The 57671-nt window shown below is 35.8% G+C and carries 49 protein-coding genes (2 of these 49 running past the window's edge); 22 read left to right on the forward strand and 27 right to left on the reverse strand.

What is annotated here, in order from left to right:
• Together QLQ96_RS18565 and QLQ96_RS18570 are read right to left on the reverse strand one after the other, a co-directional pair.
• On the reverse strand, positions 1–340 hold the 5' portion of the coding sequence (locus tag QLQ96_RS18565) for a sugar O-acetyltransferase (RefSeq protein WP_482492412.1). The gene continues 251 nt to the left of window position 1, outside the view; only the first 340 of its 591 coding nucleotides appear in the window; the start codon lies at positions 338–340; its stop codon lies off the left edge, out of view.
• Positions 341–425: 85 nt separating this feature from the next.
• Complete coding sequence (locus QLQ96_RS18570; protein ID WP_108422113.1) at positions 426–1304, reverse strand: helix-turn-helix domain-containing protein; 879 nt, start codon at positions 1302–1304, stop codon at positions 426–428.
• Between the two features lie 784 nt (positions 1305–2088).
• Here QLQ96_RS18570 and QLQ96_RS18575 point away from each other — a divergent pair.
• The 4 genes from QLQ96_RS18575 (at position 2089) to QLQ96_RS18590 (ending at position 4730) form a co-directional block, all read left to right on the forward strand.
• Positions 2089–2670, forward strand: coding sequence for a Crp/Fnr family transcriptional regulator (locus QLQ96_RS18575; protein ID WP_482492414.1), 582 nt, complete (start codon positions 2089–2091; stop codon positions 2668–2670).
• 88 nt (positions 2671–2758) lie between these two features.
• Positions 2759–3649, forward strand: coding sequence for an MBL fold metallo-hydrolase (locus QLQ96_RS18580; protein ID WP_482492415.1), 891 nt, complete (start codon positions 2759–2761; stop codon positions 3647–3649).
• A 65-nt stretch (positions 3650–3714) separates the two neighbouring features.
• Positions 3715–4104: a nuclear transport factor 2 family protein gene (locus QLQ96_RS18585; RefSeq protein WP_428238183.1), complete on the forward strand. Its 390-nt coding sequence runs from the start codon at positions 3715–3717 to the stop codon at positions 4102–4104.
• Between the two features lie 44 nt (positions 4105–4148).
• Positions 4149–4730, forward strand: a complete 582-nt coding sequence (locus QLQ96_RS18590) for a Crp/Fnr family transcriptional regulator (RefSeq protein WP_482492417.1) — start codon at positions 4149–4151, stop codon at positions 4728–4730.
• Positions 4731–4793: 63 nt separating this feature from the next.
• Here QLQ96_RS18590 and QLQ96_RS18595 read toward each other — a convergent pair whose 3' ends face one another.
• Together QLQ96_RS18595 and QLQ96_RS18600 are read right to left on the reverse strand one after the other, a co-directional pair.
• A complete protein-coding gene (locus QLQ96_RS18595; protein ID WP_482490791.1) occupies positions 4794–5660 on the reverse strand; it encodes an IS3 family transposase in 867 nt (288 codons plus the stop codon).
• Complete coding sequence (locus QLQ96_RS18600; protein ID WP_482490792.1) at positions 5660–6094, reverse strand: transposase; 435 nt, start codon at positions 6092–6094, stop codon at positions 5660–5662. The genes QLQ96_RS18595 and QLQ96_RS18600 overlap by 1 nt, the downstream gene beginning before the upstream one ends.
• A gap of 167 nt (positions 6095–6261) precedes the next feature.
• Between QLQ96_RS18600 and QLQ96_RS18605 the strand changes: the two genes are divergently transcribed.
• Positions 6262–7269: a zinc-dependent alcohol dehydrogenase family protein gene (locus tag QLQ96_RS18605; protein WP_482492418.1), complete on the forward strand. Its 1008-nt coding sequence runs from the start codon at positions 6262–6264 to the stop codon at positions 7267–7269.
• 388 nt (positions 7270–7657) lie between these two features.
• Here QLQ96_RS18605 and QLQ96_RS18610 read toward each other — a convergent pair whose 3' ends face one another.
• The 5 genes from QLQ96_RS18610 to QLQ96_RS18630 form a co-directional block, all read right to left on the reverse strand.
• On the reverse strand, positions 7658–8425 hold the full coding sequence (locus QLQ96_RS18610) for an SDR family NAD(P)-dependent oxidoreductase (protein WP_428238180.1): 768 nt from the start codon (positions 8423–8425) through the stop codon (positions 7658–7660).
• 81 nt (positions 8426–8506) lie between these two features.
• Positions 8507–9403, reverse strand: coding sequence for a helix-turn-helix domain-containing protein (locus tag QLQ96_RS18615; RefSeq protein WP_428238179.1), 897 nt, complete (start codon positions 9401–9403; stop codon positions 8507–8509).
• A 58-nt stretch (positions 9404–9461) separates the two neighbouring features.
• Complete coding sequence (locus QLQ96_RS18620; protein WP_428238178.1) at positions 9462–10280, reverse strand: SDR family NAD(P)-dependent oxidoreductase; 819 nt, start codon at positions 10278–10280, stop codon at positions 9462–9464.
• 196 nt (positions 10281–10476) lie between these two features.
• Entirely contained in the window at positions 10477–11232 is a 756-nt protein-coding gene (locus QLQ96_RS18625) for an NADPH-dependent F420 reductase (protein ID WP_482492419.1), read from the reverse strand.
• Positions 11233–11265: 33 nt separating this feature from the next.
• Entirely contained in the window at positions 11266–12591 is a 1326-nt protein-coding gene (locus QLQ96_RS18630; RefSeq protein WP_482492421.1) for an NtaA/DmoA family FMN-dependent monooxygenase, read from the reverse strand.
• A gap of 97 nt (positions 12592–12688) precedes the next feature.
• Between QLQ96_RS18630 and QLQ96_RS18635 the strand changes: the two genes are divergently transcribed.
• The 4 genes from QLQ96_RS18635 to QLQ96_RS18650 all read left to right on the forward strand — a co-directional run bounded on the left by QLQ96_RS18635 (position 12689) and on the right by QLQ96_RS18650 (position 15775).
• A complete protein-coding gene (locus QLQ96_RS18635) occupies positions 12689–13039 on the forward strand; it encodes a winged helix-turn-helix transcriptional regulator (RefSeq protein ID WP_089051453.1) in 351 nt (116 codons plus the stop codon).
• A 564-nt stretch (positions 13040–13603) separates the two neighbouring features.
• The gene (locus QLQ96_RS18640; protein WP_482492422.1) at positions 13604–14518 is read left to right on the forward strand and encodes an alpha/beta hydrolase; all 915 of its coding nucleotides are present in this window, start codon (positions 13604–13606) and stop codon (positions 14516–14518) included.
• Positions 14518–14877, forward strand: a complete 360-nt coding sequence (locus QLQ96_RS18645) for a DUF4345 family protein (protein ID WP_428239408.1) — start codon at positions 14518–14520, stop codon at positions 14875–14877. The genes QLQ96_RS18640 and QLQ96_RS18645 overlap by 1 nt, the downstream gene beginning before the upstream one ends.
• Complete coding sequence (locus QLQ96_RS18650; protein WP_428239409.1) at positions 14864–15775, forward strand: helix-turn-helix domain-containing protein; 912 nt, start codon at positions 14864–14866, stop codon at positions 15773–15775. The genes QLQ96_RS18645 and QLQ96_RS18650 overlap by 14 nt, the downstream gene beginning before the upstream one ends.
• Positions 15776–16485: 710 nt before the next feature.
• Here QLQ96_RS18650 and QLQ96_RS18655 read toward each other — a convergent pair.
• From QLQ96_RS18655 to QLQ96_RS18700, 10 genes are all read right to left on the reverse strand, one after another.
• Entirely contained in the window at positions 16486–16800 is a 315-nt protein-coding gene (locus QLQ96_RS18655) for a hypothetical protein (protein WP_123924561.1), read from the reverse strand.
• 158 nt (positions 16801–16958) lie between these two features.
• On the reverse strand, positions 16959–18221 hold the full coding sequence (locus QLQ96_RS18660; protein ID WP_482492423.1) for an NAD(P)/FAD-dependent oxidoreductase: 1263 nt from the start codon (positions 18219–18221) through the stop codon (positions 16959–16961).
• Between the two features lie 238 nt (positions 18222–18459).
• Entirely contained in the window at positions 18460–19326 is an 867-nt protein-coding gene (locus QLQ96_RS18665) for a phospholipase A (protein WP_108422120.1), read from the reverse strand.
• Positions 19327–19433: 107 nt separating this feature from the next.
• The gene (locus QLQ96_RS18670) at positions 19434–20474 is read right to left on the reverse strand and encodes a beta-ketoacyl-ACP synthase III (protein ID WP_108422121.1); all 1041 of its coding nucleotides are present in this window, start codon (positions 20472–20474) and stop codon (positions 19434–19436) included.
• Between the two features lie 267 nt (positions 20475–20741).
• Complete coding sequence (locus QLQ96_RS18675; protein ID WP_053471287.1) at positions 20742–21575, reverse strand: universal stress protein; 834 nt, start codon at positions 21573–21575, stop codon at positions 20742–20744.
• Between the two features lie 85 nt (positions 21576–21660).
• Positions 21661–22929: a TolC family protein gene (locus QLQ96_RS18680; RefSeq protein WP_053471286.1), complete on the reverse strand. Its 1269-nt coding sequence runs from the start codon at positions 22927–22929 to the stop codon at positions 21661–21663.
• Positions 22930–23005: 76 nt separating this feature from the next.
• Positions 23006–26146: an efflux RND transporter permease subunit gene (locus QLQ96_RS18685; RefSeq protein WP_052483761.1), complete on the reverse strand. Its 3141-nt coding sequence runs from the start codon at positions 26144–26146 to the stop codon at positions 23006–23008.
• A 22-nt stretch (positions 26147–26168) separates the two neighbouring features.
• Entirely contained in the window at positions 26169–27203 is a 1035-nt protein-coding gene (locus QLQ96_RS18690; protein ID WP_108422122.1) for an efflux RND transporter periplasmic adaptor subunit, read from the reverse strand.
• Positions 27204–27405: 202 nt separating this feature from the next.
• Positions 27406–28311, reverse strand: a complete 906-nt coding sequence (locus QLQ96_RS18695) for a helix-turn-helix domain-containing protein (protein ID WP_123924562.1) — start codon at positions 28309–28311, stop codon at positions 27406–27408.
• 487 nt (positions 28312–28798) lie between these two features.
• Positions 28799–28945, reverse strand: coding sequence for a hypothetical protein (locus tag QLQ96_RS18700; protein ID WP_482492425.1), 147 nt, complete (start codon positions 28943–28945; stop codon positions 28799–28801).
• 1474 nt (positions 28946–30419) lie between these two features.
• Here QLQ96_RS18700 and QLQ96_RS18705 point away from each other — a divergent pair.
• Positions 30420–31928 carry a PAS domain-containing sensor histidine kinase gene (locus QLQ96_RS18705; RefSeq protein WP_082356397.1) on the forward strand — a complete coding sequence of 503 codons (1509 nt, stop codon included), beginning with the start codon at positions 30420–30422 and terminating at the stop codon, positions 31926–31928.
• 189 nt (positions 31929–32117) lie between these two features.
• Here QLQ96_RS18705 and QLQ96_RS18710 read toward each other — a convergent pair whose 3' ends face one another.
• Positions 32118–32309, reverse strand: coding sequence for a cold-shock protein (locus QLQ96_RS18710; protein ID WP_053471281.1), 192 nt, complete (start codon positions 32307–32309; stop codon positions 32118–32120).
• Positions 32310–32456: 147 nt separating this feature from the next.
• Positions 32457–32966 (reverse strand): response regulator, encoded by a 510-nt coding sequence (locus tag QLQ96_RS18715; protein WP_053471280.1) that lies wholly within the window; start codon positions 32964–32966, stop codon positions 32457–32459.
• Between the two features lie 222 nt (positions 32967–33188).
• On the opposite strand from QLQ96_RS18715, the gene QLQ96_RS18720 reads away from it, so the two are divergent.
• Positions 33189–34697 carry a PAS domain-containing sensor histidine kinase gene (locus QLQ96_RS18720; RefSeq protein ID WP_053471279.1) on the forward strand — a complete coding sequence of 503 codons (1509 nt, stop codon included), beginning with the start codon at positions 33189–33191 and terminating at the stop codon, positions 34695–34697.
• A 405-nt stretch (positions 34698–35102) separates the two neighbouring features.
• A complete protein-coding gene (locus QLQ96_RS18725; protein WP_482492428.1) occupies positions 35103–35399 on the forward strand; it encodes a hypothetical protein in 297 nt (98 codons plus the stop codon).
• 118 nt (positions 35400–35517) lie between these two features.
• Here QLQ96_RS18725 and QLQ96_RS18730 read toward each other — a convergent pair whose 3' ends face one another.
• The 3 genes from QLQ96_RS18730 to mnmE form a co-directional block, all read right to left on the reverse strand.
• On the reverse strand, positions 35518–36660 hold the full coding sequence (locus tag QLQ96_RS18730) for a site-specific integrase (protein WP_482492429.1): 1143 nt from the start codon (positions 36658–36660) through the stop codon (positions 35518–35520).
• Entirely contained in the window at positions 36653–37222 is a 570-nt protein-coding gene (locus tag QLQ96_RS18735) for a helix-turn-helix domain-containing protein (RefSeq protein ID WP_482492430.1), read from the reverse strand. The genes QLQ96_RS18730 and QLQ96_RS18735 overlap by 8 nt, the downstream gene beginning before the upstream one ends.
• 378 nt (positions 37223–37600) lie before the next feature.
• Complete coding sequence (gene mnmE, locus QLQ96_RS18740) at positions 37601–39001, reverse strand: tRNA uridine-5-carboxymethylaminomethyl(34) synthesis GTPase MnmE (protein ID WP_482492432.1); 1401 nt, start codon at positions 38999–39001, stop codon at positions 37601–37603.
• A gap of 182 nt (positions 39002–39183) precedes the next feature.
• Here mnmE and QLQ96_RS18745 point away from each other — a divergent pair, with 182 nt between their 5' ends.
• A complete protein-coding gene (locus tag QLQ96_RS18745; protein ID WP_482492433.1) occupies positions 39184–40017 on the forward strand; it encodes a universal stress protein in 834 nt (277 codons plus the stop codon).
• A 62-nt stretch (positions 40018–40079) separates the two neighbouring features.
• Positions 40080–41852 (forward strand): MutS-related protein, encoded by a 1773-nt coding sequence (locus QLQ96_RS18750; RefSeq protein WP_482492435.1) that lies wholly within the window; start codon positions 40080–40082, stop codon positions 41850–41852.
• Positions 41853–41984: 132 nt separating this feature from the next.
• On the opposite strand, the gene QLQ96_RS18755 is transcribed toward QLQ96_RS18750, so the two are convergent.
• Positions 41985–43589, reverse strand: a complete 1605-nt coding sequence (locus tag QLQ96_RS18755; protein ID WP_482492436.1) for a Na+/H+ antiporter — start codon at positions 43587–43589, stop codon at positions 41985–41987.
• Between the two features lie 176 nt (positions 43590–43765).
• On the opposite strand from QLQ96_RS18755, the gene ribB reads away from it, so the two are divergent.
• Genes ribB through QLQ96_RS18770 form a run of 3 tightly spaced genes read left to right on the forward strand, consistent with a single transcriptional unit; the run spans position 43766 to position 46025 of the window.
• On the forward strand, positions 43766–44428 hold the full coding sequence (gene ribB / locus QLQ96_RS18760) for a 3,4-dihydroxy-2-butanone-4-phosphate synthase (protein WP_482492438.1): 663 nt from the start codon (positions 43766–43768) through the stop codon (positions 44426–44428).
• Positions 44429–45001: a Crp/Fnr family transcriptional regulator gene (locus QLQ96_RS18765; RefSeq protein ID WP_482492439.1), complete on the forward strand. Its 573-nt coding sequence runs from the start codon at positions 44429–44431 to the stop codon at positions 44999–45001. It abuts the gene before it with no gap.
• 55 nt (positions 45002–45056) lie between these two features.
• Positions 45057–46025, forward strand: a complete 969-nt coding sequence (locus QLQ96_RS18770; protein ID WP_482492440.1) for an acyltransferase family protein — start codon at positions 45057–45059, stop codon at positions 46023–46025.
• A gap of 62 nt (positions 46026–46087) precedes the next feature.
• Here QLQ96_RS18770 and QLQ96_RS18775 read toward each other — a convergent pair whose 3' ends face one another.
• Both QLQ96_RS18775 and QLQ96_RS18780 read right to left on the reverse strand, forming a co-directional pair.
• Positions 46088–47785 carry a ribonucleoside-diphosphate reductase subunit alpha gene (locus tag QLQ96_RS18775; protein ID WP_482492441.1) on the reverse strand — a complete coding sequence of 566 codons (1698 nt, stop codon included), beginning with the start codon at positions 47783–47785 and terminating at the stop codon, positions 46088–46090.
• Between the two features lie 18 nt (positions 47786–47803).
• Positions 47804–48778, reverse strand: a complete 975-nt coding sequence (locus tag QLQ96_RS18780) for a ribonucleotide-diphosphate reductase subunit beta (RefSeq protein WP_482492442.1) — start codon at positions 48776–48778, stop codon at positions 47804–47806.
• Between the two features lie 790 nt (positions 48779–49568).
• Between QLQ96_RS18780 and QLQ96_RS18785 the strand changes: the two genes are divergently transcribed.
• The 5 genes from QLQ96_RS18785 to QLQ96_RS18805 form a co-directional block, all read left to right on the forward strand.
• Positions 49569–51059, forward strand: coding sequence for an ankyrin repeat domain-containing protein (locus QLQ96_RS18785; RefSeq protein WP_482492443.1), 1491 nt, complete (start codon positions 49569–49571; stop codon positions 51057–51059).
• Between the two features lie 108 nt (positions 51060–51167).
• Positions 51168–51650 carry a DUF2271 domain-containing protein gene (locus QLQ96_RS18790; RefSeq protein WP_379698770.1) on the forward strand — a complete coding sequence of 161 codons (483 nt, stop codon included), beginning with the start codon at positions 51168–51170 and terminating at the stop codon, positions 51648–51650.
• 27 nt (positions 51651–51677) lie between these two features.
• Positions 51678–53861 carry a PepSY domain-containing protein gene (locus QLQ96_RS18795; RefSeq protein ID WP_482492445.1) on the forward strand — a complete coding sequence of 728 codons (2184 nt, stop codon included), beginning with the start codon at positions 51678–51680 and terminating at the stop codon, positions 53859–53861.
• Between the two features lie 8 nt (positions 53862–53869).
• Complete coding sequence (locus tag QLQ96_RS18800; protein WP_482492447.1) at positions 53870–54865, forward strand: FAD:protein FMN transferase; 996 nt, start codon at positions 53870–53872, stop codon at positions 54863–54865.
• A 763-nt stretch (positions 54866–55628) separates the two neighbouring features.
• Positions 55629–57671: the 5' portion of a TonB-dependent receptor gene (locus QLQ96_RS18805; protein WP_482492449.1), read on the forward strand. 354 nt of this gene lie beyond the right edge of the window; 2043 of the gene's 2397 nt are visible here — the first part of the coding sequence; its start codon is at positions 55629–55631; the stop codon falls past the right edge of the window.

A 57671-nucleotide genomic window follows, 5' to 3' on the forward strand; every position in this document is an offset into this window, starting at 1 on the left:
CGTCTTCAATGGTAATACCGCCCAAGGCCAAAAGAGTACAGTCAAAATTGATAAATACGTTTTTGCCGATCGAAATGTGTTTTCCGTAGTTGATGTAAAGGGGTGTAAAAACGGTTACATCCTGAACTTTTGTATCTAAAATTATGCTCAGTATCTGTTCAATTTCCTCTTGATTTGAGGATTTATTCATCTGGTTAAGCAATGCTTTGACAGCAAATGCCTCTTCTCTTAATCTGCCTAGTTGCGGATCGTTTGGAAGTATCGCCTCACCGGCTAAAAGCCTCTCAAAAATATCTTTTTGAGATGATAAGGCAGCGGAAATAGGGTCTTTATCTGACATAATATTTGAATTAAATATTCAGATACAAAGATAAGGCTGCCTTTAAGCAGGGAAGTAACGATTATCAAACCAAAGCTTAAGAAATTCAAACTTCAGCCAGACGAAACGCAGTGGGATTGGTTCCCGTAGTCTTTTTGAAGAAATTATTGAAGTAGGTTGGATAATCAAATCCCAAGGCATATGCGATCTCAGAAATACTCCAGTCGGTATGCTGCAAAAGCGCCTTGGCTTCTGTGATGATTCGCTCTGTAATATGGGTCGTTGTTGGTTTTCCCGTAACTTCCTTTACAGCCCTGTTCAGGTAATTAATATGCACATTGAGATGCTGGGCATAATGCTGCGCCGTTCTTAATTGGAGCGGATTCGAAGCGGTTTCAATAGGAAACTGTCTTTCCAGCAGTTCTAAAAACACAGATGCTAATCTGGAAGAAGCATTCTTGTTTTGCTCGAAATTCTCAGAAGGTTCCATTTTTAAGGATTCGTGAATAATCAGACTGATATAATTTCGGATCAGCTCATCTTTAAATACATAATCACTTTTTTGCTCGGCAATCATTTTCTGAAAAATAGTATTGAGAAAGCCTCTCTGTTCTTCTGTGATTTTCAAAACAGGGGTCCCGCCTATTTTAAAAAAGGAAGATTGCTGCAGGCTTTCAGAACGTTCGGAGTTTTTAAAAAACTCCTCAGAAAATAAAATAGTGTAACCAACGTAAGTGGTGGAAATGGTTTCCCACGAATACGGAATGTGCGGATTTCCGAAAAAAAGAATCGTGCCTTCCTGCTCATAGGTCTTATCGGAATAATGAATCCTGCTTTTCCCTGTAGTGAGGCAGATTTTATAAAATTCCTTTCTGCTGTAGGTTCTGGTTTCTGCGCCATCATCCTCTATCTGAAATGCCTTAAAACCCTGGAGTTTCAGTTCATTGTTAAACTGCGAAATTTCTCTTGTTATTATCTCTTTCATAATGCAAAGTTAAGAAATTCAAACATACAATAACTCTTAATCTTAACTTCGACCTGTAAACTGGAAAATAGAACATTTTGGTTCAAATTACATTCTCCAAGGACAAATTGGATCTGTAACAGATCCTAGCCCCGATAGCAGTGGAAATCCTTTTGTGCCGGGGTTCGGCACAAAAGATTGGAACGTATAGCGGGAAAAAGCTCCAAAAAAAAAATTTAAACATAAAACACAATACTATATACAATTGACCCGGAGTTAGCGGGAAAAGCGCCCAAAAAATAATATCTAACCTAAAAACCAAGTGATTCAACATTGTCCATGTATATAATAATCAAAAAATAAAATTACAACTTCCCATACAACCAAAAATTACCACAAACACCCCCGTAATTCCCAAAACCCGATCAAAGACCCAAAACACGCAGCCAAAAACACCCAGCCCCTATGACCCGCAGAACCCTTATAAGGAACCTCAAAGCGGCCCCAAAGACATAAGGGGGAAGGACATAGAAAAGTACCTTATAGAGAATGACCCTCCAAAGGGGTCTCAAACGGATAGGAATACCCAAAATAGCGATGAGGCTCAAAGCGACAACTTTGAAACCACTGAGCCCGAAAAGGATAATCCCGCGCGCAGGGAATTGGAAATCGGGCAGCTTGGGCAGCAGGTGCTTAAAGAAGTTGCAAAATTCAATGTAACTACCCTTTATCAACGTCAACACTTTATTTAAATATTTACGTACCTTAGCTAAACTAAAAAAAACAGCCTTTTGCATCTTGTTAAATGACAGCACTTTTAAAACAAAATATCGGTCAACATATTTCTCTTTCAGAGAATGAAACAGAAGCATTTTGTAATTTATTTGAGCAAAAGTTAATCCATAAAAAAAACTTTTTACTCAGAGAAGGTGAGATTTGTAAATTTGAAGGTTTTGTTACCAAAGGGCTTTTTCGGGTTTATCATATTGATAAAAATGGTTTTGAGCAAATACTCTATTTTGCTATTGAAAATTGGTGGATTACTGATATTGACAGTTTTACTAATGAAGTGCCATCACAACTTTTTATAGAAGCTCTCGAAGACAGCGAAGTACTTGTAATTTCTAAAAAAGATAAGGAGTTTGCTTATGCCAACTTACCTGAAATCGAAAAGCTATTTCGGGTAATGACACAAAAAACGCACGTTGCACTTCAACGAAGAATGATAGATAACCTTAGTAAAACAGCAGAATCCCGTTATATCGAATTTATAGAAAAATACCCACACCTTATTCAACGACTTTCTAACATACAAATAGCTGCTTATTTGGGCATTACCAATGTTTTCCTGAGTAATATTCGAAAGAAAATTGCTGTCAAAAAATAAGATTTCCCTTTATTTATTAAACTAGTTTAATGTTTTAAGATCTCATTTCGTTTCATCTTTGCAGTGTTAATTTAAACCAGCACAAGAAATGAAACACACTATCTCAAGAGTATTTATAACAATTTTAATTTTATTGAATATGGAATCACAAGCACAAAGTTTCAAAACAATTGAAACTAAAGATTTAAAACTTCAAATTTACAACGCATCAGAAAATAGTTTTGGTGTAGCATCGGTAATCATTTCAGGAAAGACAGATGCGGTTTTGATTGACGCACAATTTACTTTGGCGGATGCCGAAAAAGTAGCGCAGGAGATTAAAGCAAGCGGTAAAAAATTAACCGCAATTTTTGTTTCTCACGCAGATCCTGATTATTATTTTGGATTGGAGATATTTAAAAAATATTTCCCGGATGTAGTTGCTTATGCATCACCTGCTTCTGTAGAAGCAATTAAGGCTACAGCGCAAAAAAAATTAGACGTTTGGGGCGAACGATTAGGTAAAGCAATTACGTCAAATGTTGTTTTGCCGCAGGTTTTAAAGGGAAACAGCATTGAATTGGAAGGTCAGAAATTAGAAATCATTGGTTTGGAAGAATTTCCGAACAAGACTTTTGTATGGATTCCTTCTATCAAAGCAGTTGTGGGCGGAATCAATGTTTTTGGAACTAGTTTCCATCTTTGGATGGCGGATGCTCAAACTACTGAAACGCGTAAAAACTGGATTGCCGTTTTAGATAAAATCTCGGCATTGAAACCTGAAATTGTAGTACCTGCCCACGCTAATTCTAATTCTCCATTTGATATTGCTGCTGTAAATCATACCAAAAGTTACATTCAATTCTACGAAGAAGCTTTGAAAACCAATAAAACATCAGAAGCCTTAATTACTGCTTTGAAAACAAAATACCCAGCACTTACTTTTGAAACTGCCTTGCAGATTGGTGCAAAAGTAAATACTGGAGAAATGAAATGGTAAAGTGTATTCTTTACAGTCTGACAGCACTCTTTGTATTGTCAGGCTGTTCTTTAAATAAAAAGACAATGACAAATCTTGAAATAATTAAAAGCACCTACGAAGGAAAAACTTCACAGGAAAATGGCCAAAATCTCGCTCAATATGCTGCCGAAGATATTTCGTGGACAGAAGCCAAAGGCTTTCCATATGCAGGAACTTATATTGGATTAGAAAATATAACCAAAAACGTTTTCAGCAGATTAGGAAGTGAATGGATAGATTATAAATTTACCCCGGAAGATTACCTGGCCAGCGGGGATAAAGTCGTTGCTTACGGAACTTATACAGGAATCTATAAAATTACAGGCAAATCATTCACAGCCAGAGTAGCACACGTTTGGAAATTGAAAGACAGTAAGATTATCAGTTTTGAACAATTTGTAGACAGCCAGACTGTAAATGATGCTTTGAAATAAAGTCTTTTTTATACCTTGCATTGTTTTAATGAATCATCAAACGAATGCACGAAAAATTAATAGCCTATATCAGCCAATATTCGAATTTGCCGCTTGCAGATGAAGAGCAAGCCTTAATTATTGCTACTTTTCAACCTAAAAAGCTACGAAAAAAACAATACTTTTTACAGGAAGGTGATGTATGTAAATATGCTGGTTTTATTGTGAAAGGAGCTATGCGCCAATACAGTGTTGATGATAAAGGTGCAGAACATATTGTACATTTATTCATTGAAAACTATTGGGCAAACGATCGTGAAAGTTCAACGATGCTCACTCCTTCAAAATACAATATTGATGCTTGGGAAGATACCGAACTTCTCATTATTACAAGAGCAGAAATGCTGGATTTGATGGACAAAATACCTACATTGGTGCAAATGATACGTTTAATGGATGAAAGAAATGCCATCGCGAGCCAACGCCGATTAAGTTCTACCATCAGTAATGCTGCCGAAAAACGCTATGAAGAATTTGCAGCTCATCATCAACAGTTTGTTCAGCGGTTTCCACAGCATCTTATCGCTTCTTATTTAGGTATTACCAAAGAAACCTTGAGCCGGATTAGAAAACAAGGAACAAAATAAACTCTCTTTTAAGTTTGACTAGTCCTAAATAATCGATACAGATTATTAGACAAATATATTTAATTAAACACCTGTAATATTTTTTATTGCGGGTGTTTTTCTTTTATAAGTTCTCATCTTTACTACACTTTGTTGATGCATTTGACTTGGAGTGAGCATATAATTGGAATAATGTGGTCTTTTGTTATTATAAATGTCAATTGCATTTTTTACTAAAACCTTTATTACATCAAGTTTTAGATTAAACTTGTCAATATTAAATTCTTGTTTTAAAATTCCATTTATTCTCTCAGCTACTGCATTCTCATAGGGATCGGAATTTTCTGTCATACTGCATTTTATATTGTTTTTATGTAATAGTTTTTGATATTGATCAGAACAATATTGTATTCCTCTATCTGAATGATGTATTAATGTTTTGCCTCTATCTCTGCGTTTTTTTATTGCATTTTTTAAAGCTGTTAAACTACTATGAGCATTCATATTATCTGCGACATTAAAACCCATTATTCGTTTAGAGTAAGCATCAGTTATTAGACTTAAATAACATGGATTCTCTTTTTTTCCAATATAGGTTATGTCTGATACCCAGACTTGCTCCGGCCTGCAGATCTGTAGCTCTAATATTTGATTTTGATGTTTTCTAAATCTATGATGAGAGTTTGTTGTTATATGATAAGAACGTTTTGGCATTATCAGTAAATGATTTGCTCTAAGTATATCTATAAATTTATCTCGGCCTATTTTAAGTTGATTCAACTCGCTTTTTAAAAGGTAATACAGTTTTCTTGCTCCAATTCGAGGCATTGTATTTCTAATTTTCAAAACCATATTAACAACTTCTGAAGCCAAAAGCTTCCTGGAGTTACTTTTTTTTACTCGACGATAATAAACCTGCCGGTCAATCCCGAACAAAGTACAGGCAAACATTATTGTTTGTTGGTGTTCTTTTTTAAAATGGTCGATTGTTCGGGTGGTGAGTTTTTTCGAATGTCAATTTGATATTCTTTTTCTGCTATATCAATCATCATATCGAAAATAATAGCTTTTTTATCAGCGACGAAAGCCTGCTGTTCTAAAAATGCTTTTTGTTTTTCTAATAACTTCACTTTGGCTTCAAGTTCCATTATTTTCTGTTCAGGAGATTTTTGCATAATAGAAGGTGTTTGATTGTCCCAATCAAAGTTACCAAATTTTCGCAGCCACTGAACAATTGTTGAACGGGATTGAATAGCATAATCTTTTTTAACTTGAGTAATTGAGGTTCTTCCTTGTTCTATTTCTTGAACAATTTGAAGTTTAAAAGACATACTGTAATCTTTCTGGGTGCGCTTAATATATCGCAATTCTTGATCTTTTTCCATAATGATACTTTTTGTGTATCGCTATTTCAGGACAAGACAGTTTTAAATTATAAAAACCGTTGACAAATGTCAACGGTTTTTTTTATCATATCTCATTGTTGCAAGGCTTGCCTTTGATGCAACTTTGCCTTATCAAAATCAATTAAAAAATTATAAAAAATAAAACAATGAGTGATTTATCAAAAATGTCTAAAACAGTAGTTTTTCACGAAGCTGGAAGTCCAGAAGTATTGAAAGTTGAACAGGTAGAAGTGTCTTATCCTGAAGCTCAAGAAGTAAGAATTCAGGTTAAATCAATCGGAATTAACAGAGCCGATGCAATGTACCGTCAGGGAATGTATATCGAGAATCCTATATTTCCAGCTCAATTAGGCTATGAAGCCGCAGGAATTATCGAAGCAGTTGGTTCAGAAGTTTCGCATTTGGCAGTTGGTGATTTAGTGAATGTTGTTCCGGGTTTTTCTTTACACAACTATGCTTCTTATGGCCAATATATTACTATGCCATCCTATGCAATACACAAATATCCATCGAATTTGTCTTTTGATGAAGCAGCATCCGTTTGGACAAGTTATTTAACAATGTATGGTATGGTGGTACATTCGGGACAATTAAAAGCGGGACAATTTGTGGTAATTAATGCTGCTTCGAGTAGTGCAGGATTGGCAGCCATTCAAATGACTAATTATGTTGGAGGAATTGCAATTGCTTTAACTACTTCGGCAAAGAAAAAAGAAGCTTTATTAAAAGCGGGTGCAGCTCACGTAATCGTAACAGCTGAGCAAGATATTGCAGCTGAAGTTTTAAAAATCACAGAAAATGCAGGTGCGCATTTAATTTTAGACCCTGTTGTCGGTGCTAAATTCAGCAACCTTTTAAGTTCTGTTGCAGAAAATGGAAAAGTATTTGTTTATGGTGCATTGAGTCACGAACCTGCCAGTTTTCCAGCATTTGATGTTTTGATGAAAACCCCAACTATTAGAGGCTATTCAGCTATTGAAGTGATGGGTAATATGGAAGTTTTAATACAAGCCATAACTTTTATTGACAAAGGGTTAGCCGAAGAAAAACTCAAACCTGTTATCGATAAAGTTTTTAATATTAATGACATCGTTGCTTCTCATAACTATCTGGAATCCAATCAGCAATTTGGAAAAATTGTAGTGAATATATAGAAAATTAAACATCGAGCGGATTTCTTTTCTGCCACAAAAAGCTAAGACGGTTTTAATAAAAAGAGGTAAGATTTTGTTTTTTTGATGTATCATTTTCATTCGATCGCCAAAGGGAAATCAAATTCAAATTCATAAAACCAATGAAAACAGGCAATAGATTTAGTATAACAATCTCTTCCAATCTTCCATAAAATTTATAGAAATTTGTCCATTTGAGCTTACCACAGCCAAAAGGCGCCAATTAAAGACAATTGGCGCCATTTTTAATTACCCTATAAATAACTTAACTCGTTTTTGTTGATCAAAACAAAAGCCTTTGGATTGATAAAACTAACGCATAAAAAACCAATCTAAACCAGCCAAATAGCTTTTTTGATGTGAAGGTCTATTATATTCTATATCCCCCAGAAACCTCAATTCGCTGCGCATTAATCCATTTGGAATCATCAGAACAAAGAAAGGCTACCACACTTCCAATATCATCGGGCAAACCGACTCTTGCTAAAGCAGTTTCAGAAGCCAGATGTTTATTCAAATCTGAAATATCACGTACAACACCCCCGCCAAAATCAGTTTCAATAGCCCCTGGAGCTACGGAATTGACTCTTATTTTTCTGCTTCCCAATTCCAAAGCCTGGTATCTTGATAATGAATCGACTGCCGCTTTCATGGCACCATAAACGGAATAACCAGCAAAAGAAAATCTTGCCAGACCGGAAGACGTATTTACGATGCTGCTGCCGTCATTCAGTAATGGTAATAGTTTTTGAGTTAAGAAATAAGGCCCTTTGAAATGGATATTTGTCATTGCATCCAAAATTTCTTCTGTTGTTGTTTCAAAACTTTGGTTAATCCCGATACCCGCATTGTTTACCAGCGCATCTAATTTTGCAGAAGAAAATTGAGCATCTAAAACCTCTTTTACTTCAGTTACAAATTGGTCAAAACCGGCAGTTGAAGAAATGTCCAAAGGCAATGAAAACGCTTTTTGTCCAATAGTTTCAATTTCTTTTACCACCTGGTCCGCAAATTCTTTTTTGGTCTGATAGGTAAGGATGATATCAAATCCTTTTTTCGCCAGCTGTAAAGCCGAATCTTTTCCAAGTCCACGGCTTGCGCCTGTTACTAATGCTATTTTATTTTGATTGTTTGACATTTTATTGATTTAAACTTTTATGTTTTTAATTAATTCTTTATTCAGTATATCTCTTACTTTTTTTTATGATGTTTACCACTTTTAATTTAATATGTTTGACCTGAATTCATTTGGCGTGCTCCCTACTTCTTTTTTAAAAAGGCGTGAAAAATAAGTCGTATTTTCGAAACCAAGCAGGTGAGAAATTTCAGTTATATTCAGTTCGCCTTCGGTCAGTAAGTTTTTTGCCTCGCCGATTAGAAAAAGATGAATAAGCTCCAGGGCAGTCTTTCCTGTTTCCTGTTTGAGCAAATCAGTTAAATAACGGGAAGATATATTCAGCTTTTCTGCCATGAGAGATACCGTTGGCAATCCAATATTTTTTGTTTTTCTTTCTTCAAAATTAGCAGCAAGCAAAGCGTTAAACTTTGTGACAGTAGAACCAGTGAGCTCTGTACGGTTTATAAACTGTCTTTTATAAAAGCGCTGTGAATATTTAAGCATGGAATCCAGATGACTTACAATAATGGCTTTGCTGAGTTCGTCGGTATTATTGTTGTACTCTTTTTCAATATTAAAATACAGATTCCAAATGATATCCTCCTCTGCAGGTGAAAGATGCAAAGCCTCATTAACCTCGTAATCAAAATAACTATATTTCCTGATTTCGTTGTAAAGGACTGTTCCCGGTAAAAAGTCTTCATGAATCATAATTAGAAATCCCTTTTCCTCTAATTCCACATTTTTAAAGACTACTTTCTGCTGGGGTTTTGTAAACGACATGGAGCCGCGATCATGGTCATATTTTGTTTTGCCATACTGCATGCTTCCAGATTTCAATTTTTTAAATCCTATAATATAAAATTCAGATGAAAATTCCAGAATATTATTACCACTGCAGGTGTCCCGTTCACCATATGCGACACTAAAGAGCGGGTTCTGGGGAGGTTTGATATCGAGCGCTTCATGCAGATCGCTGATTTTTTTGAAATGTATCATTGTTCTTAATTGTAAAAACAGATCCGGTAAATTTAGATTCTGTTAATTTAAACTTCCACTAACCATGTGCTGCCACCGACACATCCTGCCATGATTCCCATGTTTTCAGTCTTTCTGCATAAGTGTGCTGCACCCAGGGAAAAGCAGTTTTACCCAACAGTAATCTGAGTGGCGGATTTTCAGAATAAACGAGCTTGACAAGAGCTTTGGCAGTGGCTGCAGGGTTACCTGAATCCTGCTCGCCAGCATGCTGATAAAAATCTTTCCGCACATTGTCGTAAGCTTGTATTGATTCGCTGAGTGCAAGGGAAGTGGTCCCGAAGAAATCTGTAGAAAAACCACCTGGTTCTACTATGGTAACTTTAATACCAAATCCGCTTACTTCACCCGCGAGTGTTTCAGTAAGGCCTTCAACAGCAAATTTAGCTGCACTATACAGCCCCATTAGTGATACTGTATTCAAACCCAGCGCACTTGAAAGCTGAATGATATGTCCTGATTTTTGCTGGCGCATGATAGGCAGAACTGCCTGAATAGTCCATAATGATCCCAGTACATTGGTTTCAAACTGGGCTCTTACATCCTGCTCTTTTAATTCCTCTACCGCCCCTATATGTCCAAAACCGGCATTGTTTATTAACACGTCGATACTGCCAAAGTGCTTTTTTGCAGTTTCAATTGCCTCAAAACTTTCGTTTCGATCAGTAACATCAAGTTTTAGCACTAAAAGAGATGATGAAAATTCTTTATTAAGCTTGGTTAGTGTTTCAGGATTGCGAACAGCCGCAACTACATTATCGCCGCGTTTTAAAAATGCCTCTGCCCAAATTCTTCCGAATCCACGCGATGCACCTGTTATAAAAATTGTTTTTGCCATGATATTAATTTTTAATATTTTGATATGGACAAAGTTCGCACAGATAGTACAGACGGTTATGATACAAAAGTAGGCAATAATGAAACATTTTAACGAAATTGTAATGGCTCTGGTTCACTGTTTCAAAGATGAATCTAAAAAAAACAAAATCCCATTTCATTTAGTGAGAGGGATTTTGCAGTTCAGTCATTATAAATTATTTTGACTTAGGATTTTTTTGAAACAATCCTCTGTTGTATTCTACTACCTCCGGATGTGATGGATAGGAAGGCAGAGCAGAAAGATCAGCTATGGCCTTATCTCTTAATGACGGTGCTGCTTCTTTTACACCATCAGATAATGCCTGTTTTAATTCTTCTTCATTAAGTTCAGTGCAGTAAGCAGGAGTTCCAGGCTGATGTCTCCAAGATTCAGAAAGTCTGCCCGAGTCAACTGCATCGTAACCGGCATCATTAACTAATGCGGCAATTACTTTTTTAGCCTGCGGATCATCACCCGCTACAGCCATTGCTATTCTGTCTTCAGCACCGCTGTTTTTTCCGCCGTTTGCCAGCGTCTCTGCCAGCAAATTATTGAAAGCTTTTACAACAGGCCTTCCCAATTGCTCGGATACCCAGATACTTTCTACTTTTCCGTTTTTGATCTCTTCAATATCGGCATCACGGAACGGATAATAATTTGATGTGTCTACCACAATTACATTTTCCGGAACGCCTGCCAGCAAATCTTTGGGCAAAGTTGGTATTGCTATAGTAGGCAGTGATAAAATAATGACATCTACATCTTTTACAACATTCTTTAGTGTTGCAGCTTGAACACCTAACTCCTCAGCACGGGTCTGCAATTTATCAGCCTGATCTGTATTATTCACTTTCACTTCATGACCGGCTTGTGCCATTTTTTTTGCGATCGTACCGCCTATTGCTCCGGTACCTATTATTCCTATTTTCATATTATATAAGTTTCATTTGTTATAATTTTCAATTTAAACCCTTGGATCAATTCCATACTGATCCGGAACTCCAAGGTGTCCGCGCAAAGTTTTGCTTTCATACTCTTTGTGGAAAAGCCCTCGCTCCTGCAGCAGCGGAACAACCTGATCAACAAAGGCATCAATTCCATCCGAATTAACATCAGGTGAAATCCAAAACCCATCCGCAGCACCGGCTTCATACCAAGCCTGCATATGATCTGCCGCTTCTACGCCCGGCCCTGCAATTACAGGATGGTAATCTATCACGCCGTGAGCAAGAATATCAAGAACGGACCAGCCTTGCCTAGCAATTTTCAATGCATTGGAAGAACGAGGATCATAAGGAGATGGACGGGCATTTTCCAGCTGCAATTCTGAAATTGGTTCATTTATTAAGGAAAGATCAAGTGGAATACCCAGCATTTTTTGCAGGTACTCAAATTTTTGTATAAGTGAACTGCCTCCTAACTGTATTCGGCGATCGAGCGCCGTGCGTTTGTCCTTGGCAATGGTGGTCATCAGTCCGGCAATGTATTTGATTTCATCCGGATCACGACCGTAACTTTTTGCTGCCGCTCTAAATGCATTGCGTTGCGCTCTTGCATCTTCAATTGTAAATGCTGCACCTATTACCACATTAGCAAAGCGTCCTGCCAACTGATGTGCGTTGGGACTGCCACCTGCGTGAAATATGATTGGCTGTCCCTGCTCTGATGGCGGAATGTATAGAGGTCCTCTTGAACCGACGTATTTACCTTGTAAGTTGATTGGAAGAATCTGATCTTTCTTTGCAAACTGACCACTCTTCTGGTCGTGTATCCAAGCATCTTTTCCCCAGCTCCCCCAAAGTGATTGAATGAGTTGGACAGCCTCATGAGCACGTCCATAACGATCTTGGCTCGACGGAATTCTTTTTCCGTAATTGGCTGCAACATCTTCTCCGCTTGATGTAATTGCATTCCATCCGGCCCTGCCATGGCTCATAATGTCCAAAGCCTTAAATTGTCTGGCTAGATTAAAGGGTTCATTAAAAGTGGTTGATCCGGTAGCGACCAATCCAATATATTGAGTTTCTCTGGCCACTGCGGCGAGGGTCATCATCACATCAAGATTGAAAACGGGAGATTCAGTTTCAATATCTGTCATAACTGCACCGGGACCATCCGGCAAAAATATAAATTGAAATTTTCCACGCTCTGCAGCCTGAGCCTGCTTTACACGAATATCAAAACTCGTATAGCTTTCGGGATCAACTCCCGGCATACGCCAAGCCCCCGATTGAGATCCGTATCCATTTCCAAGATGAAGTCCAATAAGCATTTTTCCTACAGCATTCATAAATTGAATATTTTGATTAATTATATTGCAAAATTAAACAAAATCACTTTCCTTTGTATAGCTCTTTCCTAAAGGAAAGCTAAATAAATAATTTATCATGCCGAAAAAGAAACCTTATTGTGAGTGCCTAAATACCGTTAAGCCAGTACGGGACACACTTGAAGTAATTAATGGAAAATGGAAATTATCCATCATTATTTCTGTAGGTGTAGGAAACAGCCGATTTACTGAAATTCAAGAGAGCATTCCAGGATTAACTCCAAAAGTACTTTCAAAAGAACTTAAGGAACTTGAACAGCACCAGCTGATCAAACGGATTATAACGAACGATTATCCTGTCAAAATATCGTATTGCTTAGAACCCTATGCAGATACCTTGACCCCTATTATCTACGCTATGAAAGATTGGGGATTAAACCATAAGAAGAAAATTTTTCAAGAAAGATAATATTGCAGAAATTAAATTACTTACCTAATGCTTTTATTTCACAAAAAGTTAACTCTATTTATTAATGGACTTTATGTGAATATAAAATATCTGATTACATTTTATGGCTATATCATATATAAAGCTGCATAAATTTCTCCTCAATCCCCAACAGGACATAAAATCAAATTCTTTAAGCCAATCAAAGACAGACCTTATATATAGTACTAAGCTAATCTTTTCACATCTTCTATAAAATGTATAGAAATTTGTCCCGTCGAGGTCACCAAAGCCAAAAGGCGCCAATTGAAGACAATTGAAGACAATTGATGCCATTTTTTTATGCGCTATCTCATCTTCGATATTAATTGTGGCTCAACTGAGGCTAAAAACTGTTTTATTACTCGTCTAAAAATAATAAACCTTTATCAGGACTAGACAAGCTACACACACCCGACATTCAGACAAACAACCAAACGATACCAAATCTCAACCCTGATTTGGTTACAAACAACCTTGATATTGAAACATTTATTTTTTAAAAGAAGACGAATTTTGCATTGTAGAAATTTAAAAAAGTAAACAATGCAAAAAGTAAAATTCAAAAATAGAAATTGGGATACAGCAGCCAATCTTCATTTACCTGACAATTTTGATGAAACACAAAAATATCCAGCTATCGTTTGTGTTCACCCGGGAGGGAGCGTAAAAGAACAAACCGCAGGTTTGTATGCTGGAAAACTTGCCAAAAAAGGGTTTATTGCCTTGACTTATGATGCTTCTTTTCAAGGTGAAAGCGGTGGAGAACCAAGATATTTTGAAGACCCAGCCAGTCGTGTAGAAGACATATGTTATGCAGTAGATTATCTTACTACATTAAATTTTGTAGATAAAAACAGTATTGGTTTATTGGGCATTTGTGCCGGCGGTGGTTATGCTGCAAATGCAGCATTGAAAGAAAGGCGTATAAAAGCATTGGCAACAGTTTCAGGGGTGAACATAGGCAGAGCATTTAGAGAAGCAAATTTTTTAGAAACATTAGAGGCTGTTTCTTCGCAACGAACTGCAGAGGCCAACGGAAAAAAGCAGATGATTACCAATTGGACACCCAATTCTGCCGAAGAAGCAAAACAGGCAGGGTTAAACGAATTTGATATGTTAGAGGCTATTAATTATTACAGAACGCCAAGAGGAGAATTCCCTACTTCAAACAATAAATTGCTTTTTGCCAGCATGTCGAACTTAATCATATTTGACGCTTATCATCTTGCTGAATTTTTGCTTACACAACCTTTATTGATTATCGTTGGCGAAAAATTTGGCGCTTTCGGGTCTTACAGAGATGGCTTCGACTTATACAAAAAAGCCGCTTCTAAAAACAAAAAAGTCCATGTCGTAAATGGTGCGGGCCACTATGATTTATACGACAACCCCGAAGCAACATCAGAAGCATTGGATAAATTAGTCCCATTCTTTCAGGAAAATCTTTTGCAGAAATAATGACTCTTTTTATAAAAATAATCGGGGCAGTTTTGCTTATTGCAGGTTGTATTCTAACATACAAACCAAATATAATCAGCAAAATTCCTTTGATCGAAAACCCATATCAGATGATTGAAATGCGGGTTAAATGGGGGTTATTAATTGGATTAGGAATTTTGTTCCTTTTTTTCAATCAATGGAATGATTGGAAATTAACGGTTTGCGCATTTTTATTTTTTCTAACTTTGGGGATTATAATAGCCCGATTATTCGGTTTAGTTTTAGACGCTTTTTATTCAAAACAATTACTTTGGCTAACCATAGAAGTTGTTCTATTAATTATCTTTGAAATTTTATATAGATATGAAGACAATTAATTCTTTATCCGAATTTCATCGCTTACTATCCATTCCACCACCTTTGCATCCGTTGGTAAGTGTGGTTTTAGTTTCTGAAATACACGCTGTAGATTCTGATTTGTGGAAACATTTTTCTACCGACTTTTATACTATATCTCTAAAAAATAATATTCAATCCAAAGTAAAATATGGACAGCAATATTATGATTTTGACAAGGGAACAATGACTTTTACTGCACCTAAACAAGTACAATCTGTGACAGTAGATCAAACCAATGCTTTTAACGAAACGATTGGAACAGGATATGTATTGATTCTTCATTCTGATTTTTTGAAAAAACACCCATTGCAAAGCACAATCAAAAATTATTCTTTCTTTTCATATGCTATAAATGAAGCGCTGCATCTTTCTGAACAAGAAGAAAAAAATGTCATTGAGATATTTCAAAAAATAGAGAAAGAATATCAGCATATTGACAAGCACACACAAGACATTATTCTGTCGCAGATTGATTTGCTTTTAAATTATTGCAATCGTTTTTACGAACGCCAATTTATTACCCGAAAAACCGTAAATAATGATTTGCTTTCTAAATTGGAGAATCTTTTGAACGATTATTTCAATAATATGGAAACGCTAAAAATTGGATTGCCCACAGTTGAATATGTAGCCAATCAACTTCATTTTTCTGCAAATTATTTAAGTGACTTATTGCGTTTGCTAACAGGACAAAACGCCCAACAACACATTCACGAAAAAATCATTGAAAAAGCAAAAGAAAAACTATTAACAACAAACTTATCAGTAAGCGAAATTGCTTATGAATTAGGTTTTGAGCAATCACAATCATTCAACCGACTTTTCAAAAAGAAAACTGAAATGTCACCTTTGAAGTATAGACAATCGTTTAATTAAATTTTTCCCTCCCGATTGTTTTATTTTTCGGAATATAAAGCAGAAAACTGAAAGTCACATGGAGTGGACTTCAATTTTGCCAAAAAAAGTTAAGGCGGTTTTTAAAGATATTTCAAGAGCAAAGCTTTGTAGCAGAATCGTAGCACTTGGTGTTTTAAAAACTACAATTTAAGTATTGATAAAGATAGGTTCGAATGTTGCAGCTCTAATATCAAAAAATATTAAACATTAAATACGAATTTACATTAATCCCCAACAGGAGATCCAAACCAAATTCATAAAGCCAATCAAAGACAAACACTAGAAATGATAAGCCAATATATTTAAATCTTCCATAAAATTTCTAGAAATTTGTCCAGTCGAGGTCACAACGCCAAATGGCGCCAATTGAAGACAATTGGCGCCATTTTTTTTATTTGGACTACTAAAGAAATTAACTTTGAATCATTTTTATCTTTCTTCTGTCTTTCTTTAGCCCGATTGCTTCGCCAGTTCGCTTCGCTCGTGTGCAGTAAGATCCGTTTGTGCCGGTGTTCGGCACAAGCGATTGGAACGTATAGCGGGAAGAGCTCTCACAAATAATATTAAAAGCAACTGCGCTAATCTAAATCGCATTTCAATTGCAGGAAATTTTATGAAGGTCCATATCTTCGATTCCTATCTGCTGCTAGATTTAGGTAAAAAATTGGTTGATTACCGTTGCTGCACTTTTAATTATCATTACTAAACCATTTGGCACAGCTGATGATAGAAATTGGTTTTTCTGTTGCCTTAAAATCTTTTTTTTTGCGACGCTGAATTTCCGCGTTCAACTGGTTCATTTTAAAAGTTAACGGCAAAAGGCAATGGGTAAACAGCACAATTACAGAGAGCAGTATAAAGTCGTGCGTGCTGTATAGTAAACGAATTAAAAACAGTATTGTCAGAAACATCAGAACACTGATAGCCATCACTATATAAAATATTCCTCTGCGCCTGCATTTAAGTTCCTGCAGTGTTAAAATTGATAAATCCCTACTTTTCATAAAAACCGCTTTGTTTTAAACAGACATGTATTATTAACATTGAAGGACATGTCAAAGAACTCCTGAAAATGTATTGATGTAGTATATGCAGCGACAATCCTTTTAATGTCCTAAAGAATTTTCCTTTCCTAATATAACTTTTGTAAATCCTAAATTATCTACTGCTTTACCTTGCCAATAATGCTGCGTAAAGCCGGATCGTTTGTCATCAAACTCCAAAACCAGTTCGATAATAACTTTAGTCGGTTACGTACTCCTGTTAAAGGTACCAAATGCACGAGCAGCCAAACCAGCCAAGCAGCTAATCCCCCAAAATACATTTTTGGCAAATCAACAACTGCCTTAAATTTTGATATTATGGCCATGCTGCCTTTGTTCTTGTAAAGAAAGGGTTTCGTCTTAATACCGAGGATCTCGCGCTGTAAGTTTTCTGCAAGTTGTTTTCCCTGCTGTATGGCTACCTGAGCTAATTGTGGATGGCCTTGAGGGTATCGGGTATCATGAAGAGCCAACGCCTGATCCCCGATACAGAAAAGATTAGAATAACCATCTACCTGATTAATGTCATTAACCAATATCCTGTCTCCCCTTCCTATACAAGCGGCAACAATACCATCAACTTTTCGAGCTTTTACCCCTGAGGTCCATAACAAAGTTTCTGCTATAATTATCTCCCCGCTGGAGAGTTTCACCTCGCTGTTTTGGTAATCGTTGACCAAAGTGTTCAGCATAATAATTACTCCCAGTTTTTCAAGTACACGGTAAGCCTCTTGCTGTGCATTAATGCTCATCGTATTGAGAAGATTTGGTGCTCCCTCAATAAGATATATTTTTGCTTTTAGACCTAAAGCCTCCGGATAATCTTTGTCTGCAATGTTTCTGCCCAATTCCGCTATCTTTCCAGCAAGCTCGACCCCAGTCGGTCCTCCACCAGCAATTACAATAGTTGAAAATTTTTGCTTTTCTTCTAGAATTACACTTCTCATGCTCTTCTCCATAGAAAAAAGTATATGATTACGTATCATAAGGGCATCCTCTATACTCTTCATCGCAATTGCATTTTTCTTTATGTTTTCATTTCCAAAATAATTAGGTTCTGTTCCCATAGCAAGTACCAGGTAATCATATGAGAGTGTACCCTGGTCTGTCACAAGCTTATTAAATTCAGGAAGTACCTTATCTAGTTTGCCCATATGGAAACGGATATTAGATGCCTTTTGAAAAAGCTTGCGAAAAGGATAAATTATATTGGATGGCTCAATAAAAGCAGTAGAAACCTCATATAGAAGCGGCGGAAAAAAATGATAATTGTGTTGATCTAACACTATAACATACAGCTTAGGATTATTTGCAAACTTTTTTGCGAGACGAATCCCGGCAAAACCACCGCCAACTATAACAACCTTTTTTTTATTATCCATTTTACTGGTATTAATTTTAAATATTATAACCTCCTGCCTTCAATTTGCTTTATATAAAGCTATTGAAACAAAAACTACTATTCTCCGGGCAAAGGTAGCTGTCCAAAAGCAATAGAAAAAGGTCAATAAATAGCCAAAATTGGTCTAAATGAAGCTTTTTTACTTTAAAATCGTAAGCATTAATTTATCCCAAAATTTCTAATTAAACCGTATCAGCATGAAATATCATTTTTATGATTCAGTAAAAACGGTGAAATGTCGGTTTCAAAATAAATCCTGCCCGGAGCATTCCCCTTTCAGATTTAAAATCTATCAGACTCTCACTATAACCCTGCCACCACTGCAGGGTAATGAGCTGATTAGCCTTTTTTGACAGTTTATAGCTGATCCCTGCAGTCAAACTTCCCTTGAAATCCCAGCTGGCGCCTTTTCTTAGCATTAAGTCAAAAAACAATCTGTCATTGCAGGTGATCCACTGAAGCTGCCCCTCGCCGTATCCGATGTATTTTGGAAGAGATGGATTGTTATCTATCAAAAAAGGCAGCCATGCCTTGACCGAAACAAAAAGTTCGGGAGAAAATACTCTAATAAATCCTATCGAAATCATATTTATGCTTCTTGAATAGATACTGTCGCGTCCATTGGATTCGTGTTCTATTCCATAGGTCAGAGCACCAACAAAATGATTATTTCTAAATACAGGCCTGAGCATCATCAATCCCGGATTATAATTGCTTTCCTCAAAAGGGCTTGATGCTTTATATATCTTCCAAAAGGATTTTTGTGTGTACGTTAGATAAGCATAAGAATCAAACAGCAAAGGTTTGTCTGATAATCGCTGCTTGAAGCTAAACTGAAACTTAGCATCCATGCTGTTTCTCGTAGGTGTTTTATCTAAATTCACACCCGTTACAAAATAATTATCTTTATAGATCGAAAAGGCAGGAAGCTGGGTAATTATTTTATGAATTGAATCTCTATCCAAGGAAAATTGCGCATAGCTGAAGGTATAAAACATTAATAACAGTAAGAAATAGTTATTTTTTATGTACCGAGAAAATAGATTGCATTTCATATAATTTTTTATTAGTAAAGCATCAGCCATTTATTCTAAATTCAACTCAATAGCAGATTTAAAAATTTATTTGCAGAGAGATCACAATAAATTATGCGCCTCACAAATAGATTATTTAAGATTGTATAAAATAGTCGTCAGTAAATTGACACTACTTCTTTTTGACTTCTTTTTGCTGTATCAGCATTTTTTTTGTCTCGCATTACCCCCCATTTTATACAAGCTGCTCCCCAAGAGAAGCCAGCCCCGAAGGTTGTGATTAATAGGTTTTCTCCTGTCTTAAAATCATCTTTGAAATCCCAAAGACAAAGAGGAATTGTTGCAGAGGTCGTATTTCCGTATTTCTGGATATTAATTTTTATTCTGGATTTATCGATACCTAAATTTGAACCCACCGCCTCAATTATCCGCAGATTGGCCTGATGCGGTATTACCCAGTCAATATCATCCGTGCTAAAGCCGCAGCTTGTTAAAACTTCCCCACTTACAGAACTCATTGCTGCAACTGCCTTTTTAAAAACATAAGCCCCATCCTGTTTTATGTAATGATCTCTATGAAGTAAACTCTGCATACCAGCAGGTATTTTAGAACCTCCTGCCGGAACTAAAAGCGAAGAAGTACCACTCCCGTCAGTATGAAGAATCGATTTCAATAATCCAAAATCAGATTCTGATGCTTCAAGCAATACAGCTCCTGCTCCATCGCCAAACAAAATACAGGTAGAGCGATCTTCATAATCTACAAGAGAACTCATTTTGTCTGCCCCTGCCACCATAACTTTCTTGTAACGCCCGCTTTCGATCAGGCAGCCCGCTAATTCAAGTGCATATAAAAAACCGCTGCATGCTGCATTGATATCAAGTCCAAAGGCATTTTGTAAATTGCTTTTTTCACATACCAGAGATGCTGCCGGCGCCAGCATATGATCGGGAGTAGCAGTAGCAAGTATCAAGACTTCAATCTCATACGGGTCAACCTCATAGTTTTCGATAAGATTATTAATCGCACCAGATGCAAGATCAGATACAGCAGTATCATCGTCGGCTATTCTGCGCTCTTTAATTCCTGTTCTTTTTTCAATCCATTGTTCTGAAGTATCTACTGTTTTAGAAATTTTTTTATTATCTAAAATTGAAGGCGGCACATAGCCACCGACAGCTGTTATGACGGCATTCATTGTCTATTTTTTTTTAAGCGTAGCTTTTTCATATCGTTATAATGCACTTAATCGAAAAAAGATTAAACAGATGTTTTTTAATCTTTTTTCAATTAAAATAATGGTCACCGAAAGTCTCGGCAACATATTTATTTAATGAAGTTTTTCTTGATATTTTCGATAAAGTAGTAATCATAAATAAAGGCAGCGAAATTGCCTCCTGAATAATAAGCAAGTACGATGGAATACTAGCCCATTGGTTATAACCGTTTTAAACACCCCCGCTTTTTAATACTGCGGAAATGACAATAAAGGGACATCTAAACCCGATGCCATTATTCTTGTTTTGCTTTTGTGGACCAGAGAATCCCAAAAACCATATTTTTTGGGCACCATGACCAGTATATCTGCCTGATAGCGCTTTATTTCTTTTTCTATTTCATTAATAACGGCATTTGACCGCACTGTCTTGTAAATGTACTTCACATCCTCAAACTCTTTTCCCAGTGTGCCATCCCTTACTGCTGCCTCATCCCGTTTCCTTATTTCAGCAACACTTTCCTCGACACTGAAAAGTTCAATCTCAATATCAGGATTTCCTATTACCTTGATAATCCAGCTGAATCTCCTAGCGGCCGAAAAACTCAGCGTATCACAGGCATATAATACTTTTCTTAATTTTTTAAATCGGGCATTGAGAGGCACTGCCAAAACAGGGATATCAATATTTTTAATGACTGATGTTGTGGTGTTGCCCTGCAGATCCTGCTCAAAAGAACGTTCTGCCATACCCATTACAACCAATTCAGCACCTGTGCTTTCAAGTACAGCTGCCAGTTCGTCTTTCAGAAAGGAATAGCTGCAGCAACATTGGACTTCAATTTTAAACAAATGGGCTATTTCTTTACCCAGGGTTTCCAGTCTTAAAATAGCCCTGTCTAATTCTTTCTGCATTTCTTCTGCGCTGATAAGCGCATTTGCGCTGTGCACATTTAAGCTAAAAGAGTTAAATAGAACAAGTTTCGCATTTGCGGCTTGGGCAATTCCTGCCGCATAGGTAACGGCATTTCTGGCTGTATCGGAATAATTTGTAGCAGCGATGATGGTTAGCGGTGTGATCATAGTTGTATGTTTTTAGATGCTTTTGCAAGCCATCAGATATTTTGATTATAAGCAGAAGAGAAAATGCTTCTGCTTATAAAATTATTTAGTATTCGCCAATTGCTTTTTTGTATTTGGCTTCGCTGATTTTGTATCCTGCCTTTGCATCGATAAGATCAGCGTAGGCTTTCTGCCAAAGCACCTGGGCTTCCAAAACGTCTTCTCCCAGAACGGTTCCGGCATCAAAACGATCCTGATTTAAACGAAGATTTTCCTCAGCCTGTTTTAGTGACTTTTTATTCAGATCTATTTGTGTTGCAGCCTGATTAAGCATCAGCCATGCGTTCTGAACCTCAATGCTCAAAAGTTCTTTTGTTTCCTCAAGTTCCAACTTTTGCGCTTCGGTTACAAAATGCTGTTCTTTTACCTTCTGTTTCCTCGCTCCCCAATCCAGAATAGGAACAGAAACTGTTACCAGTCCCACAAATGCCTTCATATCATCGCTCCCGTCAGAAAAATTAATCTTTTTACCGTAAGATGCCAGGCCGTTTGCACTTAAGGCAACAGTGGGTTTTTGGTCTCCTTCCAGTAACTTGGCCTGGTACTCGTTGACCTCGACTGACTTGCTGAGCGCATAGATCTCAGGACGGTTATTTACAGCCGACGCAACATCGGCTTTGCTTATCAGCCGCATATCATCTGAAAAATTGCCTGCTACATCGTATTGAGCTGCACTTAAACCTGTAATCTGAGACAGAGCCAGTTTGGTTATCGTTAAACCGTCTTTAGCTTTTGTCAGGTTAAGGATCGCTTCGTTTTGCTGCACTTCCACTTTAAGCAGATCATTTTTATAGATCAAACCTGCATTAAAAGAGTTCTCAAGGTCTTTTTTCAATTCGCCTAAAAGGCTTAGATATTTTTCTGCCAGAACTACTTTTTCCTTTAGGTTGACAGCCTGCCAATACGCAGTTTCAGCGTTCAGCAGCACCTCGTCTTCGGTTAAATTTTTCTGGGCGCTCTGCAGGTCAACCAATGAACTTGTCATTTTTTTTGCCGTCTGGATTTTGTTTCCTGCATAGACAACCTGGGTCACGGCTACAGATCCATTAGCACTGTATTCCGGCAGTAAGGTCCTGAAAGGATCCGAGAGATAGAGCCCGAAAACGCTTGCCTCTACGGTGGGTTTTGTCGCTGCATTGGCCGCCTGATTGGCCGCTTTGGCTGCACTAATGCTGCTTTGGGCCTTCTTGAGTTTTTTGTTGTTTTCCAAAGCCATGCTTCTGATCTGATCCAGAGAGACAGTCTGCTGCCCGTGAACAATTCCTGAGAAAAAAATCAGGAACAAAAAATATATAGTGTTTTGTTTACTTTTCATGTCAATTCATTTTTAAACAATCCTGCCGAAATTTTATTACAAATCGACAGGAGGTTTGAAGAATTATTATTATTTATCAATGCTGGTGAACCGGCTTATACAGTACATCCTCTTCTCCATCAGGCTGCTCTTGAGGCGCTTCATCTTCGATTATAGGGTTCTTCAGTAACTTATAGTACATGACAGGCACCACAAAAAGGGTTAGGATCATCGAAAAGATCAAACCAAAAGCTAGCACGCTTCCCAGCGGACCCCACATAGGCGATTTACCTATAATCATAGGCACTACGCCGACTGCGGCAGCGGCAGAAGTCAGGAAGATAGGTCTCATTCTACGTTTAGCAGCGGCAATTGCAGCAGCTTTGTGTTTGTATCCATGATCTCTGATAAGCTCATCTGCATAATCGACCAGTATGATTCCATTTCGCACCACGATGCCTATCAAACTTATGATTCCCATAAACCCAGTCATCCCAAGTGGATTACCTGTTACAAGAAGTCCTAGGAAGGCTCCAAAAAGACTCAGTAAAAAGGTGCACAATACGATAAGCGCCTTTCCAAGACTTTTGAACTGAAACAAAAGTGTCAGGAAAATCAAAATAAGGCTGACTCCTAAAGATATTCCCATACTTGGCGCATTCTCCCCGCTTGATTCAGCGTCTCCTCCGTATTGAATAGTAGTTCCGGCAGGAAGTTTAAGAGCATCTATTTCCGGCTTTACTTCTTGAAGAATACGCGAGGGTTTTTTACCCAGCTGCGCCTCTGAATATACACTCAGCATCTTTAATCCGTTTCTTCTCAGTAGCATTCCGGTGTGCCATTCAGGATCTAGAGTTGCTACAGCTTTAAGCGGCACTTTCTTCCCGTAACGTGTTGTAATGTGAAGATTCTGCAAGGCAACGAGATCTTTACGGCTGTCTTCGTCATAACGAAGGAAAATGTCTACCGTCTTATCTCCTTCCCATAAGGTGGAAATAGAATATCCTTTTAAACCGGCTCCTAAAGTCTGCGTAATGGCTTGTGTGCTTATACCTAAGCGGCTTGCTTTCGCATTATCTATATTGAGTTTAACCCCCATATAATCGTACTCGCTGCTCAATCGGACATAGTTGACCCCCTCAGCTTTTTCCAGAATTTTTTTGACTTCTATAGCTGTACGTTTCTGATCGGCTTCATTTTCGCTTACCACCCTGATATCAATCGGAGCACCCTCCTGAAAACTCAGCTGTTTGATTTTAACCGCTCCGTCCTGCATAAAACCTTTTAGCTTGTCCAGATACTCTTTGGCCATTTCATTTGTTGCATCAATGTCGGTTGTTGTAATAAATACCTGCGCAAATTGCTTTCTTGGAGTTTCCGGTGCGTATGACGTATGAAAACGAGGTGAACTCATTCCTATGAAACTCGTTACGTCAACAACCCGTTTGTCTTGTTTTAGGATATTTTCCAATTCTTTTACTTTCGCTTCGGTTTTCTCCAAAGACGTGCCGTTTGGCATCCAGACTTCCATATTAAACTGATTGCGCTCACTTAAAGGGAAAAATTCAGAATCGACTTTTGTAGCAATAAAGAGAGCTGCAACAACAGAAAGCAATCCCAATCCCATAGTTGTTTTAGGATTTCTAAAAGCTGCTTCTACTCCTTTGTCAAAAGCGGACTGAAGGTGATCCAGCAGGTTTTTCTTTATGGGTCTGTCGCTTATTTTGTGTTTTAATCCTTTCTTTATAAACACATAACAAGTGTACGGGGTAAAAAGAAGCGCAATAAGCATGGAAACAATAAGAGCTATGGCAACAGTTACCGGAAGATAAAACATAAAATCCTTAGCAATTCCGTCCATAAAAATGGCCAGCGGCAAAAATGCGAATATAATGGCGAGTGTTGCCGTAAATATTGGAACCATCAATTGTTTGGCAGCCTGCCAGGCACCTGTCCAAGGCTCTACGCCTTCGTCGAGTTTCTCGATATAATTGTCGACCACCACAATGGCATTATCGACTACCATTCCTAGTACAATAATAAGAGCGGCCAGTGTTACCTGATGAAGCTCCACCCCGAACATGCTCATAAAGGCAAAAGTAATCAGCATAGAAATCGGAGCTGCCGCGGAAGCCACTACTGCTATACGAAAAGGCAGTAAAAGCATGACCACCAAAAGCACCGATCCGATTGCCAGACCAAATTCTTTCATAAAATGACTGATACTGTGCTCCACATCTTTTGGCTGGTTCACAATGGTTTTCATTTTAATATCCGGAGGAAATGTTTTTTGGATAGCCGCAATTTTTGCTTCAACTTCTTCACCAAATGCTACAATATTGTTCCCCGGAAGCATATCGACAGACAAGACCATAGCTTTGTCTTCCCCTACACGTACAAATGATGATTTTTCTTCGAAACGGCGTTCAATCTCAGCCACATCTTTTAAACGGACAATTGTTCCAGATGGTGTCGTGTAGACAATCTGGCTGGCAATATCATTTTCATCCTTGTAACGGCTGTTGGCATAAATAGGCACAATATTATTAGATCCTACTGATACTTCTCCAGTATAGCCTGTAATATTCTGCTGTTGCAGGATCCCCATTAAAGCGCCGGCATCCAAGCCATACTGCTGAAGTTTTTTATCGTTTATTTTAATATAGATCTGCTGTCTTTGCCCCCCCGAACGATTGATCTTAGAAACCATCGGAATGACTTTTAACCCGTCTTCCAGTTTGTCAAGGTATTTTTCGATCTCAGCATACGAACGCTCTTTTGACGATACAGAAATAATCATTGCCGTAACATCGGCAAAATTACTGTTGATAAAGGGCCCTATAACACCCTGAGGCAATTTTGAACGCAAATTGGCATCCATATCCAGTTGCAGAGTATGCCAGAATTTCTTTCTGTCTTTTACATTTGTGTAAATTTCGGTAGTAATAAAAACCTGTCCTTCACGAACTTCTGACTTTACTTTCTTCTTTTTGATTTCTTCAAATGAGAATAAGTACTGTTCTATTTTCTTTGCCACTTCTTCTTGTACCTGATGTTCATCAGCACCTGGATAAATAGCATATACCAGAGCTGTAGGCATATCAATTCTAGGGTTTTCGCTTCGGGGCATGTTCACTAAGGAATTGATTCCCATCAGCATCAGCAGGACAACCAGTACAATGACAACCTGCTTGTGCTTCATTGCGGCTTCTAAAAAGTGTATTTTTCGCTTTGTCATCTTTTAATTGAATTTTAGAAAATTAGAATTTGACAGGCGTACCGTCTATTAAGTTGGTTTGTCCGTTTACAATGATTTTGTCGCCCGCCTGAAGTCCTTCTTTTACCACAACATCATTCGTTCCGGTTATTTTAGATATATTGACTCTCTTTTTAAAAGCAGTATTTCCTTCTTTGGCGATATACACGTAGTTTATATTATCTGGATCTCGCACTAGGGCTTGCGCAGGAATAATTATTGTATTTTGAATCTGTCCGGAGTTGATGCTGATATCGGCAATCATTCCAGGAAGCAGCTGTCCATTGACATTCTCCAGACGCACCTTAACGGTGTAAGTTTTCGAAAGATCATCGCCCTGCGGATTTATTATGGTGATTTTTCCTTTGATTTCCCTATTCAGGGATGGAATTGTAATATTGGCGTCTGCACCTATTTTCAATGAAGTGATTTCATTTTCATTAATAGCTGCCACAGCATATACTTTGTCTGTTTTTACAATGGTAAAAGCTGGAATTCCAGGCGCTGCGCTGGCACCTGCCTCGGTGAGTTTATGGGTTACGATTCCTGAGAAAGAAGCATACAATTTGGTATCGTGCATGTTTTTTGATGCCGTTTCTTTATTGGCTTTTGCTTGTGCCAGACCGGTTTTTCCAGAAATATAATCTCGTTCGGGAAGGCTTCCTTTTTTATAGAGCTGATCGAGACGGTTGAAATTATCCTGGGCCTGTTCCAAGGCTGCATTTGCGACGATAAGATTGTTCTGATAGGCATTCTGCTCTATTGATGCCAGAAGCTGTCCTTTGACAACACGCTCTCCCTCCTGTACCAGAACAGCAGTCACCCTTCCCGGAATGCTAAAGCCGATAGAAACAGTATTGTCTGCTTCAATAGTGCCGCTGTAATCCAAAACTTCTGCCTGAGATGACAGTTCAATTTCCCTAACACTTACTTTTACAGGTTCAACTGTCTGGTTTTGGTCTGTTTCCTTTTTACCGCATCCGGCACTTAATAACATAATACTCAGAATAGATAAGATATTCCTCTTAAACATTACCATATAATTTGCTTTTTTATATTGATTAATAAAAGTCCATGCAGTTATTCCAACTGATGGTGCAAATCTCCATAGAATGTTTAGTCTACAAAAGGTCTGTTCCGAGCCGTTTTTGGTCTATAACCATCATTTTAGATAATAGCGTTTCGCCTCACTTGCATAAGAAAGGTAGTTTTTAAAGAAAAATACAGCACTAATTTTAATGTTATTTGTATTTGTCTCGAAATGATTTTGGGGTGATTTTCATTTTCTTTTTAAAGAATTTCCCGAAAAAAGACTGGTCACTGAAATGAAGTATTTCAGCAATTTCTGCCAGCGAATGAGAGGTTTCCATCAGCAGGTTTCGCGCCTCCATGACTACTGCTTCCTCAATAATTTCGCGCGAAGTGTTTCCCGTAACCTCTTTGGTTAGTTTAGACAAATGCCCAGCAGTTATAAATAGTTTATCGGCATAAAACTTGACATTTCTATTATTGCGAACATGAATCGAAAGCAAGGATAAAAACTCATGAATGATCTCTTTCTTTCTATTGGTTTTCAAATTGGCCTGATTTACTCCGCTTCGGTGCATTTCCATCATTTCAAGCGCCAGCAGATTGAAATAGTGAAATATTTTTGCCTTCTTATAGAGATTATGTTCTGATTGTGACAAATTCAGTGTATACATTTTTGTCATGATATCGAAAATAATACTATACTGATCTTCTGTAAGTGATAATATTGGGGTTTGGTTAAGCTCTGTTAATCTAAAAAGTCTTATATCCTCATAATTAAGCATATTGGTCATAGCAAATTCGTCCGTAAATACACAACCTATATTCTGAACAGGTTCTATAATTTCCAAAATATGTATCATCGACTGTGACGATAGTACCATCGTATCCATTGGACCAACAATATAGGTCTGCAAATCAATCTGTACTTTTATCCTTCCTTCCAGCATGAGCAATACAGCGGTATTGCAGCTTCTAAAAGGAAAAGGAAATGGATTTCCTTCAATAACCTCTTTATTGTAATGCACATGAAACTCTGTTCCGTGTGCTGCTTCTTCCCCCAGCATATTAATAATATCCCGCAGGCTGTAATTTCGAATTTCTGTATATCTGCCCACTTTTATTAATTATGACAAAGCAAAGTTAAAATATTAACTTTTAAACTTAAGGCAATTTTTTAAAATCCAGCATTTGGAGTTGATGTTTTTTTGCTGCAAAAAATTAAAGTGAATTTTACAGGTGTTTCGCTTGATTAATATGTATGGTAATTAAAAGGCACAGTACATTTTTTTCAAAGCTTCAAGTTCCATTCTATATAAATGCTAGAGCTTTATGCAACAAATCTGGAACTCAAGTTATTTTTTTTTACTTTTAAACTGCATTTTAGCTTAACGGATTGCTCTATTGACTTCTTGTTCAATTCATGCAAGAAATTGGCTTATTTCTGACTTAATCTTTTTTCTCGCACAAAAAGCAAAGACGAATAATATTTGTAGAGTTGTATATTAGTTTACCGCCATAAACCAATTGAGTTTTTATATTTTTTTGCATCAATCCCCAACAGGACGTCTAAACCAAATTTACAAAGCCAATGAAAGACAGACGCTACATGTAGTAAGCCAATTTCTTCAAATCATCCATAAATGATGTTGAAATTTGTCCTGTTCCTGTCACATACAAGCCAAATGGCGTCAATTGAAGACAATTGACGCCATTTTTCATATTACATCCTTCAATTTTTATATTACTCAATCAGTACGTTATCTCTTGTTTGATAAGCCTAAAAAGGATATTATTAAGCATAAGTAAAAAAGGAACGGCCCTTTGTTAGGCTGTTCATCGAGTGCTGTTTCTATAGCCGTCAAGATCTTTCAATTTTTGAAACTTCTGTAAATTACAAATTCAACAATTTAATTCAAATTTACATTTTTCCAAATGCAAAAATAGGGCCCGCAGCCCTTAGCCCCGATAGCAGTGGAAATCCTTTTGTGCCGGGTTTCGGCACAAAAGATTGGAACGCATAGCGGGAAAAGCTCCTAGAAAACAATAATAAACCTAAAAATAATATTAAACACCCCGCCTGTAAAGTATATAACATCATAAGGGCAATAATCCCCTACTTTTACCCGTTACAATCCAGCAGCAAAAAAAGCGCATAACAGCAAGAGCATATCAGGGCCTGCCCCTGTAAAGGAGATTACAAGAAATGAAGAAGTTTGAAATAAAAAATGCAGATGGCAACCAATGGCTGGTATCCCACAACGAGTTCCCAAAATTCACCTGCTGCTTTGAGAATAAAAAATTCAATTACCAAAGGACCATAACAGGACTTTCCGACCCCTTAGGCGATCCAGATGAAATCCAATTACTGCAGAAAATGGAAAAATGGCTCCGGGAGTACCATAAGGAGAAAATAAACGGATGAGCATAAAAAAAAATAAAGGCGCAGGTGATTCACCAGGTGTCTTTTTGTAATCAGTCATCATTTTATTTTCGACCTATTTAATCGCTCAAGTCTCTTTAAAATTATAAATTCAGGAAAGTACAGATGCGTATTATACAATTACCAGCATCAAAGCTATAAGAAGATCCCTTTATTAAAGGTCACCTTTGAATACGAAAATTATAAGTAAACATAAAATGGAAGATTATGTTTATGGACGCCCCGCCATGTACATAACTGTATGTGGCGGGTTTTCCATTTCATTATATCAAATACCCTTCAACGGTTTTTTTCTTAAATGGCATCAATTACATCAAAGTGTTACCATGCTGTCAGGGAAAATTAAAAAACATGCAATCACCAGAATAAATTAAAGATTCAGTAACATGCTGCTCCAATCGGTCAATCATAGCTATACAACCCATTAAAAATGGCTGTACTATTTTCTCCAGATAAAATACAACACCAGAATACAGCGGCAATAGTCCAAATACAATCTATTACTCATTGTATCGGATATTGATTACTAAAAAACAAGCGCGATATTCTAAATTTATTTATAAAAAGTAATCCGGATGTTAAACAGATTGATTTTGTTTATTTTTTCCAAAATAAAGTTAAACAAATTATTTGCTTTTTAATAACTTAGCAATACAGCGACAGCAAATTCTATGGAGTGCAACAAAAAAATCCTATGTTGTAATTGTACAAAACTTTTCCGATTTTCTATAATAGTAATCCCAAATAACACGCTAGCTTCGTAACCACCAAAAACCGATTGCCATGTACCGACATATGAGTCTCTTAAAAGATATCGTTGACAATACCCCTTTGCCAATTGCCGTATATTCGGGGGATGAGCTTAAAATAGAACTGGCTAATACCGCGATGATCAAAGCCTGGGGAAAAGGCGATCAGGTACTGGGAAAAAACTACCTTGAGGTACTTCCGGAGGTCAAAAAAGAAGATTTTTTCCAGCAGGCCACAACAGCGCTTAAAACCGGCATACCCTTTCATGCCAAGGATAAAAAAGTAGACCTTGTGATCGACGGGGTACTTAAAACACACTATTTCAACTACAGCTTTATTCCTCTTGCTGACAGCAATGGCCATATCTACGGAGTAATGAACACCGGGGCCGACGTGACCGATATACACCTGGCAAAACTGCAGCTGCAAAGCGCTCAGGAGAGGCTCCGCATTGCAATAGACTCCTCGGGCATGGGAACGTATGAAATTGATCTTGCCACCAGAAAAGTAAAGACATGTGGGAATTTCAACACCATAGTCGGCGTTGAGGGGGAAGTATCTAATGAGCAGCTAATTGCAAAACTACATCCAGCAGATTTACCCCTACGCGAACAAGCACATCAAGATGCCCTGAGTACAGGGATCGTATCTTATGAGAGCAGGATTATAAGCAAGGATAAGACCTCCCGCTGGATTAAAATTAACGGCAGGGTCATCAAAGATGAGAATGGCAATGATACGGCCATTATAGGCATTATCCAGGATATCCATGAACATCGGGAATTTGAGGATGAACTCAAAAGACAGGTCGCCCAAAGTACCGAGGAGCTCAGAAGATCCAATGACGATCTGCTGCATTTTGCCAACGTAGTGAGCCATGATCTGCGGGAACCGGTCAGAAAAATTAAAATTTTCAATACCCTGCTTCGAAATGAAAAAGACACTGTTTTTAATGAGAGCTGCAAAAAATACCTTACCAAGATTGACCAGTCAGCGCTAAGGATGAACAATATCATAGAGGGCATTTTAAGCTACTCAACAATCGATAAATCCCAGCAGTCTATTGAGGATATTGACCTGTCGGAAGTTATCGAAAACATAAAAACCGACCTGGAGCTCATCATCAAGGAGAAAGGCGCCATACTCAATGCAACAGTGCTCCCTGAAATTCAAGGTGCACCGATTCTCATTACCCAGCTATTTTATAACCTGATACAAAATGCGCTTAAGTTCTCCAAAGCAGACCAGCCTCCGCGTGTTATTATTACCAGTGCCTTGGTCACTATTAACGGCGAGGATGCAGTGCAAATTACCATCAAGGACAATGGAATAGGTATGGATCCTGCATTTGCCGAAAGGATTTTCACAGCCTTTGAGAGATTAAATTCCAAAGACCAATATGAAGGAAATGGTCTGGGACTAGCACTTTGCAGAAAAATAGCCAAAAGGCACAACGGCACCATAACGGCCACGGGCGAGAAGGATAATGGCGCTGAATTTACAGTTACACTACCTCTGAAACAGACCAAAGCTAATATTTAAAATTTAAATATACAGGAGATTTGTACTAAAATGGATCCTTTGAAAAAAATCACATTCTGTTTTTTAATTTTCCTTTTACAGCGGGAAGAGTTCCTAAAAAATAAATCCTAATAATATACCACATCCATAAAACAAAAAAAGGCATCTGCGGGGTGCAGATGCCTTTTATAAGCTAACTGTTATAGTATATTATGCTATCACTACGTTTACTGCGTTTGGACCTCTGCGGCCTTCTTCAATGTCATATCGAACTTCATCGTCTTGACGAATGTTTTCTGATAGACCTGAAACATGAACAAAAACTTCGTTTCCTCCATTGCTAGGAGTTATGAATCCGAACCCTTTTTCTTCATTGAAAAATTTTACTGTACCTTCTTGCATTTTAATGTATTTAATTATCCAAAGGTACCCTATTAAAATTAGAACTGGCTGAAATTGGGATTTTTATTCTATACTATTATTTCTGCATCCCAAAAATAAGGATAAAAGTGTATTATAATTACAATACGCAATGAGAAATACTATTATCTAGTCCTTATGGGAAATATTCTTTTCAGAAACAAAAAATATATTTTTAACCGGATTTATCAAAACTTTTGTCCAGTGCAGTAGGAATACTTTTTTCAGAATCAAAATAAAGCCGGTAAAAGAACTTGGTTTCTGCACATATAGGTTTGCCCCTTTGCTGAAAGTCTCTTCAATATCATTGGGGTGACTTGAAGTCGAAAGCATAACCGCTGGGATATCCTTTAGCTTTTGATCACTCTTTATTTCTGCCAGCGCCTCCTTGCCTCCTTTAACTGGCATATTGATATCTATAAAAACAATATCAGGATTTGGTTCATCCGGATCTCTCAGGGTGCTCAATAATTGCTCTCCGTTCTCTACCGTAGTTACTTCAGAAGAGATATTTGCTGCATCAAGAGCTTCCAAAAAAAATTCCTGATCATCCTTGTCATCCTCGGCCAATATAATTTTTACCGGCTCTTTTTCTTCCAGATCATCAGAAGTTAGGGCAGAATTTTTAGGACTTGTCATATTGAAGCGGTTTTACAATCACCAAAAGTACTATATAAATGCTTAATAAAAATTTCAACAAGCAGTTATATTAAAATATAGGGATTTTTTGATTTAGCCTTCACAGAACATAACCGCTGGGGCATTAATTATATTGGAGTTGTACAATCATTATTCTTAAATTGTATAACATAACTTGCCGGGCACCGCACTACCTTAGTATCAACCATAAAGCCAATAAATGTGCAGACCAATATAATTTTTCTACAAGATATACTACAACATACTCCAATACCCACTGCAGTTTATTGTGGTGACGATTTACTAATTTCTTTTGCAAATACCGCCATGCTTACTTTATGGAATCAAGGGGAGCACGTGATTAGCAAAAAGTTTACCGATATCATTGCGGATTTTTACAAAGATTCGATTAGCGAACAAATTCTTACGGTAATGAAAACGGGAATATCTTTTCAGTCCAATGACAAAAAAATTGATGTCCTTATAAATGAAGTATGGACACCACTTTTTTTTAACTATAATTTCACCCCACTTCGCAATGAAAAAGGAGTTGTTTACGGCGTGGTACATACCTGCACAGAAGTCACTAAATTACATGAAGCCACAAGTCAAATAGTGAATTCCGATGAAATGCTAAGCATGGCAATAGAAGCCTGTGGCATGGGAAGCTATGAAATCGACATTATAACAAACAGGATCAAAACTTCTGATAATTTTAAAAAACTATGGTCGATCGACTCTGAAATTACTGTACAGTCACTGGCATCAAAACTGCACCCGGATGATCGCTTCCTTCAGGAAAAAGCCCATAAAGAGGCCCTTGAAAACGGAGTAGTCTGCTATGAGGCCAGAATTATACAAAAAGACAACTCGGTGAAATGGGTTAAGGTTTTTGGAAAAATCATAAAAGATGAAAAGGGTGATCCCTCAACAATCCTAGGAATTGTTCAGGATATACATAATCAAAAAGAAATTGAAGCAGAACTCAAAAGAAAGATTCAGGAAAGTACACGGGACCTGCGGCGATCTAATGATGACCTGCTGCATTTTGCCAATGTAGTGAGCCATGATCTTCAGGAGCCGGTGAGAAAAATTAAGATCTTCAATAACATGTTAAAAAATGAGATCGCAAAACAGCTGCCGGACCGCTCTGTTACGCACTTAAATAAAATTGCCCATTCTGCAAATCGTATGCAGTGCATTATCGAAGGGCTCCTTGCCTACTCTACAATAGACAAAAGCACCCAGCCTGTTGAAAAGATTTTCCTAAACGATTTATTGGAGAACATCAAAACAGATCTGGAGCTTATAATAAAAGAAAAAAATGCCATTTTAATCGTAAGTGATCTTCCTGAAATCCAGGGAGCCCCTATTCTTATTCATCAGCTATTCTACAATCTTATCCAAAATGCGCTCAAATTCACAAAAACCAACCAGTCTCCACGAGTTATTATTACATCGGCTATAAAGAATATCGATTCGGTTGAATCTGTTGAAATTTCCTTCAGAGACAATGGTATCGGGCTGGATCCTATTGATGCAGAAAAAATATTTGCCGCTTTTGAAAGACTTCATTCCAAGAATGAATACGAGGGAAACGGGATTGGCCTGGCACTCTGCCAAAAGATAGTGAGCAGGCACAATGGAACTATAATGGCTAAGGGAGAAAAAGAAAATGGTGCCGAATTTATAGTTACCCTTCCTCTTAAACAGACTTCCGAAAGTATCTAGGAAAAGCTATTGATTCATAGAATACAATTACAATGAAATATTATTGCGATCTAAACTATTGGCTTTATTTCCAGATATATCTGTTCTTGTTAAAAATATTACACTTCGATTTTTATTATTACAATTTTGAAGTATTTTTTTTAACCTCCATTATTACCAGGATGTGTATTTGACTTAAGCGTTAAATAAATTGATACAATAAGGCAACAATCCCCAACGGGACATCCAAACCAAAATACAAAAGCCACCTAAAGACAGCCTCTACATCCAGTAAGCCAATCTCTTCAAATCTTCCATAAAATTTATAGAAATTTGTCCAGTCGAGGTCCCTCTACGATACAAAATAAACCATTTTACAGCCTTCATAAACAATTGATTATCTTTTCATTACAAAACCAACAGAATATGGATAGTCAAAACGATAATTGGAAATTAACTCCTGAGAAAGCACATAAAATGTTAACCGAAGAAGGGATGAATGTCTCTCTAGATGAAGCAACTGAAATATTATCTTTTTTAAGAATTCTGGCTGAATGTACAGTGAAAAATTATCTCAAAGGTTCAGAAAATGATGAAATTGAAAAAGTTGACCAAGTGCATCAAAATATTGAAACCACAATTAAAATTAAGCCGAAAAAAAACGACTCTGCCAAAGGAATAATCTATTGCAAAACTTGTAACTTTTTAAACGATAATTTTTAATTAACTAACTGATTTTTAATTTAGCTGTAAAACAATTTTTTTACTATTCATACTGATAAACAAAAAATGCCTTATTGATTAATAAGGCATTTTTTATTAGTCAAAGTAAAAACAAACATTATCCTAATGATATTCTATTTGCGGCATCCCTTTTTTTCTGGTCAATCACTTTCACATATACTTGAGTGGTCTTAACACTCCTATGGCCAAGCATTTTTGAAATGGTGAAAATATCTGTTCCCGCAGTTAGCTGTAGCGTGGCGTAAGTATGTCTAAAGCAATGAAAGGTAACATGCTTATTAATACCCGATGATGCTACCCACACGGGAAGCACGCGGTCAACATCCCATTTATTTAATTTTTTAAATACCAGTTCCTTATCGCCTTTTCTTTTTCCAAGCAGCTCAAAAGCTTCATCAGAAATCGGCATTGTTTCAGCGCCTTGAGTTTTTTTTTGGCGGAATATGACATAGTAGCCATCATTCTCAATGTAGTGGATTTCAGACCAAAGGAGCTTCGCAATATCCACATAACGTATTCCTGTCAATACGGAAAACATCGAAATTTTACGCACTAAGGAATTTGGGCAGGGAGTCGAAAAAAGTTTTCGGGTCTCTTCAATAGTCATAAAATTTCGCTGAGATTCCATTTCTTTTATAGATCCAATTTTTGCATTTATATCAGTTCTTAATTTATCTTCTTTATACGCCCCTTTTAAAGTTGTTTTTATTTTATTGTAATAGGAAAGCGCTGTATTGCGAGAAATCTGCTTATTATTCTTTCGCATGCTTCTCGCTTTGAGAAGATAATCTCTGAAGTCCTCAATAACTGTAACCGTAACATCCTTAAACAGCAGATCATTTCCATTTAAAAATGCTTCAAAGTGTGCTATGGCACAGTTCCATATCGATAGATTATTTCCTATTTTTTTCTCTCCAAGCTTTTTATAGTATTGGAGAAATGATTCGTTTCCGCGAGCCTGAATCTGCAGCTGTTCTTTTTCAAATGGAGAATAGATTTCCGATTTATTGATTTCATTCTGTCTTCTTGCACGAATCAGTTCAGCGGTATGCAGATTTTCGGAATTTGACAGCTTCTGATATTGATCTCCCGGTTTCTGATAGATATAGAGTTTCAAAAACTCGCGTCTGGTATAGTCGTTTGTTCTTGAATCCCACACGGGAGGATAGAAATCCAAATAGAGAGACATTCTTCCCTGAGAAATAGCTCTTTTTCTAAGTGTTACGATACTTTTACTCATGGCTCTGAATGTTAAATAATAAATTTAGATCTCTTTTGGAAACATAAACAAACCTGCCGACATTGTATTTTTCAATCCTCGCCCTCAACAGTATGCCGTATAAAGCCGCAGGAGAAATATGCAGTTTCTTCTGTATTTCAGAAATTGTATAGCAGCGTTCAATTCCTGGAAATTTCTGGAAAACTTCCTTATTTTTTCCGCTTTCGTACAGCCTCTCAAAAAATTTATCAATGTCTGGACGCTTTATAAAAGTTTTAGCTCCAATTTTACTAATGGCAATTTCACTTTTTGAAATCACCCTATAAAGCGTTCTTCTGCTTATTCCCATAAACAGGCTTGCCTCATCAATAGTGAAAATTTCAAGTTTTTCCAGCTGCTCGATGCCTGCCTTATGCATCGATTTCAATTCTTGCAGCCTGGCCTCTTTCTTGTTTTCGCGGCTTCTTTTTTTGTAACTCTTGCTGCCGCAGGCCAGCGAGCAAAACTTTGTTTTAACTGTCTTTGCTGTAAATTCACTGTTACAGAACTGACAGATTTTGGCAATCCTAATGTTTGAACCCATAATTTTTAAATTTAAGTTTCCTACTGCACTTAAATGTCCTTAGAACTTCCATAAATTACTTTCCAAACTCTGGAATCTGCCTTGCCAAAATATGGGGGCACATAACAAGCGATATGCGTCAAAAATGACATTTTTGCTAATTTCTCTTCCAAAAACCCAATCTTTGAAAACCTCAGTAAAATGTACATTTGTGCCATAATTCATCCCATTTTGTCACAAAATTTGTACCTCAAAATCCGAGGTACAAATAAGGTACAGATTTAAGCAAAGCAATACCAAATATTCCAAAATAAAATCCAATAAAAAAAGAGTCAAAATGTTAATTACCAACATCTTAACTCCTTTTGTTATTTTTTGTTTTGCGTTTCTTTGTTCCTTCTACTTTCCGATGCAGAAATTAGCGAAAATATTTCCTAACAATTCGTCGTTTGAGACCTGGCCTGTAATAAGCCCAAATTGGTATAAAGCTTCACGGATGTCAAGTGCCATTAAATCACTTGAAAGATTAGATTCTAAACCAAATTTTACTTTTTGGATTTCATCTAAAGCTTTTAATAACGAATCATAATGTCTTGTATTAGTTACAATTGTTTCGTTGTTTCGAAGTGCTCCCGTATTTACAAAAGACAATAATTCATTTTTTAAATCCTCCACTCCTATTTTTTCTTTCGCAGAAATCAATAAAAGTTTTGCATTTAAATTCTCTAACTGATTGGAAATATTTGCTACTTCATCAACAGACAGAATATCTTTTTTATTTACCACAATAAGTAGTGGTTTTAACGGATATTTATTTTTGATCTGCTCAATTTCATTTACAAACTCAGAACTTGATGTTTGAAATTTTAATCCATCAAATAAATAGATTACCACTTGAGCCTGCTCTATTTTTTCGAAAGTTTTCTTGATTCCGATACTTTCTACAACATCTTTTGTATCACGAATTCCAGCTGTATCAATAAATCTAAATCCGATGCCGCCAATTACCAATTCGTCTTCAATTGTATCACGTGTTGTTCCGGCAATGTCAGAAACAATTGCTCTTTCTTCGTTCAAAAGAGCGTTCAATAAAGTCGATTTTCCAACATTTGGTTCACCGACAATTGCAACTGGAATTCCGTTTTTAATTACATTTCCAACAGCAAATGAATCAATTAAACGTTTTAGAACAAATTCAATTCGGTTTAATAATTCATGAAATTGCGTTCTGTCAGCAAACTCCACATCTTCTTCAGCAAAATCCAATTCCAATTCAATTAAAGAAGCAAAATTTAGAAGTTCTTCACGAAGCTTCGCAATTTCATTACTGAATCCGCCGCGCATTTGCTGCATCGCAATTTGATGAGACGCTTCATTATCTGACGAAATCAAGTCGGCAACTGCTTCTGCTTGCGATAAATCCAATTTTCCGTTTAGGAAAGCTCTTAATGTAAATTCACCCGCATCTGCCATTCTACAGCCATTTCGAAGCAATAACTGAATAATTTGCTGCTGAATATAAGTTGATCCGTGGCACGAAATTTCAATAGTATCTTCACCCGTATAAGAGTTCGGGCCTTTAAATACCGAAACCAAAACTTCGTCTAAGGTTTTACTTCCGTCAATAATATGTCCTAAATGCAGTGTATGCGTTTTCTGTTTCGTTAAATCTTTATTTTTAATAGATTTAAAAACCGAATTGCCAATTGTTATAGCTTCAGCTCCAGAAATACGAATTATGGCGATAGCTCCAGCTCCCGAAGGTGTAGCCAAAGCAACTATAGAATCTTGATTTATCATGCTGCAAAGGTATAAAAAAAGGCTCAATTTATCTCGAACAACAGCTTGTCATACGTTCTGATGCGAAATCTTCAAATTAATTGAGATTAACAAAACATTAAGTGTTAAAATACTGATAATTATCAGGTTGTTTTCTTCGCAGAATGAGTAAATTTGAGAGACAAACCTTAATTCTAAATACGATGAAAAAGATATTATTCCCTACCGATTTCTCTGATGCAGCTACCAATGCATTTGTCCATGCTTTAGAATTTGCTAAAGTTGTAAACGCCGAATTGATCTTACTTCATACATTCGAGATTCCGGTTTACGACAGCCAATTCTTCCCAGAGAATTATGCTTCAATATACAGTTCAATTGAGTTGGCAAAATTCGAAATGTTTAAGGATGAAATTCCTAAACTAAGAACAATTGCTATGGAACGCAATTTAGAAGACATTGTGATCAAACACCGTTTAATGGACGGTGATCTTATTTACAACCTCAAAAACGCAGTCGAAGAAGATAATATTGATTTTGTTATTATGGGTACAAATAGCGTTTCTGACTGGACGAAGTTTTTTACAGGTTCTAACACCGAATCTGTGATTTCTGGAGTAGAAGTTCCCGTTTTGTGCGTGCCTGTAGATGCTAAATACAAAAAAGTCAAAACAATTGGATTTACGACGCGTTACCGCGAAAAAGATAAAAAAGAACTGAAAAAAATCCTGAAAATCGCTAAAAAGACCGATGCTAAGGTGAAAAGTTTATATGTAAAAACATCTAATTCTGATGTTACAGATGAAATCAGAAAAGAATTTGAAAGAGAATTTACAGCAGAAAATGTTGAATTTTTAGTTTTGCCAAGTGATGACGTGAAAGAAACAATCCTAGATTTTGTACTTTACAAAGACATTGATATTCTAACGACGATTACGCACAAGCGTTCTTTCTTTGAAAGTCTTTTTGATTCAAGTTTCACGAAAAAAATATCAAAAGAGGTTCCAATTCCGATTTTGGTTATGCATGAAGATTAGTTTTAATACATGATAATTTTGTGACTTAAAAGCTATATTTGTATTTCAAGCAAACTATCAGAATGAAAGCATATTTAGACAACGTTACAAAATACTCAGAACGCTATAATAAAACCAACAAAAAATACAACAGCATAAGCCTTTTGAGGTTATTAAGTATTTTTCTTTTCTTGTTTTTTATGTTTTATTACATCAAAACAAACGAAATGCTTTATGTCACTCTAGCTGTTTTATCTTTTGCTGGTTTTATTTTTTTAATGAAAATGCATTCTCGCATTTCGTTTCAAAGATTACTGGCAGAAACACTGGTAAAAATTAATCAGAACGAAATTGCTTTCTTAAAAAGAGAAAAAACTCCTTTTGAAAATGGAGCTGAATTTATCGATTTTCATCATCCGTATGCGTACGATTTGGATATTTTTGGAGAGCATTCTTTGTTTCAAAATCTTAACAGAACTGCTTCTTTCATCGGAAAAAAAACACTTGCAGAATTACTGCTTCATACTCTTCCTGAAGCTGAAATTTTAGAAAATCAAGAAGCTGTAAACGAATTAAAAAATAAAATCGATTGGAGACAAGAATTTCAAGCGCTTGCTATAATTAGCGAGGATTCAAAATCTTCTTACGAAGCCATAAAACATTGGAATTCTTTTAAAAACAATTCACTATCTAAAGCTTTAGTTGCATTATCATTTATTCTGCCTATAACATTTTTCGGGTTTCTAGCAGCTTATTTTATTACCTCAAAAACGATTATACTTTCTTATTTAACGTATATTTTCATTGCCAATTTAATTGTTTTAGGAAGATCGGTAAAAAGAATTCAATCTGAAATAGCAAAAGCAGATAACGTCCATACGATCATAAAACAATATAGTTTATTGATTGAAAAAATTGAAAAAGAGTCTTTTCAATCTAAAAAACTAACTCATTTACAGGAACAGCTTAATTTTAAGAACGCTAAAGCAAGCCAGCATTTAAAACAGCTTTCTGAGTTATTTTCTCGAATGGATACGATAAGTAACTTTGTAACAGCAACATTATTCAACGGAACATTCTTATTTAATCTTCATGTTTTAAGAGCGCTTTTAAAATGGAAAGAAGATTATGCTTCTGAAATGAATCATTGGATTTCTATCATTGGCGAAATAGAAACTCTAAACAGCTTGGCGAATTTAGCCTACAACAATGAAGATTTTGTTTTCCCTGAAATCAATTCAGAATATAAAATAGAATTCAAAAATCTAAGTCACCCGTTACTTAATCCTGCAACAAGAATTGGAAATAACACTCAATTTCACCCGCAATCTTTTGTGATTTTAACTGGTTCGAACATGTCGGGTAAAAGTACGTTTTTGAGAAGCTTAGGAATCAATATGGTGCTTAGTGGAATTGGCTCAGTTGTTTGTGCATCAGAAGCTAAAGTCCATCCACTTTCAGTATTAGTTTCAATGAGATTATCTGATTCTTTATCAGATTCAGAATCTTACTTTTTTGCTGAAATTAAACGTTTAAAACAGATCATGGATGCACTTGATAATCAGCCTGCTTTCGTTTTATTAGATGAGATTTTGAGAGGCACAAATTCGGATGATAAACGAAATGGAACAATTGAAGTTGTAAAGAAAATAATTTCTAAAAAAGCTATCGGCGCAATCGCCACACATGATATTGAAGTTTGTCTTACTACAAATGAATATCCTGAAATTTTAACCAATCAATGTTTCGAAGTTGAAATTCAAAATAACGATTTACACTTCGATTATAAACTTAGAAACGGAATCTGCAAAAACAAAAGCGCAACGTTTTTAATGCAGAAAATGGGAGTTATTTAATGGTTGATAGTTGATAGTTTTTTGTTAATGGTTGATATGAAAAGTGAAATATGAGACGTAAAAAAAAGCTTTGTCAAAGTTTAAAACTTTGACAAAGCCGAATAACTTCTGGTTTTTGGAATTTACAATTAATTAATTTTCTTCATACATTTCCATCCATAAACGAGTTTCTTCCAAGTCAAGTTCTTTCTCTATTTTACGAAATATTTCTTCATTTACAGAACCTAATTTGTGCATAGATTCTAGTTTTGATCTTTCGACATTCAGCAAATCGATTTGAATTTTAGTGAAATCATTAAAAATTTCACCGCCAAGAAGTTTACCGTTTCCGAAGAAATTAGAAGGAAGTTCGGTTTTTTGGAGACGATTGAATTTTACTTCATATTTACTTTTTATATTATGAAGCAATTCATCGTTCAATAATGAAAAATTATCTTCTATGTGCGCGATAGTTTCTGAAACAATTACATTTCTAATATCATATTCTTCAGCGAGAATCGAATAACGCTCGATTTTCAGCTTCTTAATAAGCCAAGGAAGCGTAAGACCTTGGATAACCAAAGTCGAAAGAATAACGCAGAAAACTAAGTATATAATTAAATTTCGAAGCGGAAATTCTTCTGTTTTATTCAACATTAGCGGAAGCGCCAAAGCTGCAGCCATAGAAACCACGCCACGCATTCCTGACCAGCCAAAAATGATCATATTTCGATAATCAAAATCTTCTTTTTCACGAACCTTCTTGCTGATTATTCTCGGGAGCATTGTAGCTGGAATTACCCATAAAAAACGAACTAAAATAACTACAACACTTATAACCGCTCCCCAAATAAATAAAGAATTTCCAGAGTAATTACTGATTCCTTCAATAATTTGTCTTAATTGTAGTCCGATTAAAATAAAGATTAACCCATTTAGAATGTTGTTTAAAACGTCCCAAATCGTATTGGTCATGATTCGGCTTTCATGAGAAAAAATCGTTCCCGATCTCGCTGCCAGAAAAAGACCTGTTGTTACTACAGCCAAAACCCCCGACCCTTCAAAATGCTCCGCAATTAGATAAGAAGCAAATGGTGTTAATAGAGTAAGCGTTACTTCGATAATATCGTCACAGACAAATCTTTTATGGATATAAAACATGATATAACCAACAGCTAAACCAATTGCGATACCTAGAACAGACATTAAAACAAAATTTAATCCAGCTTGCCACAAAACAAAATTTCCTGCAGTAATCGCCGTAAGAGCATATTTGTACGCCACAAGACCACTAGCATCATTTACTAAACTTTCTCCTTCTAGAATCGCAATTAATCGCGGATTAAGTCCTAAACCTTTCGTAATTGCTGTTGCAGAAACCGCATCGGGAGGCGAAACAATTGCACCAAGCAAAAAAGCTAACGGCCAAGACATATCATCTATAAGCCAATGCGCAAAAACAGCAACTAATCCTGTCGTAAAAAAGACCAAACCAACAGCAGCAAAAGTGATCGGTCGAATAGATTGCTTAAAATCTGACCAGCTTGTATGCCACGCAGCATGATACAAAAGTGGCGGTAAAAACACAATAAACACGATTTCTGGACTCAAAGCAATCACAGGAAGTCCTGGAACAACACTAATCACAACACCACATAAAACCAAAACAATTGGAATCGGGAAATTATATCTTTTACTAACAAGGCTAAGAAAAGCGACGCCAAAAAGCAGCATTATAATAACGGTAATATTATCCATTTGAAGTGGTATTTATTAGATTTTGGATTATAGAATTTGGGTACTAAATTAAGATTTTATGACAACTAAATTAGATTAACCTTAAAAAAATAGAATTCTGATTTATTGACTTATGTCAAACTTTTTGGTTTCAAACAATTTTAGATTTGCTTCTTATTATTTCTAAAAAAGCTTTTATGATAATTACAGAATTAAGTCCGTTGGTGCAATTTGGAGTTTCGAGCAAAGAACGTGTTGAAAATGCTTTAGAACAGCTTAAAAATGGAAAAGGTGTTTTGGTGACTGATGACGAAAACCGAGAAAACGAAGGTGATCTTATATTTTCTGCTCATCATATGAACGTTCAGAATATGGCTTCAATGATTCGCGAATGCAGCGGAATTGTCTGCCTTTGTTTAACTAATCAAAAAGCTGACGAATTGGAACTTCCATACATGGTAAAAGAAAATACCAGCAGTTTTCAAACTCCCTTTACAATTACTATTGAAGCAAAAAATGGAGTTACAACAGGCGTTTCTGCAAAAGATCGAATTACAACTATAAAAACAGCGATTGCAACGAATGCAAAACCAGAAGATTTGGCAAGACCTGGACATATTTTTCCGCTTAGAGCTAATGACAAAGGTGTTTTAGGAAGAAATGGTCATACTGAAGGAAGTGTAGATTTAATGAAATTGGCTGATTTACAACCCGAAGCCGTTCTTTGCGAATTGATGAACGAAGACGGAAGCATGGCGAAACTAGACAAAATTATTAGCTTTGCACAAGAACACGATTTGGTGGTTTTATCAATTGAGGATATTATTTACTACCGCAAATTCGTTAGAGATTATAATTAAATGATATACGAACAGCTTGGCAATTCCATTCGAAAAAGCATTAACGTTTCTGATGAAGATTTAGAAACCATTCTTTCCTATTTTAAATTTGTAAAAAAGGAAAAAAATGAGATTTTGCTTGCGCAAGGCCAAGTCAGCCAAGAGACATTTTTTGTTGCTAAAGGCTGTTTGAGAATCTTTTTTATTAATGAAGAAGGAAAAGATGCAACTCGATACATTGCTTTTGAAAATCAGTTTGCTATGGCTTTAGTCAGTTTTATTACCAAAATGCCAGCCGCAGAAAATATTCAAGTTGTTGAAAAATCTGAATTGCTAAGTATTTCACACGAAGATTTTAATCATTTAATGAAAATTATTCCGGAATGGAGAACGTTTTACAGCAATTATTTGGAGAAAGCTTATGTGAATAATGCTAATCGTTTAATGTCTTTTACAACGATGGATGCTTTGGAGAGATATAATCAGCTTTTGAAAATAAATTCTGCGATTGTAAAAAGATTGCCTAATAAAATTGTGGCTTCCTATATTAATATTTCTCAGGAAACTTTGAGTCGATTGAAGTCGAAAGTTTAGATAAAATACTCTTTATTTGCATCGAAAATTTTATTTATTATCTACTTCAAAAAATATGGATAGAAAAAACGGAATTGATTTATTTAGACTCATTGGAGCACTGGCAGTAATGTGTATTCATGCATCGTACGGAAGCTTAAACTACGAATATGTTGCTAATTTAAAATTATTTTCGCGTTGGGCCGTTCCATTTTTTTTCCTCACATCTGGCTTTTTCTTAGGTCCAAAAATTGAACACAACGATCTTGATTTTAAGAGAATACAAAAAAATATAAGTCAGTTAATTTCTATCATATTGGTGTCTTCCATAATTTACCTCCCAATATGTTTTAAGACTAAAAGTATGCCTAAAAATATTGCCGATTTATTAGTTGGCATTCAGCCTCACCTATGGTTTGTGGGGTCATTATTAACAGGCTATATTGTAATTTGGTATTTACATTTCATTAAAAAAAACAAAATACTTCCTTACATTTCGGTTTGTATATTACTCGCTGCATTGTTAATCGATTCATATGACCAATTCTTTCATAAAAGTGTGGGCTTTTTTTCGGTTAGATTTGTATTATCAATTCCCTTTATGTATATCGGAATTATTGCTTCAAAAAAACATACTTATCAAGTAAGCAATAAATTATTAATTGGACTGATTTTAATTGGTTTTGCTATCCAATATTTTGAAACAGAACTCTTTTTAAAGCTTTTTAATTATCCGAAAATCAAGCACCAATTTTTAATTGGAACAATAATTAGTTCAATTCCTTTGTTTCTTTTTGCTTCTAAAATAAATCTACCCGAAAATAGATTTTCAGAATGGGGAAGAAAATATTCGCTTTTTATCTATTTATATCATCCAGCAATCTATTTCTTAATGTCACAAAATCTTAATAAAATAATTCCTCTCTATTCTGATTATATCATGATGTTTTCTCCAATTGTCGGTTTTATCATCCTAATAGCTCTTGCAATATTTTTAGAAAAATATTTACCTAAACTTTCTAATATCTTAAACGGAAATCTATAACCCATAGATTTTTTTATACTATAAAAAAAGCCGAATCTCAATTGATTCGGCTTTTTGATTTTTTATGATTCGCAACTACTGCAAGAAACAAGACTTGTTACTAATTCCTTTGAAACACTTTGGCTTCTTTGGTAGTACAAACTTTTCACTCCTTGCTGCCATGCTTCGATCATTAAACGGTTAACATCTTTAATTGCCAATTCTGCTGGAATATTAAGATTTAAACTTTGTCCTTGATCTACAAATTTCTGACGAATTCCTGCTTGCTGTACAATTTCTAATTGACTGATTTCTTTAAATGTTTTGAAAACATCTTTTTCTTCCTGAGTCAATTGCTCCATGTGTTGAACACTTCCTCCGTTAAGCATAATTCCTCTCCAAACTTCTTCGTTATCCAGACCTTTTTCTTCAAGCAATTTTTTAAGGTATTTATTTTTACGCATGAAATTACCTTTGCTCAATCCAGCTTTGTAATAATTACTGCTGAAAGGCTCAATTCCTGGCGAAGTTTGTCCTAAAATTGCAGAAGAAGATGTTGTTGGAGCAATTGCCATAGTTGTAGTATTACGTCTTCCGTAACCTTTTAACAATTCTGGTTCTCCGTAAATTCTAGCCAATTCCTGACTTGCTTTATCGGCTTTGTCGCTAATATGTTTGAAAATCTCTGTTGTTTTCATTTTAGCTTCCATTCCTTCAAACGGAATCATGTTTTTCTGTAAATAAGAATGCCATCCTAAAACACCTAAACCTAAAGCACGGTGTCTTTTAGCAAATTTATTCGCTGCAGAAAGATAATAGTTGCCTTCTGTTTTTTCGATGAATTCTTGCAAAACAGCATCTAAGAAAAAGATCGCTAATTTAACCGCTTCAGTGTCTTTCCATTCTTCGTATAATTCTAAATTCATAGAAGACAAACAGCAGATAAACGATTCATCATGAGTTGACGGAAGCATAATCTCACTGCACAAATTACTCGCATTGATTCTTAGGTTCTGATCTTTATAAACTTGCGGTTTATTTTTATTTACATTATCACTAAAGAAAATATAAGGCAAACCTTTTTGCTGACGGCTTTCTAAAACTTTAGCCCAAACTTGTCTTTTTTCTGCATCACCATCAATCATTTCCTGCATCCAGTAATCTGGCACACAGATTCCAGTAAACAAATTCTGAATTGGATTTCCGATACTTTTAATTTTCAAGAACTCTTCAATATCTGGATGATCAACATCCAAATAAGCGGCAAACGCGCCACGACGAACTCCACCTTGAGAAATGGTATCCATAGCAGTGTCGAAAAGTTTCATAAAACTTACCGCTCCACTACTCTTTCCGTTGTCTGTTACAGCACTTCCGCGTTCGCGCAATTCACCAAAATAACCAGAAGTTCCACCTCCAATTTTAGTTTGCATGATTACTTCTCCAAGCTTATGCGTAATTCCTTCAATTTTATCCGGAACGTGCACATTAAAACAAGAAATTGGCAACCCTCTTTCTGTTCCCATATTTGCCCAAACTGGCGAACTGATACTCATCCAGCCTCTTTCGATCATTTCCATGAAAGATTCTTTCAATTCTGGTTTGTACAACCTTTTAGCTGCAGCGGTACAAATTCTATCGATTGCTCCTTCAACCGTTTCTCCCTTTAAAAGATAACCGCGGTTTAAAATCTGCTCACTTTCAGAATTTTTCCACCACATTTTACTGTCGTTTTGTGGTTCAAAATTGGTATTTGCTGAGTTTGTGTCTATCGTATTCATATGTATTATGGGCTTGTATTAGAAAAGATCGTTTGCTGTGATACTCTTATCGTGTTTTGTATATTCTACCGGACGTTTCGCAAAGAAATCATCTAAACTGTTTGCAAAAACTTCTTCTTCAAACCAAGTCATTTTTGAATATTCTTCTGGAGAAACATTAAAAATTGTTTCGATATTGATTTGTTTCAAACTTTCATCAATTCTAAATTTCATGAAGTTTACCAAATCTTCTTTATTTATCGTTTCAATTGCTCCGTTTTCAAAAATCCAATCTAAAATATCAGCTTCAACTGTTATTGATTCTCTAACGGTTTCTCTAATTAATTCTAAAGTTTCTGCATCAAAATATTCAGGGAATTCTTCAAGGATTTTATTAATGATATAAATTCCGCCATTTGCGTGAATCTGCTCATCGATTGAAGTCCAAGCAATAATATTGCTCACATTCTTCATATATCCTTTGAATCTTGTGAACGACAACAAAATGGCAAATTGGCTGAAAAGAGAAACGTTTTCAATCAAAATACTGAACAAAATCAGCGAAACCATGTATTTTCTGTTGTCTTGAGATTTTGTGTCTTTCAATACATTCGAAAGATAATCTACACGTCTGCGGATTACAGGAACATCCAAAAGTTTTTCAAATTCATCATTATATCCTAAAACTTCCAACAAACGAGAATAAGCTTCAGAATGTCTGAATTCACATTCCGCAAAAGTAGTTCCTAATCCGTTGAATTCTGGTTTTGGAAAATGCTCATATATATTACCCCAAAAACTTTTTACAGCTACCTCAATCTGTGCAATTGCCAACAAACTATTTTTGATTGCTGTTTTTTCTGCCAAATCCAAATGCGCATGAAAGTCTTGCGTATCGGCAGTAAAATCTACTTCAGTGTGTACCCAATAAGCTTTATTAATTGCTTCGGTAAATTGCAGAACCTCAGGATATTCAAAAGGTTTATAATTGATTCTTTTATCAAAAATTGACATATATATAGAGTTTTAAGTGACTATTTTGAAATAGAAATTCGAGCGCTTATTTTGGGGAGTATTTAGCGTGATTTCTATAAATACAAATTTAACCCACAGTTCTTCTTTTGTCCAGTTTTTGATGTTAAAAATCAGCTCAATTATCAACAGTTTTCAAACTCTAAAAAATCGCTGTTTTTTTAATTTTATCAACATGAAAATAATAATCTGTAATTTACAATAAGCTAGTAGTTTCCCTAAAAATAATGCGAAGTTATCAACATGAAAAAAAGCGCTTTTTGAGGTCAAAAACGAAAACAGTTATCAACATTCATTTTTAAGAATGAGAAATCTGAAAGAGAATTTCAAAGCAAAAAAACGCTAGTTATTCATAATCATTCTAAACAATTAACAGTTGTTTAAACTTCATAACAAATTAAAAACCAGATATTTGCATTTTTAAAATTACTAAAAAATCAAGAAATCTTAGTAAAATCAGCACTTCAGAAACGAAGCATTGCAACATTTTTTGGCTTTTACTCTTATTATATCTCTAAAAGAGAAAAAACATTCTGAAATCATTTTTCAATTTAGAAAAACGAGCCGAATTAAAACAAAATTAAAATTGGCTTAAGGGATTCTTAATTTTTAGTAAAATACCGTCAAATTCCCTTTTTAGAGCAAATTATTCTTGGTTTAAGAATATTAATTTTTACATTTGTCTTTATTTTTATTTATTCTAAATAGAATAAAATATTCCCAAAAAATAAATATAATCTTGTACAATTCAATAACTATAAATTATCGAAATATGAAAAAGAATCTTTTTGTTTCTTTTGCATTTGCTGCGACTTTATTTGTAAATGCTCAGCAAAAAAACGCATTGCTAGATGCTGCTTTCTGGAAAACTTCTCCAACTATTGAAACGGTTCAAGCAGAAATCTCAAAAGGAAATAATCCAGCTGAAGCTAATGCAAATGCATTTGATGTTACAACTTTAGCTATTAATAATGACGCTCCTTTTGCAACAATCAAATTTTTAGTTGAGCAACCTGGAAATTCAATCACAAAATTAACTCACGATAATCGTATTTATTTGCACTGGGCTGCCTATAGAGGAAATACAGAATTAGTACAATATTTAATTGGTAAAGGTTCTGATGTAAATTTTGAAGACAGCCACGGAACTGCTCCTGCTGATTTTGCGGCTTCAAACGGTCAGTCAGATGCCGCGATGTACGATGCTTTCTTTAAAGCTGGACTTAATCCGACAAAAAAATATGCGAATGGCGCTAACCTTTTACTTTTAGCGATTGCATCTGATAAGGATTTAAAAGCTGCTGAATATTTTTCTACGAAAGGAATGTCTTTAAAAGATGTGGATAATGACGGAAATACTGCTTTTACTTACGCTGCAAGATCTGGAAATATTTCTCTTTTAAAGAAACTTTTAGAAAAAGGAATTAAACCAACAGATAACGCTCTTTTATTTGCAGCACAAGGAAGTCGTAGAGAAACGAACACTTTGGAAACTTATAAATATTTGGTTGAAGAAGTAAAAATTAAAGCGACTGCTCAAAATAAAACCGGACAAAATGTATTCCACTTTTTGGCTGGAAAACCAAATCAAACTGAAATCATTAAATATTTTTTAGGAAAAGGTGTTGATATAAACAAAGCTGATAAAGAAGGAAATACGCCAGTTATGGTAGCAGCTGGAGCTAGAGAAACTGCTGTTTTAGAATTATTTCTTCCTTCTGTAAAAAACATAAACGTTCAAAATTTAAAAGGAGAATCTGCTTTGACTTTTGCAGTTAGAAACGGATCTCCAGAAGCTGTAAATTTACTTTTAACGAAAGGTGCAGATGTAAACGTAAAAGACAAAGACGGAAATAATTTAGGCATTTATTTAGTACAATCTTATCGTCCTGCTGGAAGAGAAAAAGCGGCTACAGATCCTTTTGATGCTAAAGCTAAATTACTTCAAGACAAAGGGTTAAACCTTGCAGCTCCTCAAAAAGACGGAAACACTTTATATCATTTAGCGATTACTAAAAATGATGTTTCGTTACTTAAAAAAATCACTGATTTAAAAGCTGACATCAACGCAAAAAACAAAGATGGCTTAACTGCTTTACACAGAGCTGCAATGACTTCTAAAGATGATGCTATTTTAAAATACTTAGTTTCTGTTGGAGCTAAAAAAGATATCAGCACAGAGTTTGACGAAACGGCTTACGCTTTAGCGAAAGAAAATGACCTTTTAACTAAAAACAACGTTTCTGTTGAATTTTTAAAATAAACAATTAATTAATAATCAATATTTGAAATTCCAAATTCCAAAGTCTATTTTTGGGATTTGGAATTTGAATTTTAGAATTTAAATTACCAATCAATACAAATAAATTTTATGAAATCAATATTAAAAATTGCTCTTACAAGCGCTTTTATCTTCCTAGTTTCTTTTCAATCTCAAGCGCAATCAAGCAAATACAAGATTATGCTACAAATGAACAATTATATGGGAGAAGGTGCTTACATCGTTGTTTCTTTAGTTAATTCGGCTAATGAATACGAAAAAACGCTTTATGTAATGGGCGATGACAAAAAATGGTACAAATCTTTAAAAGAATGGAATAAATTTCACACTGCAAAATCAGAGGATATTAGTGCAAAAACTGGAGCTTCTGTAACGGGCGGTGATCGTAGTGTAACTACTATCGAAATCGAAAATTCTAAAATAAATAAAGGTTACAAATTACGTTTTGAGTCTGCTGTAGAAGATCAGAAATATTATGTAAGCGATCTTGAAATTCCGCTTACAACTGAAGGTCTTGCAGATAAAACTGATGGTAAAGGTTACATCAAATACGTAAGATTAAGCAAAATATAATCTGATTACATTTCTAGAATACACTCAATGACTCTTTCTTTTTGGCGTTACGCGCACTTGGCTTTGGCCTTATTTTCTTCTATTTTTTTGCTTTTGGCTTCGGTAACAGGAATCATTCTGGCAGTCGATGCAGTTCAGGAAAAAACACTTCCGTACAAGGCAGAAGATTTCAATAAAATAACTTTAGGCGAAACGTTGCCGATTTTAAAGAAAGAGTATTCTGAAATTACAGAATTAAGCGTCGATTACAATCAGTTTGTGACGCTTCAAGCTATTGATGCTGAAGGAAATGACGTTAAAGCATACATTGATCCAAAAACTGGAAAAGCATTAGGAACTCCTCAAAAGAAAACCGGATTCATCAATTGGATTACAAGTTTGCACCGTTCGCTGTTTCTTCATAAAGCAGGACGTTTTTTTGTGGGTGTAATTTCTTTTTGCTTGTTATTAATATCAATTTCAGGTTTCGTGCTAGTTGTAAAAAGACAACGCGGTATCCGAAATTTCTTTTCTAAAATAATCAAAGAATACTTTGCACAATATTATCATGTGCTTTTAGGAAGATTGGCTTTAATTCCGATTTTGATTATTTCACTTACAGGAACTTATTTATCCCTAGAAAGATTCAACTTTTTTATGGGCGAAGAAAAAGCAAAACCTGTAAAAACAGAACTTTCAGAGAAAGCGCAGACAACTTCAATTTTCAATACTACTTTATTATCTGATGTAAAGAAAATCGAGTTTCCTTTTACGGATGATCCTGAAGAGTTTTACATTATTGAATTGAAAGACAGAGAAGTTGAAGTCAATCAGGTTACAGGGGCTGTAATTTCTGAGAAGCTTTCGCCAATGAGAACTCAATTTGCGGCATTAAGCTTAGATCTCCATACGGGAAGAATCAACGGAATTTGGGCAATTATTTTAGCCATTGCCTGCATCAATATTTTATTCTTTATTTATTCTGGTTTCGCGATTACTTTAAAAAGAAGATCAAGCCGAATTAAGAATAAATTTAAAGCTAGCGAAAGTACTTTTATTCTTTTGGTTGGTTCAGAAAATGGAAGTTCGTTCCGATTTGCTAATTCGATTCAGAAACAATTAATCAATCACGGGCAAAAAGTTTTTGTCAGCGAATTGAATAAATATACTGCTTATCCGAAAGCAGAACATATTATTATTTTTACGTCCACTCATGGTTTAGGAGACGCGCCTTCAAACGGAACGCAATTCAAAACTTTATTAGAAAGACAAAATCAAAATCAGAATATTAAGTTCTCTGTGGTTGGTTTTGGTTCTAAATCATATCCAGATTTTTGCCAATTTGCAATTGAAATTGACCAGCTTTTAGGAAAACAAAAATGGGCAGATCGTTATTTAGATTTGCAGACTGTAAATGATAAATCGGCTGTTGAGTTTGTGGAATGGGTAAAATTATGGAGCGAAAAAACGGGAATTCCGTTGGCAACAACTCCATCATTATACAATCATGTTCCGAAAGGTTTGCAAAAATTAATGGTTTTGGATAAAACGCCAATTTCTGAAACCGAACATACTTTTATTTTGACTTTAAGAGCAAATTCAAGAACTAAATTTAGTTCTGGAGATTTATTGGCCATTTATCCTGCCAACGATTCTAGAGAACGCCTCTACTCGATCGGAAATCATTCTGGAAACATTCAGTTAGTTGTAAAACTTCATCCAAACGGATTAGGTTCTGGCTTTTTGAATGCTTTAGAACCTGGAAATGTCATAAAAGCTCAAATTGTAAAAAATCCAGCTTTCCATCTTCCAAAAAAAGCGAAAAAAGTAGCTTTTATTTCTAACGGAACGGGAATTGCTCCTTTCTTAGGAATGATCGAACAAAACAAAGCAAAACAAGAACTTCATCTCTACAGCGGATTTAGAATGGAAACGCCAACTTTAATGGCTTATAAAAAGTTTGCTGCCATAATGATTCAGAAAGAATATTTGGATAATTTTCATGTGGCGCTATCGCGTGAAGCAGAACATATTTATGTGATGGATTTGATTAAAAGAGATTCCTCATTCTTTACGAATTTATTTAAAAAAGGCGGTGTTGTTATGATTTGCGGTTCGCTTGCGATGCAAAAAGATGTCGAAGCTATTTTAAGTGAATTATGCATTTCAAAAGGATTAAAAACCCTTGAAGAATACAAAGCCAACAAACAATTTTTAACGGACTGTTATTAGAAAACAATATGTCAATCAAGTCTTGCTATCATAAAATTTTATTTCTTTTCGCAATTACTTGCTGTTTATCAGCGCATTCGCAAGTATTACGAAAAAGAACAACTTTGCTTATGGGCGGACGTTTTGATATTAGCATTGTCGATAAAGATTCGATTTCGGCAGAGCAAAATATTGATATTGTAATTGGAGAAATCGCCCGAATTGAAAATTTAATCTCCGATTGGAAACCAGATTCGCAAGTTTCTGAAGTCAATCAGAATGCTGGAATAAAACCCATAAAAGTAGATCTAGAAGTTTTCAAATTGGCACAAAGAGCGATTAAACTTTCTGAAATTACAAACGGTGGATTTGACGTTAGTTTTGCTGCTTTAGATCGCATTTGGAAATTTGACGGTTCGATGACCGAAATGCCTTCGGCGGAAGCCATAAAAAAATCGGTGGAGAAAGTTGGATACAAAAACATTATTTTAGACAGCACAGCATCGACTATTTTCTTGAGATTAAAAGGAATGAAAATTGGTTTTGGCGCTTTAGGCGAAGGTTATGCAACCGATAAATGCCGCGCCATGATGATTGCAAAAGGTGTTCAAGATGGAATTATAAATGGTTCTGGAGACATGAGCACTTGGGGAAAACAACCCAACGGAAAAGATTGGAAAATCGGAATTACAAATCCGTTTATGCCTGAAAAGATTTTGGCTGCTGTTCCGCTAAAAGAAGGCGCTGTAACTACTTCTGGCAGTTATGAAAAGTTTGTTGTTTTTAATGGAAAACGTTATTCGCATATTATAAATCCTGCAACTGGTTATCCTGCAACTGGTTTATGCAGCGTAACCGTTTTTGGTCCAAACGCTGAAACCGCCAACGGATTGAGTACTTCTATGATGGTTTTAGGACAGAAAGAAGGCTTACTTTTACTTCAAAAATTTCCTGATTACAGCTGTGTAATGATTACTGATAAAGGGAAAATTGTTAAGTCTCAAAACTTTGCTTATGAATTGTAAATTGTTAATGGTGAATTGTTAATTGTACCATTCTTTGTCTTTCTCAACGAAGTTATAAATCCTTTTTTAATATCGCAAAGGCGCTAAGGCGCAAAGTTTAATTTTTTTTGTCATTTCGACGAAAGGAGAAATCACACTAGTAATTCGACAAAGATTGGCGACATACCAAGTGGAATCTCTTGTGTGATTTCTCCTTTCGTCGAAATGATAAAAAAGACGTAAAAGATTAAAACATAGCCCAAGCTTTCAACCTTGGGAAACGTTTTTGTGGCAACATATTGTTAATTCCTTTGCGTTCCCAAGGTTGAAACCTTGGGCTATGTTTATATACCTTTTTTAATTCCTGAATTGCCTTCAGCTTTAGCTGGAGGTTTAAAATAAAAGATATGTGGAGGCTTTAGCCAAACTTCTGTTCGGCTAAAGCCTTTTTATTTGTGCTATAAAATAATCTCCAGCTAAAGCTGAAGGCAACTCAAAATAAGCTTTATCGCCTTGCTTCTGATTCCTTATCGGGATTGCGAGATTATTTCATTTTCATTGGCAATAAAATACTTTGCGCATATCCTTCGACTTCGCTCAGGAGGATAAAAATAGCAGAAAGTAAAACACAAATTCGCATCTTACATTTCACTTTTCACAATTTAAAATTGCATTAAAATAACATTAGAGCCTTCATGACAATTCTAATAATCTTCTAATTGTTTTATTTAGATTAAATTTAAATTATCATATAAGTTTGCACCACTTTACACGCAGACTCAATATGAGAACAACTATACTACTATTTTTATTTACCATTACAGCTTGGTCACAGACTGGAAAAATTACAGGAAAAGTCTATTTTACAAATAACGAAACTGCTTTTGGAGCGTCGGTTCAAATTTCAGGAACAAAGAAATATGTTGTAGTCGATAATGATGGCCAATTTGAAATAAAAGGTTTGGCTTACGGAAGCTACAACTTAGAAATTTCTTCTATGGAGGCTAAACCAAAAACAGTGAATATTTCTGTTAATCGTCCGTTACATCAGATCAATATTGCATTAGAAAAAATAACAGATCCGAAAGCGCTTAAAGAAGTAAAAATTGAGAAAAAGACCTTCAAAAAAGATATTATAGAAAAAGGATTTGCAGTTAATGTGATTGAAACGCAAGAAGCGGCAAAAAGAAATTTGCAAACCAATGATTTATTAGACCGTTCTGGTGGTGTTAGAATCAGACAAAATGGAGGATTAGGCTCTGCAGTTACTTATAATATCAATGGAATGTCTGGAAATGCGATTCGAATTTTTATTGATGGTGTTCCAATTCAAACTTATGGAGCGTCTTTTAGCTTGAATAGTATACCGCCCGCTTTAATTGAAAGAATTGAAGTTTTTAAAGGAGTTGTTCCAGCTTATTTAGCCGATGATTCTCTTGGAGGAGCCATTAATGTGGTTTTGAAAAAAGGTGCTAAAAACAGTTTAAATGCTTCTGTTTCTTATGGTTCATTCAATACTGTACAATCGAATGTTAATGCTTCTTTCAGAGATAAAAACGGATTTACAGTTAAAGCAAATGCATTTCAGAATTACTCTGACAATGATTATGAAGTTTGGGGAAAATGGGTTTACAATATCGCACCAAACGGGCGTTACGAATACATTCGCGCTAAGCGATTTGAAAGCATGTACCGATCTTTTGGAGGAAGATTGGAAGCTGGTTTTACCAATGTAGATTGGGCAGACAATCTTCTTATCAGTTACAATGGTTCTCAGGATTACAACCAGATTCAGCACGGACAATACATGACTAAACCTTACAAGGGACGTTTTAACGAATCTGCTGCGAATGTTTTTAGTCTGAATTACAGCAAAAAAGACTTTCTAATTAAGAATCTTGATTTTTCTCTTATTACCGTTTACAGCCATAGAAACGACGTGATCAATGATACTGTAAAATGGAATTACAATTGGAATGGCGAAAAAGCGCTTGGTCTATATGGCCAGCCTATTTTGACTAATACTGGAGCGCAACAAGGCGCAGCAACTATCAATCATATGAGGTCGGATATTTTTAATACTCGAGCAGGTTTAAGTTATTCGATTACCGAAAATCATAAAGTGCTTGTCAATGCTATGACTTATATTCTGGATAGAAATGATTTTGATGAAATGCAACCAGAAATTACACGAAATTTTGTTATCACAAGAGATTTAGCTAAAACTGTTTCTTCATTCGCTTATGAAATGATAGCATTTCAATCTCGATTAAGGACGAATCTTTTTGTCAAAAATTACAACTTGAAAAATGAACAGAGAGATCCGCAAGTTGTAACTGAAAATGGTCAGAATGTCGTAAGAGAAGTCGTTACTTCTAAAAGAACAAATTATACAGGTTACGGAATGGCTGCTTCTTATTCTATTCTTCCAAAAGTAATGGTTATGGCTTCTGCTGAAAAAGCTATTAGATTGCCTTCAGAAAATGAAATATTTGGTAATCCTGGAGAAAATATCATTAGCAATTCTGGATTAAAACCAGAACAGAGCAATAACTTCAATGCAGGTCTTCGTTTTGGTCCGTATGAAATGAATAATCATAAGCTTACGGTTTCAGGAAATGCTTTTTGGAGAAATACTGAAGATAAAATTGTTCGCCAAATTAGTGATCGTGTAAATGAGGCAATCCAGGCTTCTCCGTTTGTGAATTTAGGAAAAGCACAATCTGTTGGTTTTGAAGCTTCTTTCCAATATTCTTATCATAACCGCTTTTTTGCTGGGATGAATCTTTCCAAATTCAATTCGCTGTTTAAAGACAAATACGATAAA

The organism is Flavobacterium sp. B167r, assembly GCF_056824315.1.

Bases quoted from the DNA above. Each gene is read 5' to 3' on its own strand.
- QLQ96_RS18600 (WP_482490792.1), bottom strand. From the start codon at position 6,094: ATGGAAAAAGATCAAGAATTGCGATATATTAAGCGCACCCAGAAAGAT.
- QLQ96_RS18640 (WP_482492422.1), top strand. From the start codon at position 13,604: ATGCAAAAAGTAAAATTCAAAAATAGAAATTGGGATACAGCAGCCAAT.
- QLQ96_RS18610 (WP_428238180.1), bottom strand. From the start codon at position 8,425: ATGTCAAACAATCAAAATAAAATAGCATTAGTAACAGGCGCAAGCCGT.
- QLQ96_RS18725 (WP_482492428.1), top strand. From the start codon at position 35,103: ATGGATAGTCAAAACGATAATTGGAAATTAACTCCTGAGAAAGCACAT.
- QLQ96_RS18750 (WP_482492435.1), top strand. From the start codon at position 40,080: ATGAAAGCATATTTAGACAACGTTACAAAATACTCAGAACGCTATAAT.
- QLQ96_RS18685 (WP_052483761.1), bottom strand. From the start codon at position 26,146: ATGACAAAGCGAAAAATACACTTTTTAGAAGCCGCAATGAAGCACAAG.
- QLQ96_RS18710 (WP_053471281.1), bottom strand. From the start codon at position 32,309: ATGCAAGAAGGTACAGTAAAATTTTTCAATGAAGAAAAAGGGTTCGGA.
- QLQ96_RS18790 (WP_379698770.1), top strand. From the start codon at position 51,168: ATGAAATCAATATTAAAAATTGCTCTTACAAGCGCTTTTATCTTCCTA.
- QLQ96_RS18620 (WP_428238178.1), bottom strand. From the start codon at position 10,280: ATGGCAAAAACAATTTTTATAACAGGTGCATCGCGTGGATTCGGAAGA.
- ribB (WP_482492438.1), top strand. From the start codon at position 43,766: ATGATAATTACAGAATTAAGTCCGTTGGTGCAATTTGGAGTTTCGAGC.
- QLQ96_RS18785 (WP_482492443.1), top strand. From the start codon at position 49,569: ATGAAAAAGAATCTTTTTGTTTCTTTTGCATTTGCTGCGACTTTATTT.
- QLQ96_RS18630 (WP_482492421.1), bottom strand. From the start codon at position 12,591: ATGAATGCTGTAGGAAAAATGCTTATTGGACTTCATCTTGGAAATGGA.
- QLQ96_RS18660 (WP_482492423.1), bottom strand. From the start codon at position 18,221: ATGGATAATAAAAAAAAGGTTGTTATAGTTGGCGGTGGTTTTGCCGGG.
- QLQ96_RS18605 (WP_482492418.1), top strand. From the start codon at position 6,262: ATGAGTGATTTATCAAAAATGTCTAAAACAGTAGTTTTTCACGAAGCT.
- QLQ96_RS18770 (WP_482492440.1), top strand. From the start codon at position 45,057: ATGGATAGAAAAAACGGAATTGATTTATTTAGACTCATTGGAGCACTG.
- QLQ96_RS18615 (WP_428238179.1), bottom strand. From the start codon at position 9,403: ATGATACATTTCAAAAAAATCAGCGATCTGCATGAAGCGCTCGATATC.
- QLQ96_RS18650 (WP_428239409.1), top strand. From the start codon at position 14,864: ATGAAGACAATTAATTCTTTATCCGAATTTCATCGCTTACTATCCATT.
- QLQ96_RS18730 (WP_482492429.1), bottom strand. From the start codon at position 36,660: ATGAGTAAAAGTATCGTAACACTTAGAAAAAGAGCTATTTCTCAGGGA.
- QLQ96_RS18595 (WP_482490791.1), bottom strand. From the start codon at position 5,660: ATGTTTGCCTGTACTTTGTTCGGGATTGACCGGCAGGTTTATTATCGT.
- QLQ96_RS18745 (WP_482492433.1), top strand. From the start codon at position 39,184: ATGAAAAAGATATTATTCCCTACCGATTTCTCTGATGCAGCTACCAAT.
- QLQ96_RS18585 (WP_428238183.1), top strand. From the start codon at position 3,715: ATGACAAATCTTGAAATAATTAAAAGCACCTACGAAGGAAAAACTTCA.
- QLQ96_RS18575 (WP_482492414.1), top strand. From the start codon at position 2,089: ATGACAGCACTTTTAAAACAAAATATCGGTCAACATATTTCTCTTTCA.
- QLQ96_RS18675 (WP_053471287.1), bottom strand. From the start codon at position 21,575: ATGATCACACCGCTAACCATCATCGCTGCTACAAATTATTCCGATACA.
- mnmE (WP_482492432.1), bottom strand. From the start codon at position 39,001: ATGATAAATCAAGATTCTATAGTTGCTTTGGCTACACCTTCGGGAGCT.
- QLQ96_RS18775 (WP_482492441.1), bottom strand. From the start codon at position 47,785: ATGAATACGATAGACACAAACTCAGCAAATACCAATTTTGAACCACAA.
- QLQ96_RS18590 (WP_482492417.1), top strand. From the start codon at position 4,149: ATGCACGAAAAATTAATAGCCTATATCAGCCAATATTCGAATTTGCCG.
- QLQ96_RS18670 (WP_108422121.1), bottom strand. From the start codon at position 20,474: ATGAATGCCGTCATAACAGCTGTCGGTGGCTATGTGCCGCCTTCAATT.
- QLQ96_RS18690 (WP_108422122.1), bottom strand. From the start codon at position 27,203: ATGGTAATGTTTAAGAGGAATATCTTATCTATTCTGAGTATTATGTTA.
- QLQ96_RS18655 (WP_123924561.1), bottom strand. From the start codon at position 16,800: ATGAAAAGTAGGGATTTATCAATTTTAACACTGCAGGAACTTAAATGC.
- QLQ96_RS18765 (WP_482492439.1), top strand. From the start codon at position 44,429: ATGATATACGAACAGCTTGGCAATTCCATTCGAAAAAGCATTAACGTT.
- QLQ96_RS18625 (WP_482492419.1), bottom strand. From the start codon at position 11,232: ATGAAAATAGGAATAATAGGTACCGGAGCAATAGGCGGTACGATCGCA.
- QLQ96_RS18665 (WP_108422120.1), bottom strand. From the start codon at position 19,326: ATGGCTGATGCTTTACTAATAAAAAATTATATGAAATGCAATCTATTT.
- QLQ96_RS18635 (WP_089051453.1), top strand. From the start codon at position 12,689: ATGCCGAAAAAGAAACCTTATTGTGAGTGCCTAAATACCGTTAAGCCA.
- QLQ96_RS18645 (WP_428239408.1), top strand. From the start codon at position 14,518: ATGACTCTTTTTATAAAAATAATCGGGGCAGTTTTGCTTATTGCAGGT.
- QLQ96_RS18705 (WP_082356397.1), top strand. From the start codon at position 30,420: ATGTACCGACATATGAGTCTCTTAAAAGATATCGTTGACAATACCCCT.
- QLQ96_RS18800 (WP_482492447.1), top strand. From the start codon at position 53,870: ATGTCAATCAAGTCTTGCTATCATAAAATTTTATTTCTTTTCGCAATT.
- QLQ96_RS18780 (WP_482492442.1), bottom strand. From the start codon at position 48,778: ATGTCAATTTTTGATAAAAGAATCAATTATAAACCTTTTGAATATCCT.
- QLQ96_RS18680 (WP_053471286.1), bottom strand. From the start codon at position 22,929: ATGAAAAGTAAACAAAACACTATATATTTTTTGTTCCTGATTTTTTTC.
- QLQ96_RS18570 (WP_108422113.1), bottom strand. From the start codon at position 1,304: ATGAAAGAGATAATAACAAGAGAAATTTCGCAGTTTAACAATGAACTG.
- QLQ96_RS18755 (WP_482492436.1), bottom strand. From the start codon at position 43,589: ATGGATAATATTACCGTTATTATAATGCTGCTTTTTGGCGTCGCTTTT.
- QLQ96_RS18715 (WP_053471280.1), bottom strand. From the start codon at position 32,966: ATGACAAGTCCTAAAAATTCTGCCCTAACTTCTGATGATCTGGAAGAA.
- QLQ96_RS18795 (WP_482492445.1), top strand. From the start codon at position 51,678: ATGACTCTTTCTTTTTGGCGTTACGCGCACTTGGCTTTGGCCTTATTT.
- QLQ96_RS18735 (WP_482492430.1), bottom strand. From the start codon at position 37,222: ATGGGTTCAAACATTAGGATTGCCAAAATCTGTCAGTTCTGTAACAGT.
- QLQ96_RS18580 (WP_482492415.1), top strand. From the start codon at position 2,759: ATGAAACACACTATCTCAAGAGTATTTATAACAATTTTAATTTTATTG.